This window comes from Pelagibacterium sediminicola (assembly GCF_003390885.1).
Lineage (GTDB): Bacteria > Pseudomonadota > Alphaproteobacteria > Rhizobiales > Devosiaceae > Pelagibacterium > Pelagibacterium sediminicola.
Map to the genome: position 1 here is coordinate 114,441 of NZ_QMEL01000004.1, position 56,494 is coordinate 170,934.

The 56,494-nt window shown below is 63.3% G+C and carries 52 protein-coding genes and 1 other RNA gene (2 of these 53 only partly in view); 13 read left to right on the forward strand and 40 right to left on the reverse strand.

Annotated features, from left to right (window positions below):
* The 4 genes from DQG18_RS08890 to DQG18_RS08905 form a co-directional block, all read right to left on the reverse strand.
* Window positions 1-596, reverse strand: partial view of a DMT family transporter gene (locus DQG18_RS08890; protein WP_157970075.1) — the 5' portion only. 349 nt of this gene lie to the left of the window's left edge; only the first 596 of its 945 coding nucleotides appear in the window; its start codon is at window positions 594-596; its stop codon lies beyond the left edge, outside the window.
* A gap of 2 nt (window positions 597-598) precedes the next feature.
* On the reverse strand, window positions 599-1,153 hold the full coding sequence (gene ilvN / locus DQG18_RS08895) for an acetolactate synthase small subunit (protein WP_116653911.1): 555 nt from the start codon (window positions 1,151-1,153) through the stop codon (window positions 599-601).
* 185 nt (window positions 1,154-1,338) lie between these two features.
* Window positions 1,339-3,099, reverse strand: coding sequence for an acetolactate synthase 3 large subunit (locus DQG18_RS08900; protein ID WP_116653912.1), 1,761 nt, complete (start codon window positions 3,097-3,099; stop codon window positions 1,339-1,341).
* Window positions 3,100-3,396: 297 nt separating this feature from the next.
* Window positions 3,397-3,666: a YMGG-like glycine zipper-containing protein gene (locus tag DQG18_RS08905; RefSeq protein ID WP_116653913.1), complete on the reverse strand. Its 270-nt coding sequence runs from the start codon at window positions 3,664-3,666 to the stop codon at window positions 3,397-3,399.
* Between the two features lie 395 nt (window positions 3,667-4,061).
* Between DQG18_RS08905 and DQG18_RS08910 the strand changes: the two genes are divergently transcribed.
* Window positions 4,062-5,465: an MATE family efflux transporter gene (locus DQG18_RS08910; RefSeq protein WP_116653914.1), complete on the forward strand. Its 1,404-nt coding sequence runs from the start codon at window positions 4,062-4,064 to the stop codon at window positions 5,463-5,465.
* A gap of 45 nt (window positions 5,466-5,510) precedes the next feature.
* Window positions 5,511-6,179: a class I SAM-dependent methyltransferase gene (locus DQG18_RS08915; protein WP_116653915.1), complete on the forward strand. Its 669-nt coding sequence runs from the start codon at window positions 5,511-5,513 to the stop codon at window positions 6,177-6,179.
* On the opposite strand, the gene DQG18_RS08920 is transcribed toward DQG18_RS08915, so the two are convergent.
* The 4 genes from DQG18_RS08920 to miaA form a co-directional block, all read right to left on the reverse strand.
* Window positions 6,167-6,574, reverse strand: coding sequence for a DUF1801 domain-containing protein (locus tag DQG18_RS08920; RefSeq protein ID WP_116653916.1), 408 nt, complete (start codon window positions 6,572-6,574; stop codon window positions 6,167-6,169). The genes DQG18_RS08915 and DQG18_RS08920 overlap by 13 nt on opposite strands.
* 8 nt (window positions 6,575-6,582) lie before the next feature.
* A complete protein-coding gene (gene pncB / locus DQG18_RS08925) occupies window positions 6,583-7,893 on the reverse strand; it encodes a nicotinate phosphoribosyltransferase (protein WP_116653917.1) in 1,311 nt (436 codons plus the stop codon).
* The gene (gene pncA / locus DQG18_RS08930) at window positions 7,890-8,489 is read right to left on the reverse strand and encodes a bifunctional nicotinamidase/pyrazinamidase (protein WP_116653918.1); all 600 of its coding nucleotides are present in this window, start codon (window positions 8,487-8,489) and stop codon (window positions 7,890-7,892) included. Before pncA ends, pncB begins: the two co-directional genes overlap by 4 nt.
* Before the next feature lie 233 nt (window positions 8,490-8,722).
* Window positions 8,723-9,619, reverse strand: coding sequence for a tRNA (adenosine(37)-N6)-dimethylallyltransferase MiaA (miaA, locus tag DQG18_RS08935; RefSeq protein ID WP_116653919.1), 897 nt, complete (start codon window positions 9,617-9,619; stop codon window positions 8,723-8,725).
* 11 nt (window positions 9,620-9,630) lie between these two features.
* On the opposite strand from miaA, the gene serB reads away from it, so the two are divergent.
* On the forward strand, window positions 9,631-10,506 hold the full coding sequence (gene serB / locus DQG18_RS08940) for a phosphoserine phosphatase SerB (protein ID WP_116653920.1): 876 nt from the start codon (window positions 9,631-9,633) through the stop codon (window positions 10,504-10,506).
* Window positions 10,507-10,694: 188 nt separating this feature from the next.
* Here the strand turns inward: serB and DQG18_RS08945 are convergent, their stop codons facing one another.
* The 8 genes from DQG18_RS08945 to DQG18_RS08980 all read right to left on the reverse strand — a co-directional run bounded on the left by DQG18_RS08945 (window position 10,695) and on the right by DQG18_RS08980 (window position 15,722).
* Window positions 10,695-10,880, reverse strand: a complete 186-nt coding sequence (locus DQG18_RS08945) for a DUF2065 family protein (protein ID WP_116653921.1) — start codon at window positions 10,878-10,880, stop codon at window positions 10,695-10,697.
* A gap of 74 nt (window positions 10,881-10,954) precedes the next feature.
* Window positions 10,955-12,022 (reverse strand): protease modulator HflC, encoded by a 1,068-nt coding sequence (gene hflC / locus DQG18_RS08950; RefSeq protein ID WP_116653922.1) that lies wholly within the window; start codon window positions 12,020-12,022, stop codon window positions 10,955-10,957.
* Entirely contained in the window at window positions 12,022-13,122 is a 1,101-nt protein-coding gene (hflK, locus tag DQG18_RS08955; protein ID WP_116653923.1) for an FtsH protease activity modulator HflK, read from the reverse strand. The genes hflC and hflK overlap by 1 nt, the downstream gene beginning before the upstream one ends.
* Window positions 13,123-13,217: 95 nt before the next feature.
* A complete protein-coding gene (locus tag DQG18_RS08960; RefSeq protein WP_116653924.1) occupies window positions 13,218-13,730 on the reverse strand; it encodes a dihydrofolate reductase in 513 nt (170 codons plus the stop codon).
* Entirely contained in the window at window positions 13,727-14,206 is a 480-nt protein-coding gene (locus tag DQG18_RS08965; RefSeq protein ID WP_116653925.1) for a GNAT family N-acetyltransferase, read from the reverse strand. The genes DQG18_RS08960 and DQG18_RS08965 overlap by 4 nt, the downstream gene beginning before the upstream one ends.
* A gap of 43 nt (window positions 14,207-14,249) precedes the next feature.
* Entirely contained in the window at window positions 14,250-15,044 is a 795-nt protein-coding gene (locus DQG18_RS08970; RefSeq protein ID WP_116653926.1) for a thymidylate synthase, read from the reverse strand.
* Window positions 15,045-15,084: 40 nt separating this feature from the next.
* Window positions 15,085-15,378 (reverse strand): NadS family protein, encoded by a 294-nt coding sequence (nadS, locus tag DQG18_RS08975; RefSeq protein ID WP_116653927.1) that lies wholly within the window; start codon window positions 15,376-15,378, stop codon window positions 15,085-15,087.
* Window positions 15,375-15,722: a type II toxin-antitoxin system RelE/ParE family toxin gene (locus tag DQG18_RS08980; protein WP_116653928.1), complete on the reverse strand. Its 348-nt coding sequence runs from the start codon at window positions 15,720-15,722 to the stop codon at window positions 15,375-15,377. Before DQG18_RS08980 ends, nadS begins: the two co-directional genes overlap by 4 nt.
* Window positions 15,723-15,746: 24 nt before the next feature.
* On the opposite strand from DQG18_RS08980, the gene ssrA reads away from it, so the two are divergent.
* From ssrA to DQG18_RS08995, 3 genes are all read left to right on the forward strand, one after another.
* Window positions 15,747-16,106: a transfer-messenger RNA gene (gene ssrA, locus DQG18_RS08985) on the forward strand.
* Window positions 16,107-16,190: 84 nt separating this feature from the next.
* Window positions 16,191-16,673, forward strand: a complete 483-nt coding sequence (locus DQG18_RS08990; protein WP_116653929.1) for an SspB family protein — start codon at window positions 16,191-16,193, stop codon at window positions 16,671-16,673.
* A 3-nt stretch (window positions 16,674-16,676) separates the two neighbouring features.
* Window positions 16,677-16,895 (forward strand): ribbon-helix-helix domain-containing protein, encoded by a 219-nt coding sequence (locus tag DQG18_RS08995; RefSeq protein ID WP_116653930.1) that lies wholly within the window; start codon window positions 16,677-16,679, stop codon window positions 16,893-16,895.
* A gap of 175 nt (window positions 16,896-17,070) precedes the next feature.
* Here DQG18_RS08995 and DQG18_RS09000 read toward each other — a convergent pair whose 3' ends face one another.
* Window positions 17,071-20,682 carry an AsmA family protein gene (locus tag DQG18_RS09000; protein WP_116653931.1) on the reverse strand — a complete coding sequence of 1,204 codons (3,612 nt, stop codon included), beginning with the start codon at window positions 20,680-20,682 and terminating at the stop codon, window positions 17,071-17,073.
* A 350-nt stretch (window positions 20,683-21,032) separates the two neighbouring features.
* Between DQG18_RS09000 and DQG18_RS09005 the strand changes: the two genes are divergently transcribed.
* Together DQG18_RS09005 and DQG18_RS16050 are read left to right on the forward strand one after the other, a co-directional pair.
* A complete protein-coding gene (locus DQG18_RS09005) occupies window positions 21,033-23,357 on the forward strand; it encodes an ATP-dependent helicase (RefSeq protein WP_116653932.1) in 2,325 nt (774 codons plus the stop codon).
* A 188-nt stretch (window positions 23,358-23,545) separates the two neighbouring features.
* Window positions 23,546-23,695 (forward strand): hypothetical protein, encoded by a 150-nt coding sequence (locus DQG18_RS16050; RefSeq protein WP_157970076.1) that lies wholly within the window; start codon window positions 23,546-23,548, stop codon window positions 23,693-23,695.
* Window positions 23,696-23,792: 97 nt separating this feature from the next.
* On the opposite strand, the gene DQG18_RS09010 is transcribed toward DQG18_RS16050, so the two are convergent.
* Window positions 23,793-24,191, reverse strand: a complete 399-nt coding sequence (locus tag DQG18_RS09010) for a DoxX family protein (protein ID WP_116654030.1) — start codon at window positions 24,189-24,191, stop codon at window positions 23,793-23,795.
* A 252-nt stretch (window positions 24,192-24,443) separates the two neighbouring features.
* On the opposite strand from DQG18_RS09010, the gene DQG18_RS09015 reads away from it, so the two are divergent.
* Window positions 24,444-25,313, forward strand: a complete 870-nt coding sequence (locus DQG18_RS09015; protein WP_157970077.1) for a 50S ribosomal protein L11 methyltransferase — start codon at window positions 24,444-24,446, stop codon at window positions 25,311-25,313.
* A gap of 273 nt (window positions 25,314-25,586) precedes the next feature.
* Here the strand turns inward: DQG18_RS09015 and DQG18_RS16055 are convergent, their stop codons facing one another.
* On the reverse strand, window positions 25,587-25,730 hold the full coding sequence (locus DQG18_RS16055; RefSeq protein WP_157970078.1) for a hypothetical protein: 144 nt from the start codon (window positions 25,728-25,730) through the stop codon (window positions 25,587-25,589).
* Between the two features lie 151 nt (window positions 25,731-25,881).
* On the opposite strand from DQG18_RS16055, the gene DQG18_RS09020 reads away from it, so the two are divergent.
* A complete protein-coding gene (locus DQG18_RS09020; RefSeq protein ID WP_245958416.1) occupies window positions 25,882-27,711 on the forward strand; it encodes an aminopeptidase P family protein in 1,830 nt (609 codons plus the stop codon).
* Between the two features lie 229 nt (window positions 27,712-27,940).
* On the opposite strand, the gene metF is transcribed toward DQG18_RS09020, so the two are convergent.
* The 3 genes from metF to DQG18_RS09035 form a co-directional block, all read right to left on the reverse strand.
* Window positions 27,941-28,846 carry a methylenetetrahydrofolate reductase [NAD(P)H] gene (gene metF, locus DQG18_RS09025; RefSeq protein WP_116653934.1) on the reverse strand — a complete coding sequence of 302 codons (906 nt, stop codon included), beginning with the start codon at window positions 28,844-28,846 and terminating at the stop codon, window positions 27,941-27,943.
* 23 nt (window positions 28,847-28,869) lie between these two features.
* Window positions 28,870-29,835, reverse strand: coding sequence for a metalloregulator ArsR/SmtB family transcription factor (locus tag DQG18_RS09030; RefSeq protein WP_116654032.1), 966 nt, complete (start codon window positions 29,833-29,835; stop codon window positions 28,870-28,872).
* 397 nt (window positions 29,836-30,232) lie between these two features.
* On the reverse strand, window positions 30,233-31,348 hold the full coding sequence (locus DQG18_RS09035) for a DUF2336 domain-containing protein (RefSeq protein ID WP_157970079.1): 1,116 nt from the start codon (window positions 31,346-31,348) through the stop codon (window positions 30,233-30,235).
* Window positions 31,349-31,538: 190 nt separating this feature from the next.
* Between DQG18_RS09035 and DQG18_RS09040 the strand changes: the two genes are divergently transcribed.
* The gene (locus DQG18_RS09040) at window positions 31,539-32,453 is read left to right on the forward strand and encodes a hydrogen peroxide-inducible genes activator (RefSeq protein ID WP_116653936.1); all 915 of its coding nucleotides are present in this window, start codon (window positions 31,539-31,541) and stop codon (window positions 32,451-32,453) included.
* Between the two features lie 98 nt (window positions 32,454-32,551).
* Here DQG18_RS09040 and DQG18_RS09045 read toward each other — a convergent pair whose 3' ends face one another.
* The 6 genes from DQG18_RS09045 to ftsZ form a co-directional block, all read right to left on the reverse strand.
* The gene (locus DQG18_RS09045) at window positions 32,552-33,790 is read right to left on the reverse strand and encodes a hypothetical protein (RefSeq protein ID WP_116653937.1); all 1,239 of its coding nucleotides are present in this window, start codon (window positions 33,788-33,790) and stop codon (window positions 32,552-32,554) included.
* Window positions 33,791-33,800: 10 nt separating this feature from the next.
* A complete protein-coding gene (gene ligA / locus DQG18_RS09050; protein WP_116653938.1) occupies window positions 33,801-36,227 on the reverse strand; it encodes an NAD-dependent DNA ligase LigA in 2,427 nt (808 codons plus the stop codon).
* Window positions 36,224-37,897, reverse strand: coding sequence for a DNA repair protein RecN (gene recN, locus DQG18_RS09055; protein WP_116653939.1), 1,674 nt, complete (start codon window positions 37,895-37,897; stop codon window positions 36,224-36,226). Before recN ends, ligA begins: the two co-directional genes overlap by 4 nt.
* 112 nt (window positions 37,898-38,009) lie before the next feature.
* On the reverse strand, window positions 38,010-38,831 hold the full coding sequence (locus DQG18_RS09060; RefSeq protein WP_157970080.1) for an outer membrane protein assembly factor BamD: 822 nt from the start codon (window positions 38,829-38,831) through the stop codon (window positions 38,010-38,012).
* 126 nt (window positions 38,832-38,957) lie between these two features.
* Window positions 38,958-39,914: a UDP-3-O-acyl-N-acetylglucosamine deacetylase gene (gene lpxC / locus DQG18_RS09065; RefSeq protein WP_116653941.1), complete on the reverse strand. Its 957-nt coding sequence runs from the start codon at window positions 39,912-39,914 to the stop codon at window positions 38,958-38,960.
* Between the two features lie 178 nt (window positions 39,915-40,092).
* Window positions 40,093-41,745 carry a cell division protein FtsZ gene (ftsZ, locus tag DQG18_RS09070; RefSeq protein WP_116653942.1) on the reverse strand — a complete coding sequence of 551 codons (1,653 nt, stop codon included), beginning with the start codon at window positions 41,743-41,745 and terminating at the stop codon, window positions 40,093-40,095.
* A 183-nt stretch (window positions 41,746-41,928) separates the two neighbouring features.
* On the opposite strand from ftsZ, the gene DQG18_RS09075 reads away from it, so the two are divergent.
* Complete coding sequence (locus tag DQG18_RS09075; RefSeq protein WP_116654033.1) at window positions 41,929-42,171, forward strand: type II toxin-antitoxin system HicA family toxin; 243 nt, start codon at window positions 41,929-41,931, stop codon at window positions 42,169-42,171.
* On the forward strand, window positions 42,168-42,389 hold the full coding sequence (locus DQG18_RS09080; protein ID WP_116653943.1) for a type II toxin-antitoxin system HicB family antitoxin: 222 nt from the start codon (window positions 42,168-42,170) through the stop codon (window positions 42,387-42,389). The genes DQG18_RS09075 and DQG18_RS09080 overlap by 4 nt, the downstream gene beginning before the upstream one ends.
* 3 nt (window positions 42,390-42,392) lie before the next feature.
* Here DQG18_RS09080 and ftsA read toward each other — a convergent pair whose 3' ends face one another.
* From ftsA to rsmH, 12 genes are all read right to left on the reverse strand, one after another.
* A complete protein-coding gene (gene ftsA / locus DQG18_RS09085; RefSeq protein WP_116653944.1) occupies window positions 42,393-43,709 on the reverse strand; it encodes a cell division protein FtsA in 1,317 nt (438 codons plus the stop codon).
* Window positions 43,710-43,806: 97 nt separating this feature from the next.
* Complete coding sequence (locus DQG18_RS09090) at window positions 43,807-44,625, reverse strand: cell division protein FtsQ/DivIB (RefSeq protein WP_116653945.1); 819 nt, start codon at window positions 44,623-44,625, stop codon at window positions 43,807-43,809.
* A gap of 107 nt (window positions 44,626-44,732) precedes the next feature.
* Window positions 44,733-45,653 (reverse strand): D-alanine--D-alanine ligase, encoded by a 921-nt coding sequence (locus DQG18_RS09095; RefSeq protein WP_116653946.1) that lies wholly within the window; start codon window positions 45,651-45,653, stop codon window positions 44,733-44,735.
* A gap of 238 nt (window positions 45,654-45,891) precedes the next feature.
* The gene (gene murC / locus DQG18_RS09100) at window positions 45,892-47,322 is read right to left on the reverse strand and encodes a UDP-N-acetylmuramate--L-alanine ligase (protein WP_116653947.1); all 1,431 of its coding nucleotides are present in this window, start codon (window positions 47,320-47,322) and stop codon (window positions 45,892-45,894) included.
* Window positions 47,319-48,413 (reverse strand): undecaprenyldiphospho-muramoylpentapeptide beta-N-acetylglucosaminyltransferase, encoded by a 1,095-nt coding sequence (gene murG, locus DQG18_RS09105; RefSeq protein ID WP_116653948.1) that lies wholly within the window; start codon window positions 48,411-48,413, stop codon window positions 47,319-47,321. The genes murC and murG overlap by 4 nt, the downstream gene beginning before the upstream one ends.
* The gene (locus tag DQG18_RS09110) at window positions 48,410-49,585 is read right to left on the reverse strand and encodes an FtsW/RodA/SpoVE family cell cycle protein (RefSeq protein WP_116653949.1); all 1,176 of its coding nucleotides are present in this window, start codon (window positions 49,583-49,585) and stop codon (window positions 48,410-48,412) included. The genes murG and DQG18_RS09110 overlap by 4 nt, the downstream gene beginning before the upstream one ends.
* Before the next feature lie 137 nt (window positions 49,586-49,722).
* The gene (mraY, locus tag DQG18_RS09115; protein WP_116653950.1) at window positions 49,723-50,808 is read right to left on the reverse strand and encodes a phospho-N-acetylmuramoyl-pentapeptide-transferase; all 1,086 of its coding nucleotides are present in this window, start codon (window positions 50,806-50,808) and stop codon (window positions 49,723-49,725) included.
* 15 nt (window positions 50,809-50,823) lie between these two features.
* Window positions 50,824-52,221 carry a UDP-N-acetylmuramoyl-tripeptide--D-alanyl-D-alanine ligase gene (locus tag DQG18_RS09120; protein WP_116653951.1) on the reverse strand — a complete coding sequence of 466 codons (1,398 nt, stop codon included), beginning with the start codon at window positions 52,219-52,221 and terminating at the stop codon, window positions 50,824-50,826.
* 182 nt (window positions 52,222-52,403) lie between these two features.
* Window positions 52,404-53,852: a UDP-N-acetylmuramoyl-L-alanyl-D-glutamate--2,6-diaminopimelate ligase gene (locus DQG18_RS09125; protein ID WP_198669717.1), complete on the reverse strand. Its 1,449-nt coding sequence runs from the start codon at window positions 53,850-53,852 to the stop codon at window positions 52,404-52,406.
* On the reverse strand, window positions 53,849-55,567 hold the full coding sequence (locus tag DQG18_RS09130; RefSeq protein ID WP_245958417.1) for a peptidoglycan D,D-transpeptidase FtsI family protein: 1,719 nt from the start codon (window positions 55,565-55,567) through the stop codon (window positions 53,849-53,851). The genes DQG18_RS09125 and DQG18_RS09130 overlap by 4 nt, the downstream gene beginning before the upstream one ends.
* Complete coding sequence (gene ftsL / locus DQG18_RS09135) at window positions 55,564-55,953, reverse strand: cell division protein FtsL (RefSeq protein ID WP_116653952.1); 390 nt, start codon at window positions 55,951-55,953, stop codon at window positions 55,564-55,566. Before ftsL ends, DQG18_RS09130 begins: the two co-directional genes overlap by 4 nt.
* Window positions 55,954-56,185: 232 nt before the next feature.
* A protein-coding gene (rsmH, locus tag DQG18_RS09140) for a 16S rRNA (cytosine(1402)-N(4))-methyltransferase RsmH (protein ID WP_116653953.1) crosses the window boundary here: on the reverse strand, window positions 56,186-56,494 show its end. The gene runs 729 nt beyond the window's last position; 309 of the gene's 1,038 nt are visible here — the last part of the coding sequence; the start codon falls outside the window, past its right edge; its stop codon occupies window positions 56,186-56,188.

The window sequence follows — 56,494 nt, forward strand, 5'->3', positions numbered from 1 at the left end:
AGCATGGTGACAACAAAGGACGCGGTCATTACCATCAGGACCACACCATAGGTCACGATCGATCCGGGTATTTCTTCAGGCACCTTGCGCGCGATGAGGTCGCGGCAAGCAAGAAGGACCGCGCCCGCCATGCCCAGCATCATATAGGGCGACATACCGTCGGCCTGCGGCTGGGCGATCATGAGCGCACCCGCAAAGCCCAGAACCATGAGAACGATCCGCCAGAGGCCCAGCTTCTCGCGGAAGATCGCCGCCGCCGCGATCATCAAAAGCATCGGCGCAAGCTGGGCGATGGCGGTGATGTCGGCAATCGGTATGCGCACAAGCGCATTGAGGATGCAAAAAACCGATGCGATCTCGAACGCGCTACGCAGCACGGCCCACCGATCGAAGATTCTTGCCATCTTCGTAATCGCGCCGCTGAACAGCACCAGCGGCAGACAGAAGATCGCCGCCGCCACGCCCCGCAGGAAAAGCGACTGGAAAACCGGCAGATCCTCGGTCGCCAGTTTGAAGAACGTATCGTTGACCGTGAATGCCCCCGTGGCCAGCACCATCAGCGCAATGCCCCGGACATTCGATGGAAAACTGGCCAATCCTACATGCCCTCGCCGCCGCGCGTCACCGCGGCAAGCCCGGTGCGCACCACCTCGACAAGCCCGATCGGCGCCATCAGCGAGATGAACTGCTCGACCTTGGACGATTTGCCCGTCACCTCGAAAACGAAGCTCTCCGTCGAGGCATCGATCACCTGCGCGCGGAACGCATCGGCCAGCCGCAGCGCCTCGACGCGGTTCTCACCCACCCCGGCCACCTTCACCAGCGCCAGTTCGCGCTCGATATAATTGCCCTCTTCGGTGAGGTCGTGAACCTTGTGCACCGGCACCAGCCGTTCGAGCTGGAGTTTTATCTGCGCGATGATCTTGGGCACCGCAACCGTCACGACCGTGATGCGCGAGCGGTGCTTGTCGTGCTCGGTCTCGCTCACGGTGAGCGAGTCTATATTGAACCCGCGCGCCGAGAACAGTCCCACGACCCGCGCAAGAACCCCCGGCTCGTTATCCACCAGCACCGTCAGCGTATGGCGCTCCGGCTCCTGGGTCTGCTGGGTCAGGAAATAAGCCGAACCCGTCGGCAACAGATTTGCGTTCATGTTTGTGGTTCCTCAAATGGTCCGGTGTTCGGTTCGGGCACCGCACCCCCTCATCCGCCCCTTCGGGGCACCTTCTCCCACGAGGGGAGAAGGGGGATCGGGGGAGTTCGCCGCCTCCGCCCCCCTCTCCCCTCGTGGGAGAGGGGCTGGGGGTAAGGGGGCCAGCGATGCCGGCATTCAATCCGCTAAACCAGCACCCTCCCCTTCTCATCGATAATGGACCCGATATCCGCCGTATCGGGCAGGATCATTTCGTTATGCGGCTTGCCCGACGGGATCATCGGCAGGCAGTTTTCTTCCTTGGAGACGAGGCAATCGAAGATCACGGGCTTGTTGATGTTGATCATCTCATCGATCGCATTGTCGAGTTCGCCCGGATCTGCGCACCGGATGCCGTGCCCGCCATAGGCTTCGGCGAGCTTCACGAAATCGGGCAGTGCGTCCGAATAGGAGTGCGAATAGCGCCCGCCATGCAGCAATTCCTGCCACTGGCGCACCATCCCCATATATTCGTTGTTGAGGATGAAGATCTTGACCGGCAGCTCGTACTGCAGCGCGGTGCTCATCTCCTGCATGGTCATCTGCACGCTCGCCTCGCCCGCGATATCGATCACCAGCGCGTCCGGGTGTGCCACCTGCACGCCGATGGCGGCGGGCAGCCCGTAACCCATCGTGCCCAGCCCGCCCGAAGTCATCCAGCGGTTGGGTTCGTTGAAATGGAAGTGTTGCGCCGCCCACATCTGGTGCTGGCCGACTTCGGTCGTGATATAGACGTCCCGGTTCTTCGTCGCCTCATAGAGCCGCGCGATGGCGTGCTGCGGCTTGATGATCGAGGACGAGTTCGTGAATCCCAGAGAATTGACGCCCCGCCATTTCTCGATAGCCTTCCACCATGGCGCGATGGCCTCGGTGCGCGGCTGGTTGGTCCTGGCGCGCCACATGCGGATCATCTCTTCCATCACGAGGTTCACATCCCCCACGATCGGCACGTCGACGACGATGTTCTTGTTGATCGAGGAGGGATCGATATCGACATGGATCTTCCGGCTGCCCGGCGAAAACGCATCGATCCGCCCGGTGATCCGGTCGTCGAACCGCGCGCCGAGGCAGATCATCAGGTCGCAATCGTGCATCGCCATGTTGGCTTCATAGGTGCCATGCATGCCCAGCATCCCCAGCCACTGCCCGCCCGACGCCGGATAGGCCCCCAGCCCCATCAGGGTCGAGGTCACGGGAAATCCGGTGAGTTCGGCCAGTTCGCGCAGGTTCCGGCTGGCCTCGGGTCCGGAATTGATGATGCCGCCGCCCGTATAGAACACCGGGCGCTCGGCCCTAAGCATCAGGTCCACCGCGACGCGGATCGCCTCCGTGTCCCCTTCGCGCTGCGGCTTGTAGGTGGGGTGGCTCATCTCGGCCTGCGGCTTGATATACGTCCCCATCGCGAACTGCACGTCCTTGGGGATATCGATCACCACCGGCCCGGGGCGCCCCGAGGTCGCGATGTGGAACGCTTCGTGCAGGATGCGCGGCAGGTCCTCGATCGATTTGACGAGATAGTTGTGCTTGGTGCAGCTACGCGTGATCCCGACCGTGTCGCACTCCTGGAAGGCGTCCGAACCGATCAGCGGGACCGGGACCTGCCCGGTGATGCAGACCAGCGGGATGGAATCGAGCAACGCATCCGTGAGCCCGGTCACCGCGTTGGTCGCCCCCGGTCCCGAAGTCACCAGCACCACGCCGCACTTGCCGGTCGAGCGCGCATAGCCTTCCGCCATGTGCGTTGCGCCCTGCTCGTGCCGCACCAGAATGTGCCGCACCTTGCCCTGCTGGAAAATCGCGTCATAGATCGGCAATACCGCCCCGCCCGGATAGCCGAATATATGCTCGACTCCCTGATCCTTGAGCGCTTCGACCACCATTTCGGCGCCGGTCATCTGTTGGGCCATTGCCTTTCTCCCTGCTTACTTCACTGCCCGGTAGCCCGGACGCCAGATAATAAAAAAGGCCCCATCTGGGACCTTGTTTCCGCGCACCGCAATTTGCCACGAGAGTCATCCCCTCATGTTGCGATGCGCCAGCCTACTACAAGAATAAGAGTCGTCACGACGGACCTTCTCCGACAAAATTCATTGGCATTGGTATTTGGCGCGCTGCGCGCGGTCAAGTCCAAAATTGCCGCCCCGGAACATAAAAAGGCCCGCCGCTTGCGCGGCAGGCCCTTTCAGATTCTTGCTAACGACAGCTTAGCCGCGCGGGCAGCGGTCGACATAGAGACGGCCATCCGCGGCGCGGAAGTAGCAGTTCTCGGGTTCACCAGCCACCTGGCCGACGACCGCGCCGGCAACACCGCCAACAGCCGCACCGATGGCTGCGCCCGTTACCGTTCCGGTGGTCACTCCGCCAATGATCGCGCCCGCGCCCGCGCCGACCGCAGCCGACTGCTGGGTCCGGGTACAGGCAGACACGGCGAGCAACGCGGTGAGCGCAACGCCAATTACCAACATTTTCTTCATACTGAGAAGCCTCCGTGCGACGTTTTAAAACTTGAGTTCCCTCGCGCTCAAAATGCTCATTGCCGCTTTTTCGTTCCACGCAAAGGTCACTTTTAGCCTTACAGACCCGAATCTGAATTGAACCTGAACAGGCCAGAGCGCCTTAATTTCCGCTATTTTGGTCTTTTTCTCAACCCAGTTTGTTTTCCCGGCCTTACCCTGGACACTACGCAAGCGCGGCAGCCTTGTCGTTCATGGCATCGGCCCGCTCCGTCAGACCGTCTTGCTTCCGGTCATCTCACGCGCCATTCACACAATTCCGCCCCGCCCCCCTGACAAACTGCTCCCCTTGTTGTATCCGGCTCGGCTTGCCCCGATTCCAGCGGGCGAGGATTGGCTTGAAAGGCTGAACGACAATGTCCGGGACTTTGAAAGCCCGTCCGGCGCAAAGCTGGGGGGCCGAACTTCGCGCCACATTTTTTCTTGCATGGCCGCTGGTCGTGGCCCAACTGGCCCAGAACGCGCTATTCACCACCGACGTCGTCATGATGGGCTGGCTGGGGCCTGAATACCTGGCCGCCGGTACGCTGGCCACGGCCTTTTTCAATCCCTTCCTGCTGCTCGGCGGCGGCATTGTGGGCGCGGTGGCCCCGCTCGTGGCGCAGGCCCTCGGCGCCCGGCAGATCAAGCAGGTCCGGCGCACCGTGCGGCAGGGCCTGTGGATCGCCATTCTCATCGCAACGCTTCTGATCCCGATCATCTGGAACATCCGGCCCATCCTGATCCTTGCGGGACAGACCCCCGAGCTTGCCGCCATGGCCGGGATCTATATGCAGATTGCCCTGTTCGTGCTCTATCCGGGGCTGGGTCTGTTCGCCATGCGCTCTTTCCTTTCAGCACTCGGCTCCACGCGGATCATCCTATACGTCACAGTTGCGGGCGTTTTTGCCAACGCGCTCCTCAACTACATTCTGATCTTTGGCAATTTCGGCGCTCCACGGCTCGAACTGAGGGGGGCGGCGATCGCCACGGTCACCGTCAACACCCTGATGTTCAGCCTGCTGCTGCTCTATGCGCTGCACCACCCCCGCTACAGGCGCTTCCATATCCTCGTCCGTTTCTGGCGGCCCGACTGGGCGCGCTTCCGCCAGATCTTCCGCATCGGCACCCCCATCGGGCTCACCATCATGGCGGAAGTCGGCATGTTCGCCGTCGCCGCCGTCTTCATGGGGTGGCTCGGCACCGACGAACTGGCTGCCCACGCCGTGGCGCTGCAATGCGCCTCGCTCGCCTTCATGGTGCCGCTGGGCCTTTCGATGGCCTCCACCGTCCGCGTCGGCCTTTCCTTTGGCGCCCGGAATCCCGAAGGGGTCCGGCGGGCCGGCTGGATCTCCATGGCCCTCGGCGTCGGCTTCATGTGCATCACCGCCGCCCTTTTTCTTACCATTCCCGGCGTTTTCACCCGGCTCTTCCTCGATCCGGCTTACCCTGAAAACGCCGTCGCGCTGGCCTTTGCCACCTCCTATCTGCTGATGGCGGGTTTCTTCCAGATCGCCGATGGCGCCCAGGTGGTGGCCGCTCATATCCTGCGCGGCCTCAACGACACCAAGATCCCCATGGTGGTCGCCCTTTTTGGCTATTGGTGCGTGGGCATGCCCATCGCGTGGTATCTGGGGAGCCCCGACCGCCTCGCCGGCATCGGCATCTGGATTGGCCTCGCCTCGGGCCTCGCCTTCGTCGCCGTCATCCTCACCACCCGCTTCGCCATGCGCGAGCGGCTCGGTCTACTCGACCCCAGGCGGATGGTAACGGGAAGCTGAAACCCTTACCCGCCATCCACCGACACATGTGAGGATTATGGCCGCATGAAAGACAACACCCCCTTCACCGGCAGCCACGCCGCCGGTTACGCCGAAGGCCCGCCCCGGCAGGTGCCGGGTTTCGACGGGCTGCATCGCATGATGTCGATGCTGCTTGCCGAGCGCACACCCGAGAACGGCCGCGTGCTCGTCCTTGGCGCAGGCGGCGGTCTCGAGCTCAAGACCCTTGCCGCCGGCCATCCCGGCTGGACGTTCGAGGGCGTCGATCCCGCCCCCGACATGCTCGACACCGCCCGCCGCACCGCCGCCCCCTTCATGGACCGTATCACGCTCACCCGGGGCACCATCGAAGCGGCATCCGAAGGCCCGTTCGCCGCCGCCGTCTGCCTTCTGACCTTCCATTTCATCGCGCGTGAAAACCGGCTTCCCACCCTCCTCGAAATCCGCCGTCGCCTTGTATCTGGCGCCCCTTTCATCCTCGCTCACATCAGCTTTGCGCAGACCGAACCCGAACGCTCCCGGTCGATTACGCGCCACATCGCCTTTGGCGGCGGCGACCCTGCCAACGCCGCGGCCCGCGAGGCTATGGCAACGCGCCTCACCGTCCTTGCCCCCGAGGAGGAGGAAAGAATGCTCAAAGAGGCCGGTTTTGAAGATGTGGACCTGTTCTACGCCGCGCTGGGCTTCAAGGGATGGATCGCCTACGCGCCCTGACCGCCCCGCTTGCCCGCGTTCTTCTTGAGATGCGTGCGGTTATACGCGATCCCCGCCCGCACGAGATCCTGCAGCGCTTTTTCGTCCGGGGCATTGCTCTCGAAAATATCGATGGACCGCCGCGTGTTTCCCGTATCCTTGCCGTTGAACAGCCCTTGCAGGTCCGGCAGCGTCGCGCCGTGGGCGAAAGTGAGCTTGATCTTCCCTTTGTGGGGGTTGCCCACCACGATCAGCCCGTCGCAGGACCATGTCGGGCTGCCCATCCATTTCCATTCCTCGATGATGCCGGGGTCCGCCGCCAATATCACCGCACGCAGCTTCGCCAGCATGGGCCCGCGCCAGTCATCAAGCCCCGCTATCATCTCATCGATCAATTCCGATGCGGTTCCTGTCATGTTTCCTCTCAGACCGCCACCGGCAGTTCCGCCATGCCCTCGGTTCCGAACACCCGAATATAGCGCGCTATTTCTTGCGGATCACCCACCGCCTTGGCCGGGTTGTCCGAGAGCTTGATGGCTGGGCGGCCATTGGCGCTCGACACCTTGATAACCAGCGATATGGGTTCGAGCTGCGGCGTGCCGTGCGGCGCGACGCCTGCGAAATCATTGGTGAGATTGGTGCCCCAGCCGAACGCCATCCGCACCCGCCCGTCGAAATGCCGGTAGGCGGCCTCGATGGTTTCAGTATCGAGCCCATCCGAAAAGATCAGCAGCTTTTCGCGCGGATCGCGCCCGCGCTCCTGCCACCAGCGGATGATCGCTTCCCCGCCCTCGATGGCCGGCGCGCTGTCGGGCCGGAACCCCGTCCAGTCGGCCACCCAGTCCGGGGCATCGCGCAGGAACGCCGCCGTCCCGAACGCGTCGGGCAGGACGATCAGCAGGTTCCCCCCATAATAGCTCTGCCAGTCCTCGAGCACCTTGTAGGGCGCGCGCTTCAACGTGACTTCGTCCCTCGCCAGCGCCGCCGCCACCATGGGCAGTTCGTGCGCGTTGGTGCCCTGTGCCTCAAGGTCCGTGTCCATGGCCAGCAGCACGTTGGACGTGCCGGTCAGCGCCTCGCCCAGCCCTTCCTTGAGGGCTTCCACACACCAGCGCTGCCAGAGGAACGAGTGCCGCCGCCGCGTGCCGAAATCGGAAATCTTGAGGTCGGGCAGTTGCTGGAGCCGCTCCACCTTGTCCCAGAGCTTGGCCTTGGCCCGTGCATAAAGCACGTCGAGCTCGAACCGCCCCATGCCCCGCATCGCCGCCCGCGAGCGCAACTCGTTGATGATGGCGAGCGCGGGGATTTCCCACATGGTCGTTTCGACCCATTTGCCATGGAAGTGCAACTCGAACTGCCCGTCCCGCGTCGAAAGCTCGTAGTCGGGCAGCTTGAAGTCTTCGAGCCAGGCGAGAAACTCGGGCGAAAAGATCTGCTTGGTGCCGTAAAACGTATTACCCGCCAGCCAGATCATTTCCTTTTTCGTGAACCGCAGCGTCCGTGCATGGTCGAGCTGTTCGCGCAAGGCGCCGCTGTCGATCTCCTCGGCCAGCTTCACCGACGTGGTGCGGTTGGTCAGCGAGAACGTTGCGTCCACATCTCGGTAAAGCCCCCAGATCATCTGGAGCATCAGGAGCTTGTAGAAATCGGTATCGAGCAGCGAGCGGATGATCGGGTCGAGCTTGAACGTATGGTTGAAAACCCGCCGCGCAATGTCGGTCTTGGATGCACTCACCGGATGACCACCCCTGCCTCGCGCATCCGGCCGATCATGGCGTCAACCGATCCGTCGAGATCGATCCCCCGCGATGCCGCAAGCACCACTTCCACCGAAAACCCCTGCGCAACCGCATCGAGCGCCGAATAGGCGACGCAGAAATCCGTCGCCAGCCCGGCCAGCCGCAGCTTTGAAAGCCCCCGCTCGCGCAGATAACCTGCGAGCCCCGTTGGCGTCGTGTGATCGTTCTCGAAGAACGCCGAATAGGAATCGATCGCCTGCCGGAACCCCTTTCGAATGATCAGTTCCGCCGGGGTCACGTTGAGATCGGGATGGAACTCCGCCCCTTTCGTGCCCTGCACGCAATGGTCCGGCCACAACGTCTGTGGACCATATTCGGCCTCGACGGTCTCATACGGCGCCTTGCCCGGATGCTGCGAGGCAAAGCTCGAATGGTCCGCCGTGTGCCAGTCCTGCGTCAGGATCACGTGCGAATGGGTGTCGATGAGCTGGTTCATCAACGGCACGATCACATCGCCTTCATCCACGGCAAGCGCCCCGCCGGGGCAAAAATCGTTCTGGACATCAATGACGATCAGCGCATGTTCGCTCATTCCGGCCTCCTAAGATCTGGCAACACTTGTGCAATGTTGAGCCGTTCCGTCAACTCCTCATGGGCACCTGTTATAGGGGCCGCATCGCTGGCCCCCTCATCCGACCTCCGCTTCGCTCCGGCCACCTTCTCCCACGAGGGGAGAAGGGGAGCCCCGCGGATGGTTCGGCTTACGAGCCCCCCTCTCCCCTCGCGGGAGAGGGGCTGGGGGTGAGGGGGCAGCGATGCCAGCCGCTAAACCCCGAACGGATCGACAAACCGCCAATCCCCCATCCGGTTCCGAAACCAGGTCGACTGCCGCTTGGCATATTGCCGCGTCGCCGTCACCGCACGCTCAATCGCCTCCTCGCGCGAAATCTCCCCGGCCAGCATCGCCACGATCTCGTTGACCCCGATGGCCTTCATCGCCGGCAGCGAAGGGTCCAGGTCCAACGCCAGAAGCGCCCGCACTTCCTCCACCGCCCCCCGCTCCATCATCGCCGCGAACCGCTCGGCGATCCTCCGCCGCAGCAATCCGCGTTCGGGCATCAGCACGATTTTTTCAAGTTCATACCCTTGCAACAACGACTCTTCATTATCCTTCTGAAACGCGCTCAACGGCCTGCCCGTCGCATAGAGCACCGAAAGCGCCCGCACCACCCGTTGTGGGTCCGCCACCCCGATGCGCGCGGCGGCTTGGGGGTCCCTTTCAGCCAGCAATGCGAGCCGCCCGGTCGCATCGAGCCCCTGAATCAGTTTCTCAGCCGCTTGAATCGATGCCTCTGGAATAGCCGGAATTTCCGCGAACCCCTTTGTAAGCGCATCGAAATAAAGCCCGGTTCCGCCAACGAAAACAGGCGTCCGCCCTCCCAGTTCGCCGCCTTGAATCAGTTCGCGAACATCGGTCAGCCACGCACCTGTGGAATAGCGTTGTCCCGGATCGACATGCCCGAACAGACAATGCGGCGCGGCGGCCAGTTCCCTGGCATCGGGCCGCGCCGTCAGCCGGTCGAGCACACCATAAACCTGCATGGAATCGGTATTGACGATCACCCCGCCGCGTGCCCGCGCCATTTCGATGGCCAGCGCCGTCTTGCCGCTCGCGGTGGGACCGGCTATCAAAACCGCTCGCTTTTCCCCTGCCCCTTGCATGGTCGTTGCCGATGTCCGTCCTGTGCCTTCTTGCCGATCCCGATGAACCGGCCCTTTCCCACGCCCTTGTCGAAGCGGTGCAAAGGGAAGTTCATGGCGAAATCAACTGGCTTGCGCAAGGCATCGCCTGCGAGATCGTGAGGCCGCAGGCCACCAAGGCCGAGGCGATGGCCCGCGAAATGGTCGCCAGCCTGCCTGTCGATGTCGCCCTCGTCCCCCTCGCCAACCGCCGCAAGCGGCTGCTGGTCGCCGACATGGATTCCACCATGATCGACCAGGAATGTATCGATGAGCTTGCCGACGCGCTGGGCATCAAGCCCCAGGTCGCCGAGATCACCGAACGCGCCATGCGCGGCGAACTCGATTTCGAGCAGGCGCTCGATACCCGCGTCAAGCTTCTTAAGGGCCTTGAGCGCAAGGTGGTCGAGGAGGTCCGCCGCGAGCGCATCACGCTGGCCCCCGGTGGGCGCGCGCTGGTCCAGACCATGAAGGCTTTTGGCGCCTATACCTCGCTCGTTTCAGGCGGCTTCACGCTTTTCGCCGATTATTTCGCCAAGCGCATCGGCTTTGACGAGGCTGTCGCCAACGTTCTTTTGTTCGACGATATGGACCGTCTCACGGGCACGGTTGAAAAGCCCATCGTCGACAAGGATACCAAGCGCAACCGCCTGCTTGCGCTGGTCGCCGAACTCGACATCACCCAGGCCCAGACGCTGGCCGTGGGCGACGGTGCCAACGATCTCGACATGCTCGAAGTCGCAGGACTTGGCATCGCGCTCCACGCAAAGCCCGCCGTCGCCGAACGCGCCGAAGTCCGCATCGACCACGCCGACCTCACGGCGCTGCTCTATTTGCAGGGTTATGGCGACGACGAGATCGTCCGCTAGATCATTTCAGATTTTGCCGGAATCAGCCTCAAGCTCCTTTGCTGCCCCGGCGAAAGCCGGGGACAATGCCACAAATTCCTTCGTGTTGGATGGTTTAGCTATGGATCCCGGGTCGAGCCCGGGATAGCGACGGAGACACGCTGGCCATTTCCGTCAAAAGTCGAAACGCTCCCGACCACCCAAGGCCCTCACATCCGCACAACCGCCAGCAGCAACAACCCCACCCCCGCCACCACCAGCGCACCCATGCGCAAGTGCTGGGAGGGCATCTCCAGTACCTGTGCGATCATGCGCTTCATCTGCTCGGGAAACGCGGCGTAGAGCAGCCCTTCAAGCACCAGCGCCAAAGCCAGCGCGGCAAAAAGATCGGTCATTGCAGATAAATCTCCGCTTCACAAAAAAAGGGGCGCACCCGAAGATGCGCCCCTGATTGTCGCGCTTGGCGCTCTTACTGGGCCGGAGCCTCTTCGGGCTGCGGCTCATCGATCAGCGTTTCGAGGTCGAGCGGCTCGCCGGCCGGCCCCTCGCCCGAGACGAGGCTGTCGGTCGACAGCAGGTTTTCGATTTCCTCGGGATCGATCGGCTGCTCGCTCGGCCCTTCCACTCCGATGTCGATCGGAGCGGCGGTCGGCGCGGGGAATTCGGGCAGCGTGCCCTCTGCACCGAAGAACCGGAAGAAGGCCGAATCCGGCGAGAGCAGCATGGTGGTGCTCCCGTCGTCCAGCGCCGTCCGATACGCTTCCATCGACCGGAAGAACTCAAAGAACGCCTCGTCCTGGGTATAGGCCTCGGCATAGATGCGGTTGCGTTCCGCATCACCCTCACCACGGATGATTTCGCTATCGCGATTGGCCGCGGAAACGATCTCCACTGCCTGGCGGTCGGCGATAGCCCGCAAGATCTGCGCCTGCTCCTGACCGCGCGCGCGCAACAGCGCCGCTTCGGCAAGACGTTCGGCCTTCATCCGCTCATAGGTCTGCTGGGAGACTTCCGGCGTGAGGTCGGTGACGAGAATGCGCACATCGACCACCGTGATGCCCAGTTCCACCATATCTGCGGCAACCAGATCGCGGGCTTCGCGCATCATCTCGGACCGCTGCTCGGAGAGCGCGGCGTCGAATTCACGCAGGCCGTAGACCCCGCGCAGCGCGGATTCGAAACGGGTCGCAATGCGCTGTTCGGCAAGCTGCAAGCTGCCGAGCACCGATTGACGGAACCGGGTCGGGTCCTCGATGCGGTAGGTAATGAACGCGTCCACGACATAGAACTGGCCGCCCGAGACCTGCAGGCGAATACGCTCGAGGTCGTAGCGCAGCAGGCGCTTGTCGATATACTGAACGGTTTCGATGAAGTCGGTCGGGATCTTGAAATAGATGCCCGGATCGCGGATTTCCCGCGTGATCTCGCCGAAGCGGGTGACGATGACCTGTTCGCGTTCGTTGACGATGAACAGCGAGGAGAACAGCACATAGGCTGCCAGGACCAGTGCGACGATTACGATTACGAGCCTGTTCATCAGAGGTTACCTCCGCCGGGCTGGTTTGAACCGCGCAATTCGGGCAACGGCAGATAAGGGATGACCCCCGACCCCGATGCCCCGCCTTCCACGAGCAGCTTGTTGGCGCCGCCAAGGACTTCTTCCATCGTTTCAAGGAAGATACGCTGGCGCGTGACTTCCGGCGCGTTGCGGTATTCGTTGTAAACGGCAACGAAACGCGCGGCCTGACCCTGCGATTCGTTGATCACCCGGTCGCGATAGGCCGCGGCTTCCTCGCGGATCGAAGCCGCCTGACCACGCGCGCTACCCAGAAGGGTGTTGGCGTATTGCCGGGCTTCTTCCTGGAAGCGGTCTTCGTCCTGCAGCGCGCGCTGCACTTCGTCGAACGCATCGGCCACCTCGGTCGGCGGCGCGACGTTTTCGATGGAGATGTTGGAGATGTTCACGCCCACATTGTAGCTGTCGAGAATCTGCTGGGTGATGCGCTGCACCTCGATGGCGATACCGGCACGGTCGTCACGGAAGACGTCCTGCGCCGTGCGCCGGCCCACGACTTCGCGCATCGCGCTCTCGGCTGCCTGCCGCACCATCTCGTCGGGGTCGCGAACCTCAAACAGGTAGAGGCGCGGGTCGCCGATCCGCCAGAGAATCGAAAAGCTCATGTTGACGATGTTCTGGTCGCCCGAGAGCATCAGGCCCTCGTCGCGCGAGCCGCTGGCACCCACACGGGTCTGGTTTTCCGTGGTCGAAGCCTTTTCCACGCGCTCGATCGGCCACATGTGAAAATGCAGGCCCGGAAGCGAAAGTTCGTCCTTGGGCTCGCCGAACAGCAGTTCCACGCCCACTTCCTGCGGCGCAACGGTATAGATGGCGTTCGAGGCCCAGAAGATCAGCAGCGCGGCAACGCCCCCGATCAGCGCCCAGCGCCCACCGGGCAATCCGCCGCCGAATTGCTGGCGGCCACGGGCGAGAATGTCTTCGAGATTAGGCGTGTTGTTGCCGAACCCTCCGCCGTTTGGCCGGCGGGGTCCACCGCCGCCTCCGCCCCCGCCGGGGGCTTGCCCCCAGGGGCCGCCGCTGCGGGTGCCGCGGCGGTCCTTGTTATCTTCCCACGGCATTTCGTCCCTTTCGGTTGTCGTGAAAGTATTTTTTGATAGTGGCACGTTATATAGGCAAGCGAGCCAGCCCGATCAATGAAAACTGGGCCGATGCGTCATTTGCGATCATAAACAACGACCGTGAACGCCGCGCTGTCGCGCACATCCGGACGGACCTCGCCGAGCGTCTTGCCGTCCCATTGCCGTTCATCGATCGCCGGAAAGAACGTGTCACCCTCAGGGTCGGCATCGACATGGGTGATATAGAGCCTGTTGGCCACCGGCATGGCCTGGGCATAAAGCTCCCCGCCCCCGTTTATGAAAATTTCGTCCGCTCCGTCCCGCGCCGCGACTGCCTTTGCATGCTCGATCCCCGCTTCCAGCGAGGGCACCACGACAACACCCTCGGGCGCGTAATCCTTTTGCCGCGTCACGACGATATTGGTGCGCCCCGGCAGCGGACGCCCGATGCTCTCGAACGTCTTGCGCCCCATGACGAGCGGCTTGCCCATGGTCGTTGCCTTGTAGAACGCAAAATCGCTCGGCAACCGCCAGGGCAGCGCGCCGCCCGATCCGATGGCCCCGTTGCGCCCCACCGCCGCGATCATCGAGATCCGCACCCCGCTCATCCTTTCGCCAGCGTCTCGAGTTCCGGTCCGCTCACCCGGCAGGTCGTCCATTCGTCATGCAGCACCGCTCCATGGGCCTTGTAGAAATCGATGGCGTGCTCGTTCCAGTTGAGCACCCACCAGCTCAGCCGCCCCAGCTCCTCATCGATACAGCGTTTCGCCAGATGCGTGAGCAGCGCCTTGCCGATCCCGTTCCCGCGCACGCCGGGCTCGACGTAAAGGTCTTCGAGCCAGATGCCGTGCTTTCCCTGAAAGGTCGAAAACGTATAGAACCACAACGCGAACCCCGCCGGCCTGCCATTGACCTCGGCGATATCGCAAAAGACCTTGGGATCGTCACAGAACAGCGCCGCCTCGATCTGCTCCTCGCTCGCCTCGACCTCATCGAACAGTTTCTCGAACTCGGCCAGCTTGATGATGAATTCGAGCACCAGCGCCGTATCCTTCTTCCCGGCGCGGCGGATTGTCAGGGGCATGAAACCTCTATCGGCTGGTCCATCACTATAGGAAACGCATCCCTCATACCGCCACCTCTCCCTTGATGTGCGGATGCGGGTCATAGCCCTCGATCTCGAAATCCTCGAACGCGAAATCGAAAACCGAATCCCTTTTGGTCTTTATCGTCAGCCGCGACAGCGGACGCGGGCTCCGCGTCAGTTGCAGCCGCACCTGCTCGAAATGGTTGGAGTAAATATGCGCATCCCCGAAGGTGTGGACGAAATCGCCGACCTCCAGCCCCGTCACCTCGGCGATCATGTGCGTCAAAAGCGCATAGGAGGCAATGTTGAACGGCACGCCGAGAAAAATGTCCGCCGAGCGCTGGTAGAGCTGGCAGGAAAGCTTGCCCTCGGCCACATAGAACTGAAACAGGCAATGGCACGGCGGCAGCGCCATATTGTCCACTTCCGCCGGGTTCCAGGCCGTAACGATATGCCGCCGCGAATCCGGCCGCGTCCTGATCTGCTCAACGAGATTGGAAATCTGGTCGATATGCCCGCCATCGGGCGCGGGCCAGCTTCGCCACTGGCTGCCATAGACCGGCCCCAGATCGCCGTTCTCGTCCGCCCACTCGTCCCAGATGCGCACGCCGCGCTCCTGTAGCCAGCGCACATTGGTGTCTCCACGCAGGAACCACAAAAGCTCATAGACGATGGACTTGATGTGGAGCTTCTTGGTGGTCAGCAGCGGAAAACCTTCCTGAAGGTCGAACCGCATCTGATACCCGAAAACACTCCGCGTCCCCGTGCCCGTCCTGTCGGACTTGTCGGCCCCGGTCTCCATCACATGGCGCACAAGATCAAGATATTGCTTCATGGGGGAAAGCTATACCGATTCTCTGCGGGTTACGCGCCCGTCAATGCGCCTTTTCCAACGCCCGCTGCACGGTCTCTGGAGCGTGATCGATCACGCGTAACAAATTGGCCGCTATCCGGTCGGGAACGCGCCGTTTCTGTTCCCAGTCCCGCACCGTTGCGACCGAGAGGCCAAAACGCTCGGCAAACTTGTTCTGCGAAAGCCGCAAGCGTTTCCGGATGGCGGCGACATCGATCGCTTCGGCAGCCACGGCCTTGGGGGGCGCGGCTTTCCCTTGTGCAATGTCCAATGCTTCCTGCGCGCTTTCCAGCAGTTCTTTTCCAAAATCACTCATCGTCGGTCTCGTTTTCTATATGCATCGGCAATCCTTGGAAGGATCGCCGCAAGTTGATTGCGTTCCGCCTTGCTCAGATTGGCTTTCGTGCCCTTGCCGTAGATCGCGAGCAGAAACACCGGCACATCGCCACCACCAAAATAATGGATGGACCGCAATCCGCCGCTTTTCCCCCGGCCCGCAACGCCATGACGCAACTTTCTCGCGCCCCCCGTTCCCGCAATGAGATCGCCGGATTCCGGGTTCGCAGCGATTGCGGCGGCAATCGCCAGCAACGTCTCTTCATCGACGCCTTCGCGTTCCGCCTGCCTCAGAAAAATCGGGGTGAAGACAACGCCGTGCATGGCTGAATATACGGCTGAGCCGTATATATTGCAACCCCCGATGCCAACCCCTATATTAGCCCTGCCGGCAACGGCTATGGCGATAAACTGTCATCGTAATAAACCCATCGGACCCGGGGGCAGTACCCGGCGCCTCCACCAATATCCTCGCGAAAATGAGGATTCTTATGGGGGCGAAACAGGATCGACGAGGGCGTAAAGGGTGTGCTTTCGCTCGGCATGGTACCACCGTTATCGGACTAAAACTTATAGTTGCCAATGACAACCATAAGGCTCCGGTCGCTCTCGCCGCTTAAGCGGTGCCAGCACTGGGAATTTAAAGCCCTTCGCTCCTAGCCGGGCGTAGGCGGGGTTCGCAGGCACCTGGCAACAGAAGCCTGCACTTCCATTACCATCTCACTTGAATTTTGCGGGCAAGTCAGGCTGTTATGGGCGGACTTGAGATTCTTCTGTAGGGAGCCGCGTCATATGGCCGAAGACCAGATTCGTTACGACATCCTCACGCAAGAAGCCCTGCGTGGTGTCGTAAAGAAGGTGTTGGGCGAGGTGGCGCGCACGGGTTTGCCCGGCGATCATCACTTTTTCATCTCCTTTGTCACCCAGGCCCCCGGCGTCCGCATCAGCCAGCGGCTCATCGCCCAGTACGACAAGGAAATGACCATCGTCCTCCAGAACCAGTTCTGGGATTTGAAGGTCACCGATACCGGCTTTGAGGTCGGCCTTTCCTTTGACGGCCAGAACGAGCTCCTGGTCATCCCCTTTTCAGCCATGAAGGGCTTTTTCGATCCCTCCGTCCAGTTCGGCATCCAGTTCGAGGTCGCCGAGGCGCCCTCGCCCCATGTCGAGACGATCGTGGACACCGCCGATCCCGACGATGACAACGACCCCGATCCCAGCCCCGAACCCTCGGGCGAAAAGGTCGTCAGCCTCGACGCCTTCCGCAAGAAATAACCCTTGCAGAAGCGCTCGCTGACCATCGCCGGTCACCCCACCTCGATGGCCCTCGAGCCCGAGTTCTGGGACGCGCTCGAGCGCATGGCCGCCGAACGCGGCATCACTACCGCCCGCCTCATCGCCGAAATCGACGAAACCCGCGCCAGCGCCAACCTCTCCTCGGCGGTCCGCGTGGCGATCCTCAATTGGTACATGGCGAAAAGTGAATCCGGGTCCTGAACCGGCGCCTGCGGCAGCGCCGGCTCTGGTTCCCGGTAATAAATACCGGGATGACATCGAAGGGGGCCGGATCCTGCCAAAAACACAATTGTCATTCCGGCATTTATTGCAGGAATCCAGCGCGATCTCGCGGCATACGCCGCCACGGGACGAATAACGCGACTCCGCCCGCCGCTCAGTTTTGCCCGGCTGAAAAGAGATCGAGTTGCAGCGCCCCGGGCGGAATCTGCTGAATCGACGGCGTGGGAGTAGGCGCATCCGGGACCGGCTCCGGTGCCTGCAATTGCCTTTCCAGTTCCTCGAGCTGGCGCAGCCGCTCTTGCGCTTCCTGCCGCTCGGCCTCTTCCTGCTGCTGGCGCAGCAATTCCTCGGCCTGCCGCCGCGCTTCTTCCTCCATCAGCCGCGCCTGTTCCTCGGCGGCGGCACGCTGGCGCGCCTCCTGTTCGGCGCGCAGGCGTTCGAGTTCATCGAGTTCGATCTCGAAGGCCCGCATCTGGATCGCATCGACCATCTGCGTCAGGTCCAGCGTCCGCTCCGGCGCGCGCAACGGCCCGCTCACCGAAATCCCGACGCGGCCCGTGGTTTCGGTGATCAATTCATTCCCGCCCACCGGCCGGGTCAGCGCCAGCGTCCAGTCGCTGCTAGTGGAAAGGTCGCCCAGCGCGAGACTTCCGCCGCCCACGAGCCGCGCCCCAGCCCCTTCGATCACGACGTTCGATATCCGTACCGTCCCCCCGGTCAGCGAATAAAGGCTCCCCGCCTCATTGGCGACGAACGGCCCCCCATCCAGCGCCTCGACAACGATCGCCTCCAGCGTCTCAGGTTCGAGTTCAATGATGTTTTCGAGCCCCGCAGCCCGCGCGAAAACGTCCGGCGAGGTCCGCGCGATCGAAAGGCCGGCAACCGAGATCGAACCACTCCCGGTTAGCCCCCCCACCAGCGCGCGAAAACTGTCACCATTGGCGTGGAACTCTCCGCCCGCCGTCACCGTGCCATCCAGCACGTCGGCCGGCGCGCCCTCCACCAGCGCATCGAGCGCCACCCCGTTGAGCGAGAACCGCCCCGTAAGGCTCTTGTCCGCCAGCACCGAGGCGCAACAAAGTGCCGCATCGAGTTCCAGCGTGCCCCCGCCGATCTCGCCCATCAGCCCCCGCAGCCGCGTTGCCTCGTTATCCCATGCATAATCGAAGGCCAGCGCTTCGAGCAGCACCCGCTCCCCGGCCCTCAGCTCCGGCGCGGTCATGGCGATGCGCCCCCGCGCCCTGCGCGCGGTCTGGCCGGGATCGAGCGGGCCGTCGGCCCACCCCCCCTCCGCCGAGCGGATGGTTGCGGCGGGGCCGCCCGTCATCGCCAGAAGCGTATCGAGATCGAGCGCATCGAGCCGCAACGCCCCCGACACCAGCGCCGAATTGCTCTGCGCTGCATAGTTGAGATCGCCCGCAACGCTTCCCTCGCCCACAAACCCGGCGATATTGGTCAGCGCCACGCTCTGACTGCCCGCAAAGGCGATCTCGGCCTGCCCCTCCACCCCCGGAAACCAGATCCCCGGCGCGCCCGCTAATTCGGCCAGCGCCGAAACGTCGGTGAAAAGGAACGAGGTCATGCCCTGCCCGCTGGGCGCCATAAGGTCCGAGGTCACCACCCTTCCGGTAAAATCGATCCGCTCCCCGCCCCCTTCCAGCGTCATTTCCACTTCCATGCTCGCTGCGGGGTTGCCGTCCCCCGATAGCGTCAGCAGTGCTCCATCCTCGCCCGCGATCACTGGCGCGAGCCCCAACTGGGTCATCAATTCCGCCCCGCTCTCCGCCGCCGCCTCGAAGGCAAACGCGGTGCGACCCTGCCCGAATTTTCCGGCACCGCCGGCAATGTCGGCCGAAAGCCATATGTCGGCCTGCCCTGCCCGGCCCTCCAGCGTCAGCGCCTGGCTGCCCTCGCGCGCCGGCTCGCCCAGCACGAGATGCAGATTGGCCGGAAGGCTGCCCGCAACGGCCCGCGCCAGCGGCCCCGCATCGAGCCCCGGCACGCGGGCCAGCGCCGCGCCATTGCGCGCCAGTGAAAGCTCCCCGCTGCCCCAGACCACCGGTGCATCGAGCGTTCCGCCCAGTTCCACCCAACCATCGAAACCCGCCCCGCCGAAATCCCCGATGCCGATCTCGCCGAGCGACAATCGCCCCTCGCCCCAATCGAGCCCCAGCGTAACATCGGAAAATGGAAGCCCCGCGAAAACCCCGCCCTCGGCGGCCAGATCGAGCCGCCCTTGCGGAAAGCTCAGCCCGAACGGGCCCGCCGGATCGACCGGCGGCAACAACGCCAGCAGCGCCGCGCTCCGGTTGGCATCGAGCCGCGAGAGCCGTGCATCGACCTCGAGCGACGGCTGCTCCCCGAACCGCATATGGGCCGCCAGATCGTGGCTTGACCCGTCCAGCAAGAACAACCCGTTGCTCAGCCGCAGCGCCCCGTTGGTCATGTGCACATCGCCCGTCAACTGCCCCGGCATGTTGAATAGCGGATTGCCCTCCGCGGTCCGCCGCCACAGCAGCGAAAGCGCATCGAGCCGCCGCGCGCTCACATCGATCCTGCCATCGAACGCGGGCCACCCCGCCTGCCGCCCCAGCGTCCCCTCGAGCCGCAACGTCGTATCGCCCGCCAGACGCCCCGAAAACTCCTCGATGCGCCACAATTCGCCATTGGTCACCGCATCGAGCCGCACTTCGCGCAGTCCCGTTCCGCGCAGCACCAGTTCGTTGATGTCCACCCCGATCCGCCCCGGCAGGGGCGGGAGAACCGGCTGGGGCATTTCCCTCAGCATCCGCACCAGTTCATAGGGCTGCAAGGCGTCCTCAACCGCCTGCCGGGGCAAAAGCGTCACCACCCCACCCGACACCACCGCATTGAACCGGGGCTGGGCGCCCAGCGTCACCGAAGCCGACCCGGTCATCCGCGTCGCCGCCTGGTCCTCATTGGGTAGGAAGGTGAACCCGGGCAGCAGGACTTCAGCGGTCGTTGCCGTCACCGGGCTCGAAAGCACCAGATCGCCCGCAACCCCGTCCTCGCTGTCCACCGGCTGCCGGAAAACGCCCTGCCCCTCGAACACCGGGTCGGCGCCCGTGCGCAATAGCCCGTCGAGCGAAACCGAATACCCCCCGTCCGCCGGGCGCAGGAAGCTGGTGACCTGCATGTGCCCTTCCGCATTCATCGCCGAGGTCGCGATCCGGATGGCGTAATCGCCGCCCTCGAATTCCCCTTCCCCCTGCAGCGCGAACGGCCCGCGCGTCCCGGTCATCCGCATGTCGCCCGCAAAACCCGTTACCGCCCGGCTTTGCCCGCTGCGCATATCGGTAACCGTAACGATCGCGTCCTCGAACCGCGCCGAGGCGATCGAGACATTGGAGGCATGCGCCGTTTCGGCCAGCGTGATCGGGGTTTCGATATGCCCCGTCTCGCCGATCGTGAGGTTGATATGGGGGCCCGCCAGCCGCAATTGGGTGACGCTGAACCGGTCGCGCAAAAAATCCATCAGCGAGAAATCGGCCTCGACATATTGCGCTTCGGCCAGCGGATGGGTGGCCGGCCCCAGCCGCACCCCCTCGATCCGCATGCGCGGCTGGGGCAGCAGAACGAAATCGAGATCGCCCTCGATCGCCACCTCGATCCCGAGCGCCTGCGCCGTCATCTCCTCCATGCGCACCTTGTAGCTGTTCCAGTCGATCAGCCACGGCACGATGAACGCCGCCCCCATGATCAGGATCGCCACCAGCCCCACGGCAATATAGATGCGATTGGCCAAGACGACCCCTGCCCCTTCTCCGGCATCCGAAACACGCTCGGAACATTAGGCATAACAATCGCCTGCGTCACCCGGCATTACGCAGTCCGAAAGCAAGAATTTTGTGGCGGGGCCGGAATGCCCGGCGGCCTCGGCGTCACCCCTCCCCAGCCCTCCCCATCAAGGGGAGGGTGCATCCTTTGCTCGGCACGCTCCAACCCACAAGGCCGGCACCCCCCTTGTGGGGGAGGCTGGGAGGGGGGTCCGGCGCAAGCCGGTCTTTCCCCCGCATATACATTTCCCTTGACGCACCCTATATATTCCCCTTGAGAACAAAAAGAGATTCGCGCGCAGGAAAAGCACCCGGCCATATGACTTCCGTCCCCCCCCATCGCCCCTCCGGCCCGATCACCAGCCAGTTCGCCAGCCGCGCACCGGCCTATCTCGAAGGGCTCAATGAGGAACAGCGCGATGCGGTACTGACCACCGAAGGGCCCTTGCTCGTCCTTGCCGGCGCGGGCACGGGCAAGACGCGGGTTCTGACCACCCGCATCGCCCATATCCTTGCCTCGCGCCTTGCCTATGGACGCCAGATTCTCGCCGTCACCTTCACCAATAAGGCGGCCCGCGAGATGAAAGATCGTATCGCCAACCTCGTCGGCGCATCGGTCGAGGGGATGCCTTGGCTGGGCACCTTCCACTCCATCGGCGCGCGCATCCTCAGGCGCCACGCCGAACTGGTCGGCCTGCGCCCCGACTTCACGATCCTTGATACCGACGACCAGATCCGCCTCGTCAAGCAGCTGATCGAGGCCGAAAATATTGATGAAAAGCGCTGGCCCGCCCGCCAGTTCGCCGGCATGCTCGACAACTGGAAGAACCGCGGGTTGCTGCCCCAGGACCTTTCAGCCGCCGATGCGGGATTTTTCGCCAACGGCAAGGGCCAAAAACTCTACGCCGATTATCAGGCGCGCCTCAAAACCCTCAACGCCGCCGATTTCGGGGACCTGCTGCTCGAAAACATCCGGCTGTTCAAGGAAAACCCCGAAGTCCTCAAGCAGTATCACGACCGCTTCCGCTATATGCTGGTCGATGAATATCAGGATTCCAACACCGCCCAATATCTCTGGCTGCGCCTGCTAGCGCAAAGCCGTGATGGCCGGACCCAGGCCAATATCTGCGTTGTGGGCGACGACGACCAGTCGATCTATGGCTGGCGCGGCGCGGAAGTGGACAACATCCTGCGCTTCGAGAAGGATTTTCCCGGCGCAAAGGTCATCAAGCTCGAACGCAATTACCGCTCGACGTCCAACATCCTTTCCGCCGCCTCGCATCTCATCGCCCACAACGAATCCCGCCTCGGCAAGACGCTGCAGACCGATGTGGGCGAAAAGGGCGATCCCATCACCGTCACCTCGGTCTGGGATTCGGAAGAAGAAGCCCGCCATATCGGCGAGAACATCGAGCAGTATCAGCGCCAGGGCGACCAGTTGAACGACATGGCTATCCTCGTGCGCGCCTCCTTCCAGATGCGCGAGTTCGAGGAACGCTTCATCACGCTCGGCCTCAACTACCGCGTCATCGGCGGCCCGCGCTTTTACGAGCGCCGGGAAATCCGCGACGCGCTGGCCTATCTGCGCATCGTCGCCAACCCCGATGACGATCTCGCGCTGGACCGCATCATCAACGTGCCCAAGCGCGGGCTCGGCGATGCCGCGACCCAGATCGTCAACCAGACATCGCGCACCGTGGGAAAACCCAAGCTCGCAACCATCCGCGACCTTATCGACACCGAGGAACTCAAGCCCAGGCAACGCGCGACGTTCCGCGATCTGGTTCGCCAGTTCGACGACTGGGCCGAACGATTGCGCGCCATTCCCCATTTCGAGTTGGCCGAGCAGATCCTCGATGAATCCGGCTACACTGCCATGTGGCAGAACGACAAGAGCGCCGATGCGCCGGGGCGACTGGAAAACTTGAAGGAACTTATCCGCTCGATGGAAGAATTCGAGAACCTTGGCGGCTTTCTCGAACACATCGCGCTGGTCATGGATCGCGACACCGGCGACGCCAGCGACGCCGTTTCGATCATGACGCTACACTCGGCCAAGGGGCTGGAGTTCAACACCGTCTTTCTTCCCGGCTGGGAAGAGGGCCTATTTCCCCATCAGCGCTCGCTCGATGAAACCGGCCTTGCCGGGCTGGAGGAAGAACGCCGTCTCGCCTATGTCGGCATCACCCGCGCGCGCAAACGCTGCCATATCAGCCTTGCCCAGAACCGCCGCATCCACGGCCTCTGGCAATCGGCCATCCCCTCGCGCTTTCTCGATGAACTTCCCACCGAGGCCGTCGAGGTCAAGGACACCGGCTCATCCTATGGCGGCTATTCCTATGGTGGCCGCGCCGCGACCCGCTTCGATGCCCGCGATCCCTTCGAGAGCGTCTATGAGACGCCGGGCTGGCAACGCGCCCAGCGCCAGCAGCAATCGCGCAAGAGCCCCGGCCCCCTCACCATCGAAGGCGATCTCGTCGCGCGCTCGTCAGGCCCATCGGCCGCCTACGGGATCGGCGAACGCGTCTTTCACCTGAAATTCGGCTACGGCACCGTCACCGCCGCCGAGGGCAACAAGCTCTCCATCGACTTCGAGAAAGCAGGGCCAAAAAAGGTACTCGACAGCTTCGTGAAACGGGGATGACCCCGTCGCATCCTTAAAAATCCACCCTCAACGACGCCTCGACGCTGACGCCCGAACGCCGCCGCTGGGCCTGCCCCGCGTTAAGGCCGCATGAACCCGCTCATATTACCCTGTTCCAGATTGCTGCCGGTAATCGGGATACGTAAAGTTCCCGCTCACGGGCCAGCAACGAAAAAAAGAGGCAGGCAATGAACGTTCCGCAGAAGTCCGATGGCAACGAGCCCACGGACATCAAGAAGGCAACCCTTAAATTCCTTCAGATCCTCCTGATGCTGGCCGGCGTCTATTTCATCTGCGAGCGCCTCACCTACTACGCCATCATGTTCTTTACGTCCTGATCCCCGGCCCGGCCTTCATTCAGCCAGGCCGGAATCCGAAACGCACCAGCCCCGGCGCCTCGTATCGCGCGCGATCCGTGAGGCCCCGCCGCGCCGGCTACTTGGTGAAATTCTTCGCCCAGTCCGGCACGTAGGCGGCGTCCGGCATGCGCGCCGCATTTTGCGTGGCCCAGGACAGCAGCATCAGCACCAGCAGCACAACGCCGATCTCAAAGCCCGGAACGCCCGACGAGATATGGGCGCTTATGGCCAGCAGGAGATGGTAGAAAAACCCGGCATAGGCCAGTTGCGCCAGCCACACGGGCCGCCGCACGAGAACTGCCAGAATGCCTGCGATCTTGACGTAGATCATGACCGGGACAAGGTAGCCCGGATACCCGACCGCGGCGTATCCCGCCGCCGACTCGGCGGGCATGGTGATATAGTTGAAAACACTAAAGGCATAAAAGGCCAGAAACAGAACTGTGCTGGCCCAATAAACGATCCTGACAATCATCTCGGCACCTTTCAGCAAAGCCTTGGCAGTGGACGATCCTGCCAAACCCACCTGCGGCAACCATATCGCTGTCTGGCCGCCCTTATCCATAGCTCGGTTCGCCCCCTCCTTTGCGGGTTCCCCCGATACTGGTAGCGACTCTCCGAACGAATAGAGAACATGAGGCCGGGTCCGTCAAGGGAACGCCCTCGCCAATATTGACTCGGTTAACATGTAATCGCACAAGGCCCGCAACCATCAAGGATGCTCGCCATGCCCCAGGACCAGATTTCGACCCCGCTGACCAAGGATCAGGCCTATGCGCTTGTCGATGCGGTGATGGAGCACGAGGATCTGGCGCTCACCGCCTCGGCCCACGAGAACGAGGAAACCGGCGAATGGGTGTTCGAGGCCACCTGCGATAGCCCGCCCGACATTGGGGCGTTCCAGGCGCTGGCCAAATCGGTGCTCGGCGGCGAGATCGGCTTTTCGGTTGCCCCCATCGATGAAAACGCCGACTGGGTGGGCAAATCGCTCGAAGGGCTCAAGCCGGTCTTGGCGGGTGGTTTTTACATCTATGGCAGCCACGAAACCGAGGCGCCCCCCGAAGGTGTCGTCGCCATCAGGATCGACGCGGCGCAGGCCTTCGGCACCGGCCATCACGAAACCACCACTGGCTGTCTTGAAGCCATCGAACTGGTGCTGCAACGCAAAAAGCCTCTCCGCCCCATCGATGTGGGCACCGGCACCGGCATCCTTGCCATCGCGGTTGCCAAGCAACGCCGCGTGCCCGTCATCGCCTCGGACATCGATCCCGTGGCCGTCGACACCGCCCGCAACAACGCTCGCCTCAACGGCGTCGGCCATCTGGTGCTCGATGTCGATGCCGAAGGGCTCGACCACCAGACCATCGCAGGCAACGCACCCTACGACCTCATCATCGCCAATATCCTCGCCGCCCCACTCATCACGCTGGCCCCGGGCATCGGACGTATCGCAGAACAAGGCGCCGCCATCATCCTCTCGGGCCTGCTCAGCACGCAGGCCGAAAAGGTCCTGGCCGCTTACGCCGAGTACGGCATGATCCTGCGCGATCATATCGTGCGCAAGGACTGGTCGACGCTGGTGCTGGAAAAGGCGTGAAGTCCGTCACGATTCTATCGGTGCGATAGTATATGGATTTGCGCTTGTGGCTTCACCCCTCCCCAACCCTCCCCATCAAGGGGAGGGTACTTCCTTTTCCCGGGTGCTCCCTACGCACAAGGCCAACACCTCCCCCCTTGTGGGGGAGGCTGGGAGGGGGGATTCGGCGAAAGCCGAAGTATATGCGATTGCCCACCCCGGCAGCACACCGCCCAACAAAAAACCCCAACGGCTGGCGAGCCATCGGGGCTTTGTCGTTACAGAAAGAACAGCCTATTCGGCTGTCGCCTTTCTGGATGCGCCGAAATCGCAGCCGTAAACCCGTGCATAGCGGTCGATCTGGCGCGCCGCCTCGCGGCTGCGGGCCTCGACCATCGCATCCAGTGCCCTGCGAAAAAGACTCTTGTCTTCAGCCATTGTCCACACACTCCTGATCTACCGAGTAAAAAATTTCACTCGCCTGTTGCGTATGATAGATAGGCTGTTCCGCCCCGTTCGGTTAGGGGCAAAAAGGCAGACCTGCCATGCCCTTTCCGCATGGCAGGTTGTTGATGCAACAAGGCCGCCCATGTCCTCTCTCCCGCTCATCCCCGACGCCGTCTTCCAGACTTTCGAGGAAAAGTCCGATCCGGCCGAGGTCGCCCCGCGCATCGCCGCGCTGCGCACTCATCTCAATGGGCAGGGCCTCGATGGCTTTATCGTGCCCCGCGCCGATGTGCATCAGGGCGAATACGTCCCCGAAAGCGATGCGCGTCTTGCCTATATCTCCGGCTTCACCGGCTCGGCGGGGCTCGCCATCATCGGCGCGGACACCGCCGGGCTGTTCGTCGACAGCCGCTATACGCTACAGGCTCCCACCCAGACCGACACGGCAATCTTCACCGTCATCGATACAACCTTCACAAGCCCCGGCGCGTGGATCGCGCAGAATTTCCCCCGGGGCACGCGGCTGGGTTTCGATGCCTGGCTGTTGACACCAGGCATGCTCGACAGCCTCAAGACCCCGCTCGATAAAGCCGGCATCACGCTTGAGCCGGTTGAAAACCCCATAGACGTGCTCTGGCGGGACCGCCCTGCCCCGCCGCAAGGCCCCATCGAGATCCTTGGCCACAACCGCGCGGGCAAATCGGCGGACGACAAGCTGGCCGAGCTTCGCAAAACCATGCAGGAGGAAAGTGCCGAGGCAACGGTCTTTACCCTGCCGGAATCGCTATGCTGGCTGTTTAACATCCGCGGGCGCGACGTGCCGCACAACCCGTTCGTCCTCGGTTTCGCCATCGTCCCGGCAGCGGGCGAACCCACAATATTCGTGCCCGAAAACAAGCTCACCGACGAAAACCGCAAGGCGCTGGCAAATATCGCCATCTTGCGCGAAAAGGGCGAATTCGCCGCCGCGCTCAAAGAGCTTGCCGCCGCTGGAAAATCGGTCTGGTTCGACCCGGCCACCGCTCCCGCGCGGGTAAGGATGATCCTTTCGGAAGGCGGCGCGAAACTCATCGAAAAGCGCGACCCCGTCCTGCTGCCCAAGGCCAGGAAGAACGATGTCGAGCTCACCGGCATGCGCGAGGCCCATAAGCTCGATGGCGTCGCGATGGCGCGGTTTCTGGCCTGGCTCGACCGCGAGGCGCCCCGTGGCCGCCTCACCGAAATCGATATCGTCAAGCGACTCGAAGCTTTCCGCCGCGACGAGCCCACCGCCGTCGATGTGAGTTTCGAGACCATTTCGGGCTCGGGTCCCAATGGGGCGGTCGTCCATTACCGCGTGTCGGAAAAGACCAACCGCCGCCTCAATCCCGGCGAACTGATGCTGGTCGACAGCGGCGGCCAGTACCTTTCAGGCACCACCGACATCACCCGTACCATGGCCACCGGCCCGGTGACCGACGAGCAGAAAGACCGCTTCACCCGCGTCTTGAAGGGCATGATCGCCATTTCCCGCGCCCGGTTTCCACGCGGCACCAGCGGCGCCCAGCTCGATGTGCTTGCCCGGCAATATCTCTGGCAGGTTGGGCTCACCTACAACCACGGCACCGGCCACGGCGTCGGCGCGTTCCTCTCCGTCCACGAAGGTCCCGCTGGCATCTCCCCGCGCTATACCGTTCCCCTCGAGGAAGGCATGGTGCTCTCCAACGAGCCCGGCTACTATCGCGAGGGCCAATACGGCATCCGCATCGAAAACCTGCTCGTCATACGCCAAAGCGAGGTCGACGAGGGTTTTCTCGAATTCGAGACCCTGACACTCGCCCCCATCGACAAGCGCCTGATCGACGTTTCGCTGCTGGGCAAGGACGACCGCGACTGGCTCAACACCTACCACACCCGCGTCCGCACCGAGATCGGCCCCCAGCTCAGGGGCGAGGACCGCGTCTGGCTGGAAACGGCGACGGCGGCGTTGTAGCGCAGCACCGGCTATCTGGATTGTTTCAGTTTTTGATGGAAACGACATGCCCGGATGGTTGGGCCCGGAGCGCTCTAAGCAACAAAATCCGCCACGTCGTCACCCGGTTTATCCGGGTGACCCAACGCGGCAAGCTGTATTGCCCGGACAAGCCGGGCAACGACGGAAGAGGAGAGGATATGCTCCCACTCCACGCCGCAGCGATCGGCTCTTGCGGCAAACAAACGATCTAAGCCGCCACCTTCACCCCCAGCAGGCGTGTCAGCGACAGCAGCAGGTCCGCGCGGTTGAGGGTGTAGAAATGAAATTCCCGCACCCCTCCATCGAGCAGTTCATCGACCTGCCGTGCCACGATTTCCGCGGCTACGCGTTCATGGGCGTCGGGGTCATTTTCCAGCCCCTCGAACCGCGCCGCGAGCCAGGCCGGAATCGATGTTCCGCAGCGCGCCGCGAACCCCGCGATCTGCTTGAAATTGTGGATCGGCTGGATGCCCGGCACGACGGGTGCGTTGATCCCCGCCCGGCGCGCCCGCTCCAAAAACCGCCAGTAATCGGCGTTGTCGAAAAACATCTGCGTGATGGCGCGATTGGCGCCCGCGTCAATCTTGCGCTTGAGATTGTCGATATCCGCATCCCAGTCCGCGCTTTGCGGATGCTTTTCGGGGTAGGCGGCAACGGTAATATCGAAATCCCCAATCCGGCGAATGCCAGCCACCAGTTCCGCGGCATTCCGGTAGCCGTCCGGATGCGGCTCAAACACCTCGCCGATCCCCGAAGGGGGATCGCCGCGCAAGGCGACGATGCGGTTGACCCCCACAAGCCTGTAGCTGCGCACAACAGCATCCACCTCGTCCCGGCTCGCCCCCACGCAGGTGAGATGGGCCGCCGCATCGATCCCGGAATTGGCCTTTATCTGCGTCACCATGCGCAGCGTACGCTCGCGCGTCGTGCCGCCCGCGCCATAGGTGACCGAGACGAAACGCGGCCGGACCGGCGCGAGCCGGTCGAGACTCTCCCAGAACCGGGCTTCCATCTCGTCGGTTTTGGGCGGAAAGAATTCAAAGCTCACTGCCACGTCCCGGCGCGCGGGGCGTAGCCGGGTGACGACATTTGAACCGGTGTCGAATGCGGTCATCGTCCAATCCTTTCGATATTCATTCAGGCCCGGCGCTCGAGACGCCACAGGCAAACGGTGAGGCCCCCATCGTGCCCCGAGGGGAAGCGGTGCACCTTTTCGACCTCCAGCCCCGCCGCCCGCGCCCAGACATTCATCTGCTCGTCCGAAAGCCCCAGACGCCGGTGCGCCTGTTCGGTGCGCAGGAATTCCAGATTATGCGGCGCAAAATCGACAACCAGCAGTACGCCACCCGGCGCAAGGCTTTCCGCCGCCGGGATCAGCGCCGCGGCCGGATCGTCAAAATAGTGCAGGACCTGATGGATGATCACGAGGTCGGCGCTTCCCGCGTGATCGCCGATATCGGTGATATCGCGCAGCCGCACCTGCACATTGCCCAGCCCCGCCGCGTCGACCTTGGCGCGCGCGATCGCCAGCATCTCACGGCTGGAATCGATGCCGATGGCATACTCATAGCGGTCGGCCAGCAATTCGAGCATCCGCCCCGTGCCGGTGCCCAGATCGAGCATCAGGCGCCCCTCGCCGCCGCCGGCCATCTCGACGATTGCTGCCTCGACGGCGGAATCGGGCGCATGGAGGCTCCGCAGCTTGTCCCAGTCGCCCGCGATCTTGGCGAAATAGGCGTTGGCCTGTTCCCGATGCGCCTCGCGCACGGCGGCGAGCTTCTCTCGATCACGACGCAGTTCGGGAGTGGCCAGATCGACGATCTCGAACAGCCAGTCGTTGAGCGCCCGCCCTGCCCCCCTGTCGGCCAGCCGGAAATAGGCCCACGCCCCTTCCGCGTGCCGGGTGACGAGCTGGGCATCGACAAGCAGCTTGAGGTGCCGCGAGATGCGCGGCTGGCTCTGCCCGAGGATTTCGGTAAAATCCTTGACGCTCAACTCGCCCTCGGCCAGCAGCGCCAGAAGCCGCAGGCGCGTCGTCTCGCCCGCCGCCTTCAGCAGCGTCACGATCTTTTCCGCGTTCTGTGTCGGCCTGGCCTTCAGCATTGCATCCGCCTTCGCTTCATAATTACGAAGCCACATAAAGATATCTTTATGTCATTATGTCAAGACGAGGAGCGCATAAAAGAATGCCCGCGGTGGCGATATGCGCTGCCGCAGGCCGAAAGTGGACAGACATTAAAGCCCTGAAGTGAGATCAGAAACCGAAAGACCGCGTTTCAGGTTCCAACTGAATCAGAAGGTCAGGGTTCGAGGAAACATCGTTCTGGACCCCGGGAATGAACCCCGGGGTGACATGGGGGATGAGGTGATCTTGCACAAAACACCATTGTCATTCCGGCATTCATTGCCGGCAATCCAGCGCGATCCCGCCAGGATGGCGAAAACCGACGTTTTCATCAAAGCCTGAAACGACTTAACGCTCCCGGAGAAAAGAACCCGCCTATGCCACCTCGTCATTCGCCTTGCGCCGGAACGCGTGGGTGCGCCAGAGCTCGAAGATTCCGGCCGCCTCATCCTCGCTCAGTGCCTCGAAGCGCTTGCGCACGTTCTCTATGTCGAGCCGGCTCGGCATGTCGCGCCAGGGCAGCGCGGCAATCACCGATTCAAACAGTTCGGCATCGAGCCGGATGGCCTTGCAGGCGACCGTAACGGCGACATAGTCCTGCATGGCCAGCCATTTGACGAAGATTTCAGGCCGTACCTCGAGCAGCATGGTAAGCCCCGCCGCCGTATGGTGGCCATAGCCGAACCGGGTGAATCGGTACAGCGCCTTGAGATCGAAACGACGTCGGTCGGCCAGCGCCTTGACCTGATTCCAGGCCAGTTTCCATTCCCTGGCCGAAAAACCCGCGCGGTTCTTGATGCGGTTGTAAACCACCGCCTGCACGCGCCCCGCGGTCGCCCCGTCATCGCCGCGTACCAGCAGTCCCAGATTTTCGAGCGCCCGCACGCCAACCTGGCTGACCTCGGCCCGCACCTCGCCCCAATCGATCTCGCCCCGCCCGCGCAGGTCCTCGGCCAGCGTCCCGTTGTCGACGGCCAGCACGGCGATGGCTTCGACGGCCTTGCCGCTCAGTTCGGCCTCCCGGTTGCGCAGAAGGCGCGTCACCGAAGGCTCCTCCCCGTGCTCGACGATAGCTTCGCCCACGCGCCCCGTCAGCCCCTTGCGGCTCGCGATCGCCACGCGATGCGCCTCGCTCTGGTGCTCGGCGATCTCGATGAGATCGTCATCGGACAGGACCGTGGAAAATTCGAGCAGCGGCGCCGCGACCTCGATGACGTCATTGGCCAGCTTCAGGACCGCCGAACCCGGCGCCCTTTCGAGCGGGGCCAGCAGGCGCGCCACATGCGCCCGCGCCTCGATTTCGACGATGTCGGCAAGCTGGCACAGCACCTCGTCATACTGAAAGACCTGCTCATCATCGCACCGGTCCGACACGTAGGAGAACAACTGTGCGAGATTGCGGATCAGGTGGTCGCGTTCGGCCGCATCCGCCTCGCCGTTTAGCACCCTGAAATTGGCGAATGCGCGTACGCCTTCACTGGTTTCGAACATGTGTCCCGTCTCCCCGGCTCCACTGCCGTACAAGTCCCGAAACATCGCATGAAGGGTCTAGCTTTCCGTTGAATGCAGTCGGCACGATTTAATTAAAAAGCGATCCAGTTGCCTTTTGTGGAAAATCAATAAAATTGATTAAGCAGGAAAATGCGATAAAAACACATTATCGCCTGTCCACGAACCTGCCATGCACACCATAACGCTCCGCCAGCTCCGCTATGCCCGGATCATTGCCGAGGAAGGCCATTTCGGCCGGGCCGCCGAGCGCTGCCACGTCACCCAGCCGGCCCTGTCCCAGCAGATAAAGCAACTCGAGGAGCGGTGCGGCACGCCGCTTTTCGACCGGCTGGGCAAGACGGTACGCGTCACCCCATACGGGCGCGATTTTCTCACACACGCTACCCGCGTGCTGAGCGCGGCGCAGGACCTTGAAACCTTTGCCGACATGGCCGCCGATCAGCCGTCCCGCCCGTTGCGGCTGGGCCTGATCCCCACCGTTGCGCCCTATCTCCTGCCTCACCTGCTGCCCGCGTTGACCCAGCGCTTGTCCAACATCCATTTTGTCGTCAGCGAGGGCAAGACCGAACGGCTTTTGGCCTCGGTCACCGAGGGCGATCTCGACATCGCCCTGCTCGGCACCATGCCGCCCTCGTCTGGTTTTGGAGACACCGCTCTTTTTTCCGATCCGTTCATTCTGGCGGCGCCCGGCGGATCGGGACTGACCAATCCGGTCTCGCTGCACCAATTGCCTGACGACCGCTTCCTTCTGCTTGAGGAAGGCCATTGCTTGCGCGACCAGATGCTCGATGCATGCTCTCTCAAGGCCGACATCCCGGGCCGTGGCTTTGCCGCGACCTCACTGACCACCATTCTCGAACTGGTCGCCGCCGGTTACGGCTATACCCTGCTCCCCGCCATCAGCCTCAGGCGCGAGATGAGCGACCGCCGCATCGAAATCCACGAACTCGCCGCCCCCGGCGCCGCCCGCACCCTGCGCCTCGTCTGGCGCACCGGGTCTCCCTATGAAGCGCTGTTTCAGACGGTCGCACAAATCGCCCGCGAAACCGGAGAAGCGCTATTGGCGTCGGATATTGGGCCCTAGATCGTTTCAGGTTTTGATGGAAACGGTCGGCTTGTCTCCGTCGCTATCCCGGGCCCGACCCGGAATCCACAGCGCTCCAGCTCCGCGTCGGCCCGATCCTAATTGAACCACAGCGCATACCCCCAGATCGCATCGCCGAACACCTCGTTGGTGGCCGCGAAATCCTCCTCGCTGGCGATCTCGCCTTCACGCAGGAACGGCAGGGCATCGAGCCCGGTGAACAGCAGCACGAGGTCGGTGCGCTCCGCCTCCTCGAAGTAAAGGTTGAGATCGAGCCCCACACCCGAAAAACGCCAGTGCGGCAAAAGCAGTTCGCCCCGGATCACCCGCCCCGTGGAATCGAGCGCCTCGTGCCAGGCCGACACCATCGCCTTGGTGATCTTCATGTCCTCGTGCACCGGCGTCTGGTAGGGCGAGGGGATGAACTCGCGGTTGTCGTCGGTTTCGGCAAGGATCGCTTCCCAGTTCCGCCGCGACAGATCGAGCACGGCAAGCGCCCGGTCGCGAGCGAGCAGCAGCCGCTCGCGGTCGGCCACCGGCCAGTTGAGCGTATGGATCGCCGCGATCGCGTCGGCCAGCAGCGCATCGCTGTCGCGGTCCATGAACAGCGACCCCGCGGGCGCGTATGCCTCCATCGGCAGCCCGGCGCCGGGGAACAACCGGTGCATGATCGCGACAAAGAAATCCCCGAAATCATGGGCCAGGATAAAATCGGCGTTGAACGCAAGGATCTGCGAATACCCCGCCATCCAGATCGCGTCCGCCGCATCGAACGCGAACGATGTTGGCAGGCCCTCAAGCCCGTCGCCCACCCCGAACTCGCGCGACATGCCGCCAGCCCGGGCAAGGAACGCCCCGATCGACTCCATCTCGCCGGCCACCCCGTCGCCATCGATATCGATGCGTATCTGCATGATGTCGAGTTCGACCGCGAATGTCCTGTCCTCGGACGCGGCAAGCAAAAGCCCGTGCGCCTCGTCCATCGCCACGACGAAATCTTCGAGATAGGTGCGAAAATCGCCATAGGCCAAAACTTGCGGCTCTTTGCTGCGCTCGGGCGCCGCGGGTATCCCGAAAAGGGGTGAGGTCGCAATGCCGCGCTGGGGGTCGAGCCCGTGGGGATAAAAGGCCGCCGCAAGGCTTTCCACCCCCGCCGCGAACGTCAAGAACCCAAGCCCGAAGGCTGCTTCCGCATTGTCTTGCCGTCCCGCAAAGGCCTCGATGCCCTCCGCGATCCGCCCCTCATAGAGAAAGTCCCGCAGTTCATCGGCGCTCGACTGCGCCTGCACGGGCGCCGCCAGCGCCGCAACCACAATCCCCGCAACAACAGCCCGCATCGGCCCTCTCCTAAGCTTGTCCCGCCAGATCGAACCATTCATCTTCGGTGATGACGGCGACACCAAGGCTCTCGGCCTGCTTGAGCTTGCTGCCCGCCCCGGGCCCCGCCACGACGAGATCCGTCTTGGCCGAAACCGAACCGGCGACCTTGGCCCCCAGCCGCTCGGCCATTGCCTTGGCCTCCGGCCGCGTCATGCGCTCGAGACTTCCGGTGAACACCACCGTCTTGCCCGCCACCTTGCTGCCGGCGGAAGCCTCGACCACATAGGGCTTTGGCCTCACCTCTTCGAGCAGGGCCGTAATGGCCTTTTCGTTGCGCTCATTGGCAAAGAACGCGCCGACCGATTGCACGACCGTATCCCCGATCCCATCGATCCCCAAAAGCGCCGCCCGGGCTTCCTCGTCGCCCTCTCCCGCCTTCCAGGCCGTTTCTCGAAACGCCTCGAACGCGCCGAACGCCCTGGCGAACATCGCCGCCGTCGTTTCCCCCACATGGCGGATGCCAAGCGCGAAGATGAAGCGGTCGAGTTCGGGCGCGCGCCGCGCATCGATCGCGGCAAAGAGCTTGTCGAGCCCCTCATAGGTGCGTTCCTCGGCCGAGAGCACCTTCTTGCGCACCTTGCCGGTCAGCCGCTCGCGCTCGGCGGCCTGCTCCTCGCGGCGCTTGAACAGGGCCGCCCGCACCTCGGGCTGCCGTTCGTGGAGCCTGAAAATGTCCGCGGGCGTCTCGATCAGGCCCTCGGAATGGAAGAGATCGATATTTTCCGAGCCGAACCCTTCGATGTCCATTGCGTTGCGCGATACGAAATGGCGCAGGTTTTCCACCGCCTGCGCCGGGCAGATCAATTCCCCCGTACAACGCCGGCGCGCATCGAGCTTTCCGGTCTTGGGATTTTTTTCCCGCACCGCCTCGGATCCGCAGATCGGGCACTGTTCGGGGAACAGGAACGGCACCGCATCGGCGGGCCGCTTTTCGGGCACCACCGCGACGATCTGTGGGATTACGTCCCCGGCCCGCTGCACGATCACCGTGTCGCCCTCGCGGATATCGTACCCGTCGCGGATCGGTGCGCCGGTGCTGTCGCGCCCCGCGATATAATCCTCGTTGTGGAGCGTGGCGTTTTCCACCACCACACCGCCCACCGTCACCGGCTGCAGCCGCGCCACCGGCGTCAGCGTCCCCGTGCGCCCCACCTGGATGTCGATCCTGTTGAGGATCGTCGTTGCCTGCTCGGCGGGAAACTTGTGCGCGATCGCCCAGCGCGGCGCGCGCGCCACGTACCCCCAGCGGTGCTGGAGATCGAGCCGGTCGAGCTTGTAGACCACCCCGTCGATATCGTAGCCCAGCGTTGCCCGCTGCGCCTCGATCCTGCGGTAATGCTCGAGCAGTTCCTCCACCCTGGTCGTGCGGATCATCAGATCATTGACGACGAACCCCCACTCCCCCAGCCGGGCGACCGAATCATATTGCGTATCGGCCAGCGGCGCGCTGATCTCGCCCCAAGCATAGGCGAAGAATTTGAGGTTCCGGCGCGCGGTGACCGACGGGTCCTTCTGGCGCAGCGATCCTGCCGCTGTGTTACGCGGATTGACGTAATCCTGTCCGCCCTCGGCTGCCGAACTGGCCTTGAGCGCCGCGAAATCGGCATGGGTCATATAGACCTCGCCACGCACCTCCAGCACATCGGGCCAGCCCGAACCCGCAAGACGCTTGGGGATGTCCGCGATCGTCCGGAGATTCTCGGTGATATCCTCACCCTCGGCGCCATCGCCACGCGTCGCACCCCGCACATAGACGCCCTTTTCGTACCGCAGCGAGGCAGAGAGCCCGTCGATCTTGGGCTCTGCGGTAAAGGCCAGTTCGAGACCCTTTTCGCGCTCGAAGAATTTCCGTGCACGGGCAACGAAATCCGCAACGTCATCATCACTGAAGGCGTTGGCCAATGAAAGCATAGGTACCGCGTGCCGGACCTTGGCAAAATCGCCCGACGGCGGCGCCCCAATAGCTTCGAGGCGTTTCAAGTAAGGTTTATAGGGGCGAACTCCCTGTGAATGGAATACGTAATTGAATATCGATTTTAATGCGTCGTATTGCGAGTCCTCAAAGATGGGATTCGCATCCTGATAGTATGCCTTATCCGCCTTCTCTAGAATCTTAAATAGGCTTTCAGCAATACTATTCTTCTCACTAACTGCAGCAATCTGAAGAACTTTAAGCTTCGCAATTTTTTCCCGATTGCTCCGACCAACTAACGGCTTGTGAGCGCGGTCATATATCCATTCGATATCCCCGCTATCCAATTTTGCTAATAGAGATACAAAATCTGACTTTCGAGCGTTTGGATAAAGTAGGAGCCAGTCATCCGCTATTTCGTTGATGCATTCCGCTCGACGAGCAGACGACAACTTGGCGCGCGATAGGCTTTTGTTACTCATAATATTACTTCGCTCATCAAACGCCGCGCCGCCGCGCGCGCTTCCTCGGTGATCCGCGCGCCCGCCAGCATGCGCGCAACTTCCTCGCCGCGCGCGCCTTCGTCAAGCGGGCGGACATGGGTGCGCATGAACGCCCCTTCTTGCACCGCCTGCTTTTCGATGAGCAGGTGGGTCCCCGCCCGCGCCGCCACCTGCGGGGCATGGGTCACGGTCAGAACCTGCACGGCCCTTGCCAGCCGCGCCAGCCGGTTGCCGATCGCATCGGCCACCGCCCCGCCGACGCCCGTGTCGATTTCGTCGAACACCAGCACCGGCACCGATCCCTTGTCGGCCAGCACCACCTTGAGCGCCAGAAGGAACCGAGAAAGCTCGCCCCCCGACGCGACCTTCATCATCGGCCCCGCCGCTGTGCCCGGATTGGTCTGCACGTGAAAGGCGATCTGGTCGAACCCGCTCGCCGCAACGCGGGTTTCGTCGCTCTCGATATCGACGATGAATCTCGCCGCCCCCAGCTTGAGATCGGGCAACTCCCCCTCCACCGCCGCCCCCAATGCCCCGGCGGCCCGCCCGCGCGCCGCGCTCAGGGCCCGCGCCGCCGCCTCATAGGCTGCATGGGCCGCCGCAAGTTCGGTTTCGAGCGCCGCAAGCCGTTCGGCCCCCGTTTCCAACGCCTCGATTTCGCCGGCATACCGGGCCAGCACATCGGGCAACGCATCGCACTCGACCTGATGCTTGCGCGCCGCCGCCCTCAAGGCAAACAGTCTTTCCTCGACCTGTTCGAGCTCGCGCGGGTCGAACGCCATCTCGCGCCTTATCGCATCGAGCGCCTCATTGGCCCCGTCGAGCGCCACGAGCGCCGCGTCCAGCGCATCGGCCATGGGCTGAAACAGCGCCGCCTCGGCCTCCGGCTTGCGCGTGATCCGCCGCAGCAGCAGCGCCAGCGAGGGGCCCGGCGCATTGGTGCCGCTGAGAATCTCCTCGGCATCGGCCACTTCTCCGGCCGCCTTTTCGAGTCCCATCAGCCGTTGCCGGCGGTCGGCAAGCACCGTCTCCTCGCCCGGTTCGGGGCCGAGCGCGGTCAACTCGTCGACCACGTGACGCGCATATTCCTCGTCCCGCGCCGCCTTTTCCACCCGCGCCCGCTGCGCCTCGACCTCCGTGCGCACCGAAACGAGCGCCGCATGCGCCGCCTCTACCGCCGCCAGGTCCCCCTCATACCCGCCAAACGAATCGAGCAGCGCCCGATGCGTGGCGGTATCGACCAGCGCCCGGTCGTCGTGCTGGCCATGCACCTCGACCAGCAGCCCGCCGACCGACCGCAAAAGTCCCGCCGAAACCGGTTGATCGTTGATGAAGGCCCGCGTTCGCCCGTCCCCGTGCTGCACGCGCCTTAAGATAATCTCGGCATCGTCGGCGATCTCGTTCTCGCGCAGGAGAATGCGCGCCGGATGATCCTCGGGCAGATGCAGCACCGCCACCACCTGCCCGCTTTCCGCTCCCTCGCGCACCAGCGCCGCGTCCCCGCGCCCCCCCAGCGCCAGCGTCAGCGCATCGAGCAGGATCGATTTGCCCGCGCCCGTTTCCCCCGTCAGCACGGTCATGCCATGCTCGAAGGCAAGGTCGAGTTGGTCGATAAGAACGATATTGCGGACCGACAGCGTGCTCAGCATCGCCAAACCGGCTCCCCTGCCTTCATATCGGGACAAAGAGAACAATACAGGAACATTTGTGCGCCAGCAAGCGCGTTCATCGCTCCCTGCCCACGGCTGTGGACAACGCTCCTTACGTCCGGTTCGAGAGCCAGTTGCCCGCCAGCATCTGCGGGGCGATGCCCTGCTGCTGGAGCAGGCTGAACGCGCGATCGTACCATTCGCTGGTGGGATAGTTGGTGCCCAGCACCGCCCCCGCCGTCTGCGCTTCGGCCACGAGCCCAAGCAGAAGATAGCTTTCGACCAGCCTGAACAACGCCTCTTCCACGTGGGTCGAGGTCTGATGGTTCTCCACCACCTCGCGGAAGCGGTTGATCGCGGCGGTATATTGCCCGTTGCCCAGATAATAGCGGCCCACCGACATTTCCTTGCCGGCAAGCTGGTCGCGGGCAATGGTCAGCATTGGCTTGGCCTCGTCGGCGTAGCGGCTGCTGGCGTGGTTGGCGATCAGGCGCTCGAAGGTGCCGATCGCATCCCGCGCCACTTCCTGGTCGCGGGTCGTGTCGGTGATCATCTCGAAATAGGCGCTTCCCTTGAGAAACAGGATATAGGGCACCTCGGACGAGCGCGGATAGATCGCAAGGAACCTGTCCGCCGCCAGCACCGCCTGCTCGAACCGGCCGATGCGGAAATTGGCGAAGGTGAGCATCACCTTGGCGCGCTCGTCATAGCTCGAATAGGGATGCTGACGCTCAAGCTTTTCCAGATCCTCGATCGCCGCGTTGTAGCGATTGTTTTCCATTGACCCGAGCGCGGTGGAATAAAGCTCGTCCGCCGGAACGATCGGTTCTTCCTCGACGCTCGAGGCAAACATGCCGAACGGCGAGCACGCCGCGACCGCTGCAAGCACGACCGCAGCCACCGAAAGCCGGATCGCCGTTCCGATGGACTTCATTCTGGACTCTCCGTTCAACAACTGCCCGTTCCTCATCCGCTCTGCAGCCCCCGGGATCGGGACACCTGCTCCAATTCCACTCGCTAACCGTGAAATTGTTCAAAACTTTGACAGGTTATCGCCTATTCATCTTATCGAACGCAAGTAGGGCTGCACATCGAGCCGCTCGGGCACGTCCATCAGGGCGTCCATTTCCAGCGGCAACGCGTCGGCCTCGACGACCTCATAGTTCTGATCGCTGGCGAAAAGGGACTTTAGGACCAGTGCGTTAAGCCCATGGCCACCCTTGTAGGACCTGAACCGCCCATAGATCGGCGTTCCGGCAAGCGCCAGATCGCCCACCGCATCGAGTAGCTTGTGGCGCACGAATTCGTCGTGAAACCGCAAGCCGTCCGGATTGGCGATCTTGTCGGCCTCGATGGCGATGGAATTTTCAAGGCTGGAGCCCAGCGCGTAGCCCGCCTGGCGCAGCACCTTGGCCTGCGCGACGAAGCCGAATGTGCGGGCGCTCGCCACATCGTCATGAAACTTGCGCGGCGACCAGTCGAAGATCATCCGCTGGCGTCCGATAACCTTGCTGTCGAAATCGATCTCGACGTCGAAACACCGTCCGTTATAGGGCTCGAGCATCGCAAAGGCATCGTTGTCGCGCACCGTGACGGTGCGCAGGATACGCAGGAATTTCTTGCGCTGCGGCTGCACCGTCATGCCCGCATCGAGCAGTTCTTCGACAAAAGGCCGCGCGCTGCCGTCGAGGATGGGGCATTCCTCGCCCTCGACGGTGATCAGCGCATTGTCGATCCCCAACCCGCTCAGCGCCGCGAGCACGTGCTCGACCGTCGCCACATGCACCGAATTTCCCAGATCGATAACCGTGCAAAGCGATGTCCGGCTCACCCGCGAATAATCGATCCGAAGTGGCTCGGTCCGTGTGCCGTTCTCAAGCTTGCGGGCCAGCATATAGCCGGAATCGATGGCTCCAGGCTCAATTATGAGCCGCGACGGTCTGCCATTGTGAACACCGATGCCTGCAAATTCGACGGGCCGGGTCAGCGTGCTTTGGCGCACGACATTGCTCTTCATAAATACTCCGACGGCATGTTCAGCCAACTGGCCCGTTCTGAAGGGTTTCCGGCAAAAGCAGGCGCCACTTTTGCAATTCGGAAATGCGATAAATCAAACGGTCCAGCCTTACTAATGAAAAACGGTCCGGCGGAAAAGCCTCGCCGGACCGTTTTTCAGAATGAACCTTGTTTTTGGCTTAACCGTGACGTTTCAGGAAAGCCGGAATTTCAAGTTGTTCCTTGGGTTGCGTGCGGACAGTCGGCGCGCGGCCATGCGCATCGAGCTGGCCCGCCGCCCCTTCCGGAGCGCGCGCCGCCGGGCGGGACGAAGCCGCTTCGATGGCCGAACGGGCCGCAGCATCCTCGAACCGGGGCTGGGTTTCGCGATCAAGTTCCTGCTCGGCTTCCCCGCCAATGCTCAATCCGACATTGGAAGCCAGCCTGCGGAACAGGGCGCGCGCATTGCGCGGTTCCTCGCCACGGGGCTGCTCCATCTGCTGGCGGGCGACCGGCGGCATGTCTTCTGCGCGCGGGACGCGGCGCTGGAGCACTGGACGCTCGGCACCCGAAGGCACATAGGGCCTGGGTGCGGGCACGTCCTGGGCACGCGGGGTTTCCCCGACCGGCTGGGGCGCGCGGGCGGTCGGCACGTAGGGCTCGATCGTTACGCCTTCGTCCTGGCTCGCATCCTCGACAAACGCCTTGGCATCCTTTTCGTGCTGGATGGCCTGCGCCACCGCCGCCTCAAACTGGTCATCGCTCATATGCGCAGCAACCGTCGGCTCGGCTTCAGCCGCCTCGGGCCTAGCCGCAGCTTCCGGGCGCTTGGCATGCAAGGGCTGGCGCGATGCGTTGGGCTTTACCGGGTCGAGCGCCTGGACCATCAGCGCATCCGTGCCGGTCGCAACGACCGAGACACGAATCTTGCCTTCCAGACCGTCATCGAACGTTGCGCCCAGAATGATATTGGCATCCGAATCCACTTCCTCGCGGATGCGGGACGCGGCCTCGTCGACCTCATAGAGCGTCATATCCTTGCCGCCCGTGATCGAGATGAGCAGCCCGCGGGCGCCCTGCATCGAAACATCATCGAGCAGCGGATTGGCGATTGCCGCCTCTGCGGCATGTCGCGCGCGCTCCTCGCCCTCGGCCTCGCCGGTCCCCATCATCGCCTTGCCCATACCGCGCATCACGGCGCGCACGTCGGCGAAGTCGAGGTTGATGAGCCCTTCCTTGACCATCAGGTCGGTGACGCACGCAACGCCCGAATAGAGCACCTCGTCGGCCATCGCGAAAGCGTCGGCAAACGTCGTCTTCTCATTGGCGACGCGGAAAAGGTTCTGGTTGGGAATGACGATCAGCGTATCGACATGGCGATGCAGTTCGTCGATCCCGTCATCGGCCAGCTTCATCCGGCGATTGCCTTCAAACTGGAACGGCTTGGTGACGACGCCGACGGTCAGTATGCCCTGCTCGCGCGCGGCGCGCGCGACCACCGGGGCAGCGCCCGTGCCCGTGCCGCCGCCCATCCCAGCGGTGATAAACACCATGTGCGAGCCCGACAGATGGTCGTTGAGTTCGTCAAAGCTTTCTTCCGCCGCCGCGCGCCCGACTTCCGGATGCGACCCCGCACCCAGCCCTTCAGTCACGCCAACGCCAAGCTGGATCACTCTTTGCGCACGGGAAAGCGCAAGTGCCTGAGCGTCCGTATTGGCCACAACGAACTCGACCCCCTCGAGCCCGCTGTTAATCATGTTGTTCACGGCATTGCCGCCCGCACCACCGACGCCAAAGACGGTGATTCTCGGCTTAAGTTCTTGAATTCCCGGAATCTGGAGGTTGATAGTCATCTCTGGCCCCATAGTGGCTGTATGCCCAAGGTGTACCCTTCCAATCGTTAACCGGACCCTAACAAAGCCGCCGAATTCGTTAACTTTCGTGCAATTTGAGAGAGCGCGCCGGTTGACGGTCACTTTTGATTAAGCATGGGCGGGCTGGCACAATGGGCTGACATGAAATACCGGGGGATTTCCATGGACAGGCTGTTGGAGCGCATGCGGCGAAACCCGAAAGGCGACTGGACCATCGAGGATGTTGCAAGGCTGTGCAGGCAATACGGCGCCCACTGCGCCCCTCCCCGCTCGGGCGGCTCGCATTACAAGGTGGCCCATCCTGCAGTCACCGAGATACTGACCGTGCCTTTCAAAAGGCCGATCAAGCCCGTATATATCCGGAAACTGGTCCTGCTGGTGGATGCGGTGAGGAAGTTGCAATGACGCACCTGCAATATCCCGTGATTATCTCCCCGCTGCCTTCCGATGAGGGAGGCGGCTTCATTGCGACCGTGCCCGATCTTCCCGGTTGCATGAGCGATGGCGCAACGCCCGAGGAAGCCCTGGCCAACGTGCAGGATGCCATTGCGGTATGGATCGAGGCCGCCCGGGACATGGGCCGCAATGTGCCTTCCCCATCCCGTTCGGCGCTGTTTGCCTGACCCTTATACAAACCCCGATTTCAGCCAGTTCCCCACACGGGCGAAATACCCGTCCGAGCCGGTGAGTTTGCGTGACGCCTTGGGCCGCACATATTCCTTCCCGCACACCTGCGGATAGACCAGCATCCCCGCCACCGCCGAGAACGCGGGGCCGCGCGCCCGTTCGGGCAGGCCGGAAATCCCCAGGGGACGCCCGTTGCGCACATTGCGCGCCAGCATGCGGCGCGCCAGTTCGGGCAGGCCGGTCAACTCGGATGCCCCCCCGGTCAGCACCAGCCGCCGCCCGGAAATATCCATCATGCCCGTCGCCTGCATGCGATCGCGGATGGCATCGAGCACTTCCTCGACACGCGGGCGGATGATCCGCGTCAGCGTCTCGCGCGAGACCGAATTGGGCGCCTCGTGCGAACTCGCTCCGATCGGCATCACGGTGATGACGTCCGCCTCGTCCCCCTGCCCCGAAAGGCACGAGCCATAAAGCGTCTTGAGGCGCTCCGCATCCGCAACGCTCACCGAAAGCTGGCGCGCGATGTCGAGCGTGATGTGATGCCCGCCGATGGCCAGCGCGTCGGCATAGACCAGATGCCCCTCGGCAAACACCGAAACCGAAGTCGTCGCTCCGCCCATGTCGATGCACGCCACGCCAAGTTCCGCCTCGTCGTCCACCAGCGACGCCAGCCCCGAAGCATAAGGCGTCGCCATCAGCGCCTCGACCTCGAGATGGCAGCGGTTGAGCGCCAGTTCGATATTACGCATAGCCAGCGTTTCCGCCGAAATGACCGCGACATCGATCCCCAGCGTATCCCCGACCATGCCGCGCGGGTCGCGCACGCCCTTCTGCCCGTCCAGCGCATAGCCGATGGGCAGCGCGTGGATGATCGAGCGCTCGTCGCGCACCGAGCGCTGGTTGACCGCGATCAGCACCCGCGAAATGTCCGAGGCCTCCGCCTCGTGCCCATCGAGCGACACACTGGCCGAAAACGTCTCCGAGCCCAGCCGCCCGGCCGTCACGTTGACGATCACCGACTGCACGGTGATCCCTGCCGCGCGCTCGGCCATCCCCACCACCGAACGGATCGCCTGCTCGGCCTTTTCGAGATCGGTCACGACTCCGCTCTTGACCCCCACCGAGGGCCCATAGCCGAAACCGATAATCTCGGCCTTGTGGGTGCGGCCCCTCAGCGCCTTGCCCTCGGACTGCGGCACCAGCCGCGCGATGACGCAGCACATCTTGGTCGACCCGACATCGAGGACGGTCACAAGGCTTGAGCGTCCGGGCTGGACAGGCTTGAGCCGCGCGGTCATGGCATCGGTCATCATCTAGAACACTTCCCCTGCCACCGTATGCTTCCCCGGCGAAAGCCCGGGAAGCGAAGAAAAAGCCATCGAAGCTGGGTCCACCAACACCTCAAACATCCTAGCTCTCATCCCGCACGGTCGGGCGCACCGCCACATATTGCGGGATGCGCATATCGATGAGGTCCACATCGCGCGCCAGAAGCTGGTCCTCGCGATTGTAGCGGTCGAGCTTTCCGAGCGCCGTCACCACCCCCTGTTCGGGAAGCTGCACGCGAAGGCCGGAATAATAGATGAGGTCCCAGCGCCGGTCCGCGATCCGGCTCAGCGCGGCAAGGTCGGCGACAAGGTCGGGGTAGCGCTCCATCAGCCGGATCATGGCCAGCGCATCGTCCCCCGCCCCCTCGCCGATTACCAGCGTCAGGTCGCCATTCTCGAACCGCGCCGGCGCGATGGGCTCACCTTTTGCGTCGATCAGCATGGTCAGCCCATCGATCCGCCATCGCGCGACAGGCACTTTCTCGGTGATCGTGACGGTAATTGAATCGGGATAGACCTTGCGGATCGTCGCGGTCTCGACCGAGGGGATTTCCTCGATCCGCACCCGCGCCGCTTCCGCGTCATAGGCAAGGGTATTGGTGAAATTCTCGATCCCCAGCGCGCGCATCACGTCCGCCTCGCGGGTCAGCGCCTGCCCGGTGATCTCGATCTGGGCCACACCGAACCCGGCCTCGGCCACTTGCCCGGTCACCAGATGCCCGACAATGGTCGCGCCCTCGCCGATCTCATCGCGCAGCACATAGGCGACGAGCCCCGCCCCCACCAGCGCGACGAGAACGAGAACCTTGAGGACGAAGCCCCGGTGCAGGACCCACAGATTGGCGAGCCGCACCATCATCCCGCCACGGCGGCGGATGGGCACGGGCAGGCCGGCACGCACCGCAGGCGACCGGTCGCGGGAAATCGGGACAATCGGATCGATCGGTTTCAGACGCGGTCTGGCAGGTTTGGTAACTGGAAAAGGAGCGTCGGCGGAATACTCACGCCTTACCTGTTGCAACTCGCATCCTCCACAATCCAGCTCACCAGCTCATCGAACGAATGTCCTGCGTGCGCCGCCAGTTCTGGAACGAGGGAGGTCTGGGTCATGCCCGGCTGGGTGTTGAGTTCCAGACAGACAAGTTCGCCATCGTCTCCGCCGCGCGGGTCGTAGCGGAAGTCGGACCGCGTGACACCCCGGCAGCCAAGCGCGGCGTGCGCTTTGAGCGCCATTTTCTGAATTTTTTCGTAAATTTTTGGTGAAACTTGCGCCGGAAGGACGTGATTGCTCCCGCCCGCCTCATATTTCGCTTCATAATTGTAGAAGGCGAGGTCGGTGACGATCTCGGTCACCCCCAGCGCCACATCGCCCATCACCGCGCAAGTCAGTTCCCGCCCGGGGATGAACCGCTCGACCATCAGGTCTTCGTCGCCACTCCAGTCGGCGCGCAGGATCTCCTGCGGGGGATGCTCCTGGCCTTCCTTGACGATGAAGACATTGACGCTCGACCCGTCATTATAAGGCTTGACCACATAGGGCGGCGCCATCACGTGCTTGCGGGCGATCTCGTCACGACTGGCGATGACGTGATCGGTCACCGGCACGCCCGCCGCCTTGAACATCACCTTGGCCTGATGCTTGTCCATGGCGAGCGCCGAAGCCAGCACGCCCGAATGGGTATAGGGAATCCCGAGAATTTCCAGCATCCCCTGGATCGTCCCGTCCTCCCCGAACCGCCCATGCAGCGCATTGAACACCACGTCGGGCTTGAGGTCCTCGAGCACCCCCGCAATGTCGCGCGCCACATCGATCTCGGTCACCCGGTACCCCGAATTGCGCAACGCCTCGGCACACTCCTGCCCCGATGCAAGCGAAACCTCCCGCTCATGCGACCACCCGCCTTTAAGGAGTGCAACGTGCCTGGTCATTCGACTACCTTCTTCCATATTATCGACGCCTGAGAGCGTCTCTTAATTCCGCTGACCCAGGCGTTTGTCGTAGTCTCCGCAGCCCCCTCACCCCCAACCCCTCTCCCACGAGGGGAGAGGGGGCTCAAGAGCCGAAACATTCGCAGGGCTACCCCTTCTCCCCTTGCGGGAGAAGGTGGCCGGAGCGAAGCGGAGGTCGGATGAGGGGGCTGCGGTGCCTGCCAAAGCCCCCAAACCCTCACGCGCTGGCCTTGTCGAGCCTCAACACCTTTTCCAGTTCCCCCGGCAGCGCCGCTGCCCAGGCCGTGATGTTACCCGCGCCGAGGCAGACCACGTAGTCGCCCGCCGCGACCCGCCCAGCCAATAGCGGCGCAAGCTCTTCGGGGCCTGCGATCGCCCGCGCGTCCCGGTGCCCGAGCGCGCGGATGCGATCCACGAGTTCGGCATTGGTCACGCCTTCAAGCGGTGCCTCGCCCGCCGCATAGACCGGCGCGACCAGCACCGTATCCGCGTCGTAAAAGCAGGCCGAAAATTCGTCGAACAGATCACGCAGGCGCGAATAGCGATGCGGCTGCACCACCGCGATCACGTCGCGCCGCGCCGATTGCCGCGCCGCGCGCAGCACCGAGGAAATCTCCACCGGATGGTGCCCGTAATCGTCGATCACCGTCACTCCGTCGACGACCCCCGTACAGGTGAACCGCCGCTTGACCCCGCCGAACCCCTTGAGCCCGGCGCGGATATCGTCCGCCGAAATGCCGAGTTGGTCGGCCACCGCAATCGCCGCCGTCGCATTGAGGATATTGTGCAGCCCCGGCATCGGCAACTCCAGCCGCTCGATCATCCGCTCTTCGCCCGTCACCCGGTCGCGGATGACGACGGAGAACCGCGACGTGCCGTTCTGGCCTTCCACATCCACCAGCCGCACATCGGCCTGCTGGTTCTGCCCATAGGTGATGACGCGCCGGTCCTCGACCTCGCCGACCAGCGCCTGAACCGTGGGGTGATCGAGGCACATCACGGCGAAACCATAGAACGGCACGTTGTCCACGAATTGCCGGAACGCCTTTTTGACCCCGTCGAAATCCTTGTAATGGTCGAGGTGCTCGGGATCGATATTGGTGATGACCGCCACATCGGCGGGCAGCTTGATGAAGGTGCCGTCGCTCTCGTCGGCCTCGACCACCATCCAGTCGCCCTGCCCCAGCCGCGCATTGGTGCCATAGGCGTTGATGATGCCGCCATTGATGACCGTGGGGTCGAACCGGCCCGCATCGAGCAACGCAGCAACCATCGAGGTCGTCGTCGTCTTGCCATGGGTGCCCCCGATGGCGACGCAATTCTTGAACCGCATGATCTCGGCCAGCATTTCCGCCCGGCGCACGACAGGCAGCCCCCGCGCCCGCGCCTCGGCCAGTTCGGGGTTGTCCTTCCTGATCGCCGAGGAAATGACCACCACCGCCGCATCGGCGAGGTTTTCGGCCCTTTGGCCGATCTCCACATGAATGCCCATGGCTTGCAAACGCTGCACGTTGGGGTTGATCGCCATGTCCGAGCCGCGCACCGTATAGCCCTGCGTGTGCAGCACTTCGGCGATCCCGCTCATGCCGATCCCGCCGATGCCGACGAAATGGACGGGCCCGATGGCGGTAGGCATCTTTGTGTTCATGAGGTCCCCTTTGCGGCTTGTTCGGCGAGGTCTGCGAGCCGCGATACCGCGTCGGGCATGCCGATGGCTTTGGCGCTCTGGGCGGCGGTGGCAAGCCGCTCCGGCGCACTCAACAAATCGTGAAGCTGGGTCGCAAGAGATTGCGGTGAAAGCGTGGCCTGGTCGGCCAGCCACGCGCCCCCTGATTTTTCGACAAACAGCGCGTTGGCGCGCTGGTCCTGATCGAGCGATCCGGGCAGCGGCACGAGGATCGCCGGACGCCCGATGACCGTCAGTTCCGCCACCGTCGAGGCCCCCGCCCGCCCGATCACGAGATGGCTCCGGGCGATCCGCTCGGGCAAATCCTCAAAGAACGCGGCTAGCTCGACATTGACCCGCGCGGCCCGATAGCGGTCCGTCACGCGCTCCAAGTCTTCCTCGCGCGCCTGCTGGGTCACCACCAGCCGCCGCCGCAAGGGCTCGTCGATCAACGCGATCGCCTCGGGGACGAGATCGGAAAACACCCGCGCGCCCTGGCTCCCTCCGAACACCAGCAGCCGCACCTCGCCCCTGGGGTCGATCGGTGTATAGGGCGTATCGGCCGCCGAGATCACCCGGTCGCGCACCGGATTGCCCGTCACGACCTTTTTCAACCGATAGCGCTGCGCATGCTCGGTCTCGGCAAAGCTCATCGCCAGCATGTCGGCAAACCGCGCCAGCGCGCGATTGGCCCGGCCCAGCACCGCATTCTGCTCATGGAGCACCCCGGGCACGCCCAGCAGGGATGCGGCAAGAAAGGGCGGAAAGCACGGATAGCCCCCGAACCCCACCACCGCATCGGGGTCGATCCTGCGCAATATGCCCCAGGCCCTTGAAACCCCGCCCATGATGGTCAGCCCGGCCTTCAGGAACTTTACCGGGTTGCGGATCGAGGGCGTCGCGGCGGGCACCACATGGATTTCGCGCGCCGGGAAGGCTCCGCCATACCGGGTCACGCGCTTGTCGGTCACAAGGTGAATTTCGTGGCCCCGGCGATTGAGTTCCTGGGCCAGCGCCAGCGCGGGAAACAGATGCCCCCCCGTGCCGCCGGCCATCAATGCGAATTTGCTCATGGCTCTTCTTTGCTGAGCGCGCTGCGGATAGGCAAGCCCGTCGCAAAGGTTTCCTCCGGTTTCCGCCGCGTCAGGGCGAGAAGCATCCCCATGGTCAGCCCCACCGCAACCATCGAGGTGCCGCCATAGGAAACGAACGGCAGCGTCATGCCCTTGGGCGGGATGAGGTTGAGGTTCACCGTCAGGTTGATCGCCGACTGCACCCCGAACAGTACCGCCAGCGCGCTCGCGCCGAGCCGGTTGAAAAGGCTCTGCTGCTGTTGCGCCAGCACCAGTGCGCGCAGGACGATGAACGCGATCAGCCCCACCAGCACGAGCGAAAAGAGAATCCCGAATTCCGACGCCCCCGCCGCGAAGACGAAGTCCGCATGGGCGTCCGGCAGATAGCGCTTGGCGATCCCCTCGCCCGGCCCCTTGCCAAACCACCCGCCCTCCAGAAGCGATTCGAGCGCCCGGTCGGCCTGATAGTTGTCTCCGGTTTCCGGATTGATGAAGGCATCGATACGTCGCGCGACGTGCGGGAAGAACAGATACGCCATCCCGCCCAGTATCGCCGACAGCCCGCCCAGCACCGCGATCACCCACCACGAAATGCCTGAAAGAAACAGCAACGCCCCGTAGGTCGCCAACACCAGCGCCGTCTGCCCTACGTCCGGCTGCAACAGCAAAAGCGCCACAATGGTCGTCACCAGCACCAGCGCCAGGATATGCCCCGGCACGTCCCTGCGCTTCATCTGCTCGCTGATCAGCCAGGCCGAAATGATGGCAAAGCCGGGCTTGACGAATTCGGAAGGCTGCACCGACTGCCCCATGATATGCAGCCACCGGGTCGCGCCCTTGATCTCGGCGCCGTAGCGCAAGGTCAGCGCCAGCATCACGGTAAAGACCACCAGCGTTGCGAGTGAAAACACCCGCACCCACCGGGCGTTGAGCATCGAAATGCCAACCATCACCATCAGCCCCGCCCCAGCGAACAGGATATGGCGCTGGGTGAAGTGCCACGAGCCATATCCCAGCCGCTCGGCCACTGACGGGCTCGCCGCAAAGCTGAGCAAAACCCCAAAGACCAGCAGCGCGACCAGCGAAAACAAAAGTTCACGGTCGACCGTCCACCACCACTCGGCGATGGGCGTCTTGCGTTCACGGGAAAACCAGGCGTTGATCGCGGCCAAGGCGGGATACTCCGGCACTACTCTTGCAGAATGCAACAAATAGCACCCAACTGGTTACCATTTCGCAACCATGCGGGAGGGCGAATAGCGAATAGGAAGTAGCGAATGGAAACCATTCGTCATTCCCTATTCGCCCTCTACCTGAGTTTGAGCGAACTCAGCCCGATCAGCGCCAGCACCATCGCGATGATCCAGAAGCGGATGACGATCTGGCTTTCCGTCCAGCCCAGATGCTCGAAATGGTGATGGATGGGCGCCATCTTGAAGACGCGCTTGCCGGTCAGCCGGAACGACACCACCTGCACGATCACCGAAACCGCTTCGAGCACGAACAGCCCGCCGATGATCGCCATGACGATCTCGTGCTTGGTGGCGACCGCGATGGTCCCCAGCGCGCCGCCCAGCGATAGCGAGCCCGTATCGCCCATGATGATCTGGGCGGGCGGCGCGTTGAACCACAAAAAGCCCAGCCCAGCCCCGATCAGCGCCCCGCAGACGATCGCCAACTCCCCCGTGCCGGGCACGAAGTTGATGAACAGATAATCGGAATAGACCTGGTTGCCGACCAGATAGGCGATCAACCCGAACGCCGCCGCCGCGATCATCACTGGCACGATGGCGAGCCCGTCCAGCCCGTCGGTCAGATTGACCGAATTGCCCGCCCCCACGATAACGAACGCCCCGAAGACGAAAAAGAAGATGCCGAGGTCGAGCGCGAGGTCCTTGACGAACGGAAACAGCACCGATGTGCCATAAGGCTCCCCCGTCTGCCCCGCGATCATCAGGCACGCCACCACCGCGATGACCGTCTCGATGGCCAGCCGTGCCTTGCCGCCGAACCCCTTGTGGTTCTGGTGCTTGACCTTGAGATAGTCGTCGTAGAACCCCACCAGCCCGAAGCCGGTGGTCACCAGCAGCACCGCCCACACATAGACGTTGGAAAGGTCGGCCCACAAAAGGATCGACACCAGCGCGCCCGACAGGATCATCAGCCCGCCCATGGTGGGCTTGCCCTTCTTGTTGACCAGATGGCTCGCCGGACCATCCTCACGGATCGGCTGGCCCTTGCCCTGCCTTATGCGCAGCGCCGCGACCATGCCGGGACCGAACAGGAACACAAAGAACAGCGCGGTGATGATCGCCCCGCCGGTTCTGAACGAGAGGTAGCGGAAGACGTTGAACGCGGTGATCGTCTCTGCGAACTGCTGGAGGAAATAGAGCATCTGGCCTGCCGACTCTTATTGGCCGAAGCGGCTGCGAATCTCGCCCGCAAGGGCACCCAGCCGGAGTGAATTCGATCCTTTGATCATAATCAGGTCCCCATAGGCAAGGCCGCCCGCGATGCGTTGGAAAATTTCCTCGGCCACTGTTGCATGTCCCGCAACCAGTCCTTCGGGCAACAGCCCGGCCAGCGCCTCCATATGTGCGCCCGCCAGCCACACCGCATCGGGCGCGGCGGCAAGGATCGCGGGAACGAGCGCGCGGTGCAGTTCATCCGCCCCGGCGCCCAGCTCCCGCATGTCGCCCAGCACCAGCACCCGCCTTCCGCCCTGCGCCTTCATCTGCCCGAACACATCGAGCGCCGCGCGCATCGAGGCGGGATTGGCGTTATAGCTTTCATCCACCAGCACCAGCGGGTTGGGCTCGGGCCCCAGCCGATAGGCAAGCCCCCTTCCCTCGGGCGCTCCGTGCCGCGCCAGCACCGAAATCGCCACCTCCACCGGCACCCCGGCCTCCCGCGCCGCCAGCAAGGCGCCCGCACCATTGGCCAGCGTATGCCTGCCCGGCGTCGCGACCTTCAGCTCGACATCGAGGCCATTGCCAGAAAGCCGCGCACCACCCCCTTCGGCGCTGCCGCGATATCCTTCCAGCCGCACATCGGCCTGCGCGTCGAACCCATAGGTAACGGCATCCACCCCGGCGCTGCGGGCATGGTCGCGCAGCCGCCCGATATTGGGATGATCCGCCCCGAGGATAACCTGCCCACCCGGCTCCAGCCCGGCGAGAATTTCCGCCTTGGCATCGGCAATTGCCGCCTCGGAAGCGAAAAACTCAAGATGGGCCGGCGCAACCGTCGTAATCACCGCCACATGCGGCCGCACCAGTTGGGAAAGCGGCGTGATCTCGCCCGCCGCGCTCATGCCGATCTCGAACACTCCATATTCGGCATCGGCGGGCATCCGCGCCACCATCAGCGGCACGCCCCAATGGTTGTTGAAACTCCTGATCGACGCGTGCGTGCGCCCATGCGCCGCCATGACCGCCCTGATCGCCTCCTTGACCGAGGTCTTGCCCACACTCCCCGTCACCGCCACGACCCGTGCCTTGGACCGCTCGCGCGAAAACCGCGCCAGCCCATAAAGCCCTTCCAGCGCATCCCGCACGACGATCAGCGGCAACCCCTCAAGTCCTTCGGCTCTCTCCGCACTCACCATCGCCGCCACCGCCCCGGCCTCGATGGCCCCGGCGACAAAATCATGCCCATCGAAATTCTCCCCCCGGATCGCAACGAACAGCGCACCCGGCGCGATCTCGCGGGAATCTATGGAAATGGAAGAAACGGCGTCGGCGGCAACGTTCAGCGCTTCACCACCAGTGGCGGCGATGATTTCGGCAATGGAATAGAGCGGGGTCATGGGTTTGGCGTTTGCGTCCGGCTTTGCTCTGGACCCCGGTAATAAATACCGGGGTGACGTGGCGACCGTGGTAGACTCTCACAAAAAAAACTATTGTCATTCCGGCATTTATTGCCGGAATCCAGCGCGGTATCCCCGCAATCGCAAGAGCATGCCGTTTCCCTCAAAAGCCAGAACCACCCCTATTCCCCAAAAGCCTCCAACACCACCTCGTGATCCGAGAAGTGATGTCTGGTCTTACCCACGATCTGATAGTCCTCATGCCCCTTCCCGGCCACGAGCACCACGTCGTGATCCCCCATTTCGGCAATCGCGTGGCCGATGGCTTCGGCACGGTCGGCGATCTCGGTCGCTCCCGGCACCGCCGCAAGGATCTGCGCGCGGATGGTCTCGGCCTTCTCGGTCCTGGGGTTGTCATCGGTGACGATCACGGTATCGGCCAGCGCCCCGGCGATTTTGCCCATTTCCGGGCGCTTGCCCTTGTCGCGATCCCCGCCACAGCCGAAAACCACCGTCAGCCTGCCCTTGGCAAAGGGTCTCAGCGATTCCAGCGCGTTCTCCAGCGCATCCGGCGTGTGCGCGTAATCGACGAACACCGCCCGTCCGCCCCTCTGCGCCACCATTTCGAGCCGTCCCTTGGCGCCTTTCAGATGTTCCAGTGCGGCAATAGCGGTCTTGTTGTCCACCCCGGTCGCCGTGGCGAGCCCTGCGGCCACCACCGCATTGTCCACCTGGAAGCGCCCCACCAGCGGGAGCAGGAACTCTATCGGCTCGCCCACCAGTTTGCCCTTGACCCGCTGGCCGAACCCTTCGCTCACAACGCTTTCCACATCGATATGCGCGCCGCCCTCGCCCACGGTGAAAACCGTTGCGCCCTTGTCGAGCGCCGCGAACATGAAGGGCAGGCCCTCTTCGCTCCCCGCATCCACCACCGCCGTCGCCTTGCCGGTGATCAGTTCGCGGAACAGCCTGAGCTTGGCGTCGCGATAGTTCTCGATGGTCTGGTGATAATCGAGATGGTCGCGCGAAAGGTTGGTAAAGGCCACCGCCCTGAACTTCACCCCGTCCAGCCGCCGCTGGTCGATCCCGTGGCTCGACGCCTCGATCGCCACGTGCTCGATCCCTTCGGCCTTGAGTTCGGCCAGCGTGCGATGCAGCGTCAAGGGGTCCGGCGTCGTCAACTCGCCCGGCACGTGCCGGCCTCCCGCCATCACGCCCAGCGTCCCCACGCTCGCCCCCTTTATCCCCGCATAGGTCCAGATCTGGCGCAGGAAGGAGACGACCGAGGTCTTCCCGTTGGTGCCCGTTACCGCAACGCAGTTTTTGGGCTGCTGCCCGGCGACCAGGGCGGCCGCCTTGGCATAGGCCGCCCGCACATCCTTTACGAGCACCACCGGGATGCCCGGATCGGTCTTCGGGGCCTTGTCGGTCACCAGCACAGATGCCCCCCGGCCCGCCGCGTCGCGCGAATAGACGTTGCCGTGCCCGCGCGCGCCGGGCAGCGCAAAGAACGCCTCGTCCGCTCCGATCAGCCGGCTGTCGGCATTGATACCTTCAACATCGAGCGCTGGCACCGGACCGGCATGCGTCACCCCCTCGATCAGTTTTGAAAGCGCGTAAGGCAAGATCATAGGTCCTCGGAACGAAGTTCGGGCGGCACGAGCCCTGCATCAAGAGATGGATCGGAATTGGGCTGGATGCCAAGCATGGGTGCGACCCGCGTCACGACCCTGGCCGAAACCTGCCCCGCATTCCAGCCCGCCGTGCGGCCCGTCTGGGCGTTTTCCGGCTGCGGCTCGTCGACCAGGATGACCATGGCATAGCGCGGATCGTCGAGCGGAAACGCCGAAGCAAAAAAGTTCGTGACCTTGGCGCTCGAATAGCGGCCATCGATGACCTTCTCGGCCGTACCCGTCTTGCCACCCCAGCGATAGCCGGCGGCGATCCTGTTTCCGGTGCTGCCCGACCCCACGACGCCGTTGAGCCGCATCAGATAGCGGACATAGGCGCTGGTTCGCCCCGAGATCACCGGGGTCGAAAGCGCCATCGCCTCCTCTTCACTGCGCGCAAACAGCGTCGCGGGCATCAGGTATCCGCCATTGACCAGCGCTGCGTGCGCCGTCAGCATTTGCAGCGGGGTGACGCTCAGCCCGTGCCCGAACGAGGCGGTCGCCGCCCCCACTTCGGAAAAGGTGGGCGGGATCGCAGAGGCCGTACGTTCGGGCAGTTCGATCTGTGGCATCCCCTCCAGGCCCATCCGCGTGATGAAAGCGCGGAAGTTTTCCTTCCCCATCGCCTGCATGATGCGGATGGTGCCGATATTGGACGAGTGACGGTAAACCTCGGGCACGGTCAGTATCCTGTACTGTCCGCGATAATCGGAAATCGAAAACCGTCCGAACCGCATGTCGAACCGCGCATCGACCCTGTCGGTGATCGTGACCGCCCCGGATTCCAACGCCCCTGCGATCGTGATGGTCTTGAAGGTAGAACCGGGCTCAAACTTGCCCGCCGTCATGCGGTTGAACCGCCCTTCTTCAAGGATGGTCGCAGGGTTGTTGGGATCGAAATCGGGCAGCGAGACCATGGCGACGATCTCCCCGGTCCGCACATCCATGATGGCGCCCGCCGCCGCCACCGCCTGATAGCGCGTCAGCGCATCGGTCAATTCTGAATAAAGCGCGTGCTGCACCCGCAGGTCGATCGACAGGTTCACCGGCGTCATCGCATTGCCGCGCGCCAGTCCCAGTTCCTGGAGCAGCGCAAGATTGTCGTCGTCGAGGTGCTTTTCGATCCCCGCGATCCCGACATTGTCCACATTGACCGCGCCCATTACATGGGCGGCGACCGACCCGCCGGGATAGAACCGCTTGCTTTCGACAAGGAAGTCGAGCCCCGGAATCCCCAGTTGCATGATGCGGTCCTGCTGAGCGGGCGTCAGTTCCCGCGCCACCCACACGAACCCCCTGTCCCCGGTCAGCCGCTGCACCAGCCACTTGCGGTCGATATTGGGCAGCACCGTCCGGATCGCGTCCGCCGCCTCCTCGACATCGATGATCCGGCGCGGTTCGGCAAACAGCGACGGCACCCTGATGTCCACCGCCATCTCGATCCCGTTGCGGTCGAGGATCGGCGGCCGCGATGCCGTGATCGCATCGCGCGCCCGCCCCTCGATAGTCGTGTCGACCTCGACATTGGCCAGCGTCACCAGCCGCGCGCCCATGACGGCAAAGACGATCGCAACGAACGCCATCGCCCAGCGGATGCGCCGTTGCGTCAGGTTCCCCCGCGCCTTGCGCGAGCCTTCGATCGAAATGGTTGGCCCGGTGCTGGAAACAGCGCTCACAACATGTCCTCCAGCAATGCCCCGATCGGATCCTCGCCTGCTTCGATCGCCTCGAACAGCGCATCGAGCGATTCGGTATCGAGCCGCATCTGCGGCCGCATCGGCAGATCATCGAACGAACCGAACTGACTGGCCGCCGCGATCTGCAAATTCAGCGCCTCGCTGTGCCGGTCGACGATCGGCTGGATATGGGTGGGCTGGTTGAGATAGGCCCAGTCGGCCTTGAGAATGGAAAGATCGGCCTGTTGGTCGGCAATCCTGTTCTCCAGCACCCGAATCTCACTCGCCGTCCGCTCCGCCAGATGCTTCTGCCCATAAACCCCCACCAACGCCACGGCGGCGACGATGGCAAGGCAGATATTGAGCCTGTAGAGGAAGGCGTTCATCGCAAGAAACCCCCACCCCTAACCCCTCCCCTCAAGGGGGAGGGGGACTGTTTCGTGCTCGCCGCCAACACATGCCAAAGCCACGGAAAGGATTCCCCTCCCCCTTGAGGGGAGGGGTTAGGGGTGGGGGTAGCCCAAGCCAACAGCTTCCCCAAAAGCCCAACCACAAACCCGAAAAGCACCCTCCCCTTGATGGGGAGGGCTGGGGAGGGGTGAAGCCACAAGCACATATTCATCGCGCCGCCCCCCTGAACCCCGGCACGCCAAGCCCGGCCACGCTCACTGCCCGCGCCGCCGTACCCGTCCGCACCGCGCTCCTCAAGGTCGCCGACCGCGCGCGCGGATTTTTCGCCAGTTCCGCCTCGCCAGCCTTGATCGGCTTGCGTACGGGCGCCCACCGCGCTTCCGATTTCTGCGCCATCGGCATGTGCCTGCTCTGCGTGCCCGCTGCCTTGTCGGCGTCGAAAAACCGTTTGACGATCCGGTCCTCGAGCGAATGGAACGTCACAACCGCCAGCCGCCCGCCCTCGCCCAAAAGCCT

What these genes read in the sequence shown, in the direction of transcription:
- ilvN (WP_116653911.1), bottom strand. Translation starts at nt 1,153, where the DNA reads ATGAACGCAAATCTGTTGCCGACGGGTTCGGCTTATTTCCTGACCCAG.
- DQG18_RS08900 (WP_116653912.1), bottom strand. Translation starts at nt 3,099, where the DNA reads ATGGCCCAACAGATGACCGGCGCCGAAATGGTGGTCGAAGCGCTCAAG.
- DQG18_RS08905 (WP_116653913.1), bottom strand. Translation starts at nt 3,666, where the DNA reads ATGAAGAAAATGTTGGTAATTGGCGTTGCGCTCACCGCGTTGCTCGCC.
- DQG18_RS08910 (WP_116653914.1), top strand. Translation starts at nt 4,062, where the DNA reads ATGTCCGGGACTTTGAAAGCCCGTCCGGCGCAAAGCTGGGGGGCCGAA.
- DQG18_RS08915 (WP_116653915.1), top strand. Translation starts at nt 5,511, where the DNA reads ATGAAAGACAACACCCCCTTCACCGGCAGCCACGCCGCCGGTTACGCC.
- DQG18_RS08920 (WP_116653916.1), bottom strand. Translation starts at nt 6,574, where the DNA reads ATGACAGGAACCGCATCGGAATTGATCGATGAGATGATAGCGGGGCTT.
- pncA (WP_116653918.1), bottom strand. Translation starts at nt 8,489, where the DNA reads ATGAGCGAACATGCGCTGATCGTCATTGATGTCCAGAACGATTTTTGC.
- miaA (WP_116653919.1), bottom strand. Translation starts at nt 9,619, where the DNA reads ATGCAAGGGGCAGGGGAAAAGCGAGCGGTTTTGATAGCCGGTCCCACC.
- serB (WP_116653920.1), top strand. Translation starts at nt 9,631, where the DNA reads ATGTCCGTCCTGTGCCTTCTTGCCGATCCCGATGAACCGGCCCTTTCC.
- DQG18_RS08945 (WP_116653921.1), bottom strand. Translation starts at nt 10,880, where the DNA reads ATGACCGATCTTTTTGCCGCGCTGGCTTTGGCGCTGGTGCTTGAAGGG.
- hflC (WP_116653922.1), bottom strand. Translation starts at nt 12,022, where the DNA reads ATGAACAGGCTCGTAATCGTAATCGTCGCACTGGTCCTGGCAGCCTAT.
- hflK (WP_116653923.1), bottom strand. Translation starts at nt 13,122, where the DNA reads ATGCCGTGGGAAGATAACAAGGACCGCCGCGGCACCCGCAGCGGCGGC.
- DQG18_RS08960 (WP_116653924.1), bottom strand. Translation starts at nt 13,730, where the DNA reads ATGAGCGGGGTGCGGATCTCGATGATCGCGGCGGTGGGGCGCAACGGG.
- DQG18_RS08965 (WP_116653925.1), bottom strand. Translation starts at nt 14,206, where the DNA reads ATGCCCCTGACAATCCGCCGCGCCGGGAAGAAGGATACGGCGCTGGTG.
- DQG18_RS08970 (WP_116653926.1), bottom strand. Translation starts at nt 15,044, where the DNA reads ATGAAGCAATATCTTGATCTTGTGCGCCATGTGATGGAGACCGGGGCC.
- nadS (WP_116653927.1), bottom strand. Translation starts at nt 15,378, where the DNA reads ATGAGTGATTTTGGAAAAGAACTGCTGGAAAGCGCGCAGGAAGCATTG.
- DQG18_RS08980 (WP_116653928.1), bottom strand. Translation starts at nt 15,722, where the DNA reads ATGCACGGCGTTGTCTTCACCCCGATTTTTCTGAGGCAGGCGGAACGC.
- DQG18_RS08990 (WP_116653929.1), top strand. Translation starts at nt 16,191, where the DNA reads ATGGCCGAAGACCAGATTCGTTACGACATCCTCACGCAAGAAGCCCTG.
- DQG18_RS09005 (WP_116653932.1), top strand. Translation starts at nt 21,033, where the DNA reads ATGACTTCCGTCCCCCCCCATCGCCCCTCCGGCCCGATCACCAGCCAG.
- DQG18_RS16050 (WP_157970076.1), top strand. Translation starts at nt 23,546, where the DNA reads ATGAACGTTCCGCAGAAGTCCGATGGCAACGAGCCCACGGACATCAAG.
- DQG18_RS09010 (WP_116654030.1), bottom strand. Translation starts at nt 24,191, where the DNA reads ATGATTGTCAGGATCGTTTATTGGGCCAGCACAGTTCTGTTTCTGGCC.
- DQG18_RS09015 (WP_157970077.1), top strand. Translation starts at nt 24,444, where the DNA reads ATGCCCCAGGACCAGATTTCGACCCCGCTGACCAAGGATCAGGCCTAT.
- DQG18_RS16055 (WP_157970078.1), bottom strand. Translation starts at nt 25,730, where the DNA reads ATGGCTGAAGACAAGAGTCTTTTTCGCAGGGCACTGGATGCGATGGTC.
- DQG18_RS09020 (WP_245958416.1), top strand. Translation starts at nt 25,882, where the DNA reads ATGTCCTCTCTCCCGCTCATCCCCGACGCCGTCTTCCAGACTTTCGAG.
- metF (WP_116653934.1), bottom strand. Translation starts at nt 28,846, where the DNA reads ATGACCGCATTCGACACCGGTTCAAATGTCGTCACCCGGCTACGCCCC.
- DQG18_RS09030 (WP_116654032.1), bottom strand. Translation starts at nt 29,835, where the DNA reads ATGCTGAAGGCCAGGCCGACACAGAACGCGGAAAAGATCGTGACGCTG.
- DQG18_RS09035 (WP_157970079.1), bottom strand. Translation starts at nt 31,348, where the DNA reads ATGTTCGAAACCAGTGAAGGCGTACGCGCATTCGCCAATTTCAGGGTG.
- DQG18_RS09040 (WP_116653936.1), top strand. Translation starts at nt 31,539, where the DNA reads ATGCACACCATAACGCTCCGCCAGCTCCGCTATGCCCGGATCATTGCC.
- DQG18_RS09045 (WP_116653937.1), bottom strand. Translation starts at nt 33,790, where the DNA reads ATGCGGGCTGTTGTTGCGGGGATTGTGGTTGCGGCGCTGGCGGCGCCC.
- ligA (WP_116653938.1), bottom strand. Translation starts at nt 36,227, where the DNA reads ATGAGTAACAAAAGCCTATCGCGCGCCAAGTTGTCGTCTGCTCGTCGA.
- recN (WP_116653939.1), bottom strand. Translation starts at nt 37,897, where the DNA reads ATGCTGAGCACGCTGTCGGTCCGCAATATCGTTCTTATCGACCAACTC.
- DQG18_RS09060 (WP_157970080.1), bottom strand. Translation starts at nt 38,831, where the DNA reads ATGAAGTCCATCGGAACGGCGATCCGGCTTTCGGTGGCTGCGGTCGTG.
- lpxC (WP_116653941.1), bottom strand. Translation starts at nt 39,914, where the DNA reads ATGAAGAGCAATGTCGTGCGCCAAAGCACGCTGACCCGGCCCGTCGAA.
- ftsZ (WP_116653942.1), bottom strand. Translation starts at nt 41,745, where the DNA reads ATGACTATCAACCTCCAGATTCCGGGAATTCAAGAACTTAAGCCGAGA.
- DQG18_RS09075 (WP_116654033.1), top strand. Translation starts at nt 41,929, where the DNA reads ATGGACAGGCTGTTGGAGCGCATGCGGCGAAACCCGAAAGGCGACTGG.
- DQG18_RS09080 (WP_116653943.1), top strand. Translation starts at nt 42,168, where the DNA reads ATGACGCACCTGCAATATCCCGTGATTATCTCCCCGCTGCCTTCCGAT.
- ftsA (WP_116653944.1), bottom strand. Translation starts at nt 43,709, where the DNA reads ATGATGACCGATGCCATGACCGCGCGGCTCAAGCCTGTCCAGCCCGGA.
- DQG18_RS09095 (WP_116653946.1), bottom strand. Translation starts at nt 45,653, where the DNA reads ATGACCAGGCACGTTGCACTCCTTAAAGGCGGGTGGTCGCATGAGCGG.
- murC (WP_116653947.1), bottom strand. Translation starts at nt 47,322, where the DNA reads ATGAACACAAAGATGCCTACCGCCATCGGGCCCGTCCATTTCGTCGGC.
- murG (WP_116653948.1), bottom strand. Translation starts at nt 48,413, where the DNA reads ATGAGCAAATTCGCATTGATGGCCGGCGGCACGGGGGGGCATCTGTTT.
- mraY (WP_116653950.1), bottom strand. Translation starts at nt 50,808, where the DNA reads ATGCTCTATTTCCTCCAGCAGTTCGCAGAGACGATCACCGCGTTCAAC.
- DQG18_RS09120 (WP_116653951.1), bottom strand. Translation starts at nt 52,221, where the DNA reads ATGACCCCGCTCTATTCCATTGCCGAAATCATCGCCGCCACTGGTGGT.
- DQG18_RS09125 (WP_198669717.1), bottom strand. Translation starts at nt 53,852, where the DNA reads ATGATCTTGCCTTACGCGCTTTCAAAACTGATCGAGGGGGTGACGCAT.
- ftsL (WP_116653952.1), bottom strand. Translation starts at nt 55,953, where the DNA reads ATGAACGCCTTCCTCTACAGGCTCAATATCTGCCTTGCCATCGTCGCC.